At 69.3% G+C, this 53,333-nt stretch carries 43 protein-coding genes; 27 read left to right on the top strand and 16 right to left on the bottom strand.

Translation table 11 applies throughout. The annotated features are described in order from the left end of the window. Positions 1-326: 326 nt before the first annotated feature. Both ABZ863_RS30100 and ABZ863_RS30105 read left to right on the top strand, forming a co-directional pair. Positions 327-1,070, top strand: a complete 744-nt coding sequence (locus ABZ863_RS30100) for a GntR family transcriptional regulator (protein ID WP_358542501.1) — start codon at positions 327-329, stop codon at positions 1,068-1,070. Between the two features lie 76 nt (positions 1,071-1,146). Further along, a complete protein-coding gene (locus ABZ863_RS30105) occupies positions 1,147-1,338 on the top strand; it encodes a hypothetical protein (RefSeq protein WP_358542503.1) in 192 nt (63 codons plus the stop codon). Positions 1,339-1,408: 70 nt separating this feature from the next. On the opposite strand, the gene ABZ863_RS30110 is transcribed toward ABZ863_RS30105, so the two are convergent. The 7 genes from ABZ863_RS30110 to ABZ863_RS30140 all read right to left on the bottom strand — a co-directional run bounded on the left by ABZ863_RS30110 (position 1,409) and on the right by ABZ863_RS30140 (position 10,118). Then, positions 1,409-2,395 (bottom strand): TerC family protein, encoded by a 987-nt coding sequence (locus ABZ863_RS30110; RefSeq protein WP_358542506.1) that lies wholly within the window; start codon positions 2,393-2,395, stop codon positions 1,409-1,411. A gap of 75 nt (positions 2,396-2,470) precedes the next feature. Then, positions 2,471-3,019 (bottom strand): hypothetical protein, encoded by a 549-nt coding sequence (locus tag ABZ863_RS30115; RefSeq protein WP_358542509.1) that lies wholly within the window; start codon positions 3,017-3,019, stop codon positions 2,471-2,473. Between the two features lies 1 nt (position 3,020). Continuing rightward, positions 3,021-4,529 carry an Nramp family divalent metal transporter gene (locus ABZ863_RS30120; RefSeq protein WP_358542511.1) on the bottom strand — a complete coding sequence of 503 codons (1,509 nt, stop codon included), beginning with the start codon at positions 4,527-4,529 and terminating at the stop codon, positions 3,021-3,023. A 56-nt stretch (positions 4,530-4,585) separates the two neighbouring features. Next, positions 4,586-6,721: an acetate--CoA ligase family protein gene (locus ABZ863_RS30125; protein WP_358542513.1), complete on the bottom strand. Its 2,136-nt coding sequence runs from the start codon at positions 6,719-6,721 to the stop codon at positions 4,586-4,588. A gap of 3 nt (positions 6,722-6,724) precedes the next feature. Beyond that, positions 6,725-7,954, bottom strand: a complete 1,230-nt coding sequence (gene frc / locus ABZ863_RS30130; protein WP_358542516.1) for a formyl-CoA transferase — start codon at positions 7,952-7,954, stop codon at positions 6,725-6,727. A gap of 18 nt (positions 7,955-7,972) precedes the next feature. Beyond that, positions 7,973-9,712, bottom strand: coding sequence for a thiamine pyrophosphate-binding protein (locus tag ABZ863_RS30135; protein WP_358542610.1), 1,740 nt, complete (start codon positions 9,710-9,712; stop codon positions 7,973-7,975). A gap of 115 nt (positions 9,713-9,827) precedes the next feature. Next, a complete protein-coding gene (locus tag ABZ863_RS30140) occupies positions 9,828-10,118 on the bottom strand; it encodes a DUF6457 domain-containing protein (RefSeq protein WP_358542518.1) in 291 nt (96 codons plus the stop codon). An 86-nt stretch (positions 10,119-10,204) separates the two neighbouring features. Here ABZ863_RS30140 and ABZ863_RS30145 point away from each other — a divergent pair, with 86 nt between their 5' ends. Then, a complete protein-coding gene (locus ABZ863_RS30145) occupies positions 10,205-11,212 on the top strand; it encodes a 2-dehydropantoate 2-reductase (RefSeq protein WP_358542521.1) in 1,008 nt (335 codons plus the stop codon). Next, on the top strand, positions 11,209-11,895 hold the full coding sequence (locus ABZ863_RS30150; protein ID WP_358542523.1) for a hypothetical protein: 687 nt from the start codon (positions 11,209-11,211) through the stop codon (positions 11,893-11,895). Before ABZ863_RS30145 ends, ABZ863_RS30150 begins: the two co-directional genes overlap by 4 nt. A 13-nt stretch (positions 11,896-11,908) precedes the next feature. On the opposite strand, the gene ABZ863_RS30155 is transcribed toward ABZ863_RS30150, so the two are convergent. Continuing rightward, positions 11,909-13,228 carry a DUF349 domain-containing protein gene (locus ABZ863_RS30155; protein WP_358542525.1) on the bottom strand — a complete coding sequence of 440 codons (1,320 nt, stop codon included), beginning with the start codon at positions 13,226-13,228 and terminating at the stop codon, positions 11,909-11,911. A 171-nt stretch (positions 13,229-13,399) separates the two neighbouring features. Between ABZ863_RS30155 and ABZ863_RS30160 the strand changes: the two genes are divergently transcribed. From ABZ863_RS30160 to dapF, 3 genes are read left to right on the top strand one after another with little or no spacing between them, the layout of a single operon-like run. Further along, entirely contained in the window at positions 13,400-14,107 is a 708-nt protein-coding gene (locus ABZ863_RS30160; protein ID WP_358542528.1) for a class III extradiol dioxygenase subunit B-like domain-containing protein, read from the top strand. After that, positions 14,104-15,009, top strand: coding sequence for a tRNA (adenosine(37)-N6)-dimethylallyltransferase MiaA (miaA, locus tag ABZ863_RS30165; protein ID WP_358542530.1), 906 nt, complete (start codon positions 14,104-14,106; stop codon positions 15,007-15,009). The genes ABZ863_RS30160 and miaA overlap by 4 nt, the downstream gene beginning before the upstream one ends. 9 nt (positions 15,010-15,018) lie before the next feature. Beyond that, positions 15,019-15,843 carry a diaminopimelate epimerase gene (gene dapF / locus ABZ863_RS30170; protein WP_358542532.1) on the top strand — a complete coding sequence of 275 codons (825 nt, stop codon included), beginning with the start codon at positions 15,019-15,021 and terminating at the stop codon, positions 15,841-15,843. Here the strand turns inward: dapF and ABZ863_RS30175 are convergent. Beyond that, the gene (locus ABZ863_RS30175; RefSeq protein ID WP_358542535.1) at positions 15,776-17,065 is read right to left on the bottom strand and encodes an MFS transporter; all 1,290 of its coding nucleotides are present in this window, start codon (positions 17,063-17,065) and stop codon (positions 15,776-15,778) included. The genes dapF and ABZ863_RS30175 overlap by 68 nt on opposite strands. Before the next feature lie 62 nt (positions 17,066-17,127). Between ABZ863_RS30175 and ABZ863_RS30180 the strand changes: the two genes are divergently transcribed. Genes ABZ863_RS30180 through ABZ863_RS30190 form a run of 3 tightly spaced genes read left to right on the top strand, consistent with a single transcriptional unit; the run spans position 17,128 to position 20,157 of the window. Further along, a complete protein-coding gene (locus ABZ863_RS30180; RefSeq protein WP_358542538.1) occupies positions 17,128-17,625 on the top strand; it encodes a winged helix-turn-helix domain-containing protein in 498 nt (165 codons plus the stop codon). Between the two features lie 43 nt (positions 17,626-17,668). Then, complete coding sequence (gene hflX, locus ABZ863_RS30185) at positions 17,669-19,108, top strand: GTPase HflX (protein WP_358542540.1); 1,440 nt, start codon at positions 17,669-17,671, stop codon at positions 19,106-19,108. Between the two features lie 44 nt (positions 19,109-19,152). Then, a complete protein-coding gene (locus ABZ863_RS30190; RefSeq protein WP_358542613.1) occupies positions 19,153-20,157 on the top strand; it encodes a hypothetical protein in 1,005 nt (334 codons plus the stop codon). Between the two features lie 6 nt (positions 20,158-20,163). Here the strand turns inward: ABZ863_RS30190 and lexA are convergent, their stop codons facing one another. Continuing rightward, positions 20,164-20,853 carry a transcriptional repressor LexA gene (gene lexA / locus ABZ863_RS30195; RefSeq protein ID WP_358542543.1) on the bottom strand — a complete coding sequence of 230 codons (690 nt, stop codon included), beginning with the start codon at positions 20,851-20,853 and terminating at the stop codon, positions 20,164-20,166. Between the two features lie 247 nt (positions 20,854-21,100). Between lexA and ABZ863_RS30200 the strand changes: the two genes are divergently transcribed. From ABZ863_RS30200 to ABZ863_RS30210, 3 genes are all read left to right on the top strand, one after another. Beyond that, entirely contained in the window at positions 21,101-21,553 is a 453-nt protein-coding gene (locus ABZ863_RS30200; protein WP_358542546.1) for a LysM peptidoglycan-binding domain-containing protein, read from the top strand. Between the two features lie 276 nt (positions 21,554-21,829). Beyond that, a complete protein-coding gene (gene nrdR, locus ABZ863_RS30205) occupies positions 21,830-22,324 on the top strand; it encodes a transcriptional regulator NrdR (RefSeq protein WP_358542549.1) in 495 nt (164 codons plus the stop codon). 35 nt (positions 22,325-22,359) lie between these two features. Next, the gene (locus tag ABZ863_RS30210; protein WP_358542552.1) at positions 22,360-25,227 is read left to right on the top strand and encodes a vitamin B12-dependent ribonucleotide reductase; all 2,868 of its coding nucleotides are present in this window, start codon (positions 22,360-22,362) and stop codon (positions 25,225-25,227) included. A 307-nt stretch (positions 25,228-25,534) separates the two neighbouring features. On the opposite strand, the gene ABZ863_RS30215 is transcribed toward ABZ863_RS30210, so the two are convergent. Next, positions 25,535-27,565 (bottom strand): prolyl oligopeptidase family serine peptidase, encoded by a 2,031-nt coding sequence (locus tag ABZ863_RS30215; protein ID WP_358542555.1) that lies wholly within the window; start codon positions 27,563-27,565, stop codon positions 25,535-25,537. A 10-nt stretch (positions 27,566-27,575) separates the two neighbouring features. Here ABZ863_RS30215 and ABZ863_RS30220 point away from each other — a divergent pair, with 10 nt between their 5' ends. Together ABZ863_RS30220 and ABZ863_RS30225 are read left to right on the top strand one after the other, a co-directional pair. Next, a complete protein-coding gene (locus tag ABZ863_RS30220; RefSeq protein ID WP_358542558.1) occupies positions 27,576-28,520 on the top strand; it encodes a neutral zinc metallopeptidase in 945 nt (314 codons plus the stop codon). A 78-nt stretch (positions 28,521-28,598) separates the two neighbouring features. Beyond that, a complete protein-coding gene (locus tag ABZ863_RS30225; RefSeq protein ID WP_358542561.1) occupies positions 28,599-29,051 on the top strand; it encodes a CBS domain-containing protein in 453 nt (150 codons plus the stop codon). 13 nt (positions 29,052-29,064) lie between these two features. On the opposite strand, the gene ABZ863_RS30230 is transcribed toward ABZ863_RS30225, so the two are convergent. Next, positions 29,065-29,973, bottom strand: a complete 909-nt coding sequence (locus ABZ863_RS30230) for a hypothetical protein (RefSeq protein WP_358542564.1) — start codon at positions 29,971-29,973, stop codon at positions 29,065-29,067. 193 nt (positions 29,974-30,166) lie between these two features. On the opposite strand from ABZ863_RS30230, the gene ABZ863_RS30235 reads away from it, so the two are divergent. Together ABZ863_RS30235 and ABZ863_RS30240 are read left to right on the top strand one after the other, a co-directional pair. Beyond that, positions 30,167-31,939: a Xaa-Pro dipeptidyl-peptidase gene (locus tag ABZ863_RS30235; protein ID WP_358542567.1), complete on the top strand. Its 1,773-nt coding sequence runs from the start codon at positions 30,167-30,169 to the stop codon at positions 31,937-31,939. A gap of 162 nt (positions 31,940-32,101) precedes the next feature. Further along, on the top strand, positions 32,102-33,205 hold the full coding sequence (locus ABZ863_RS30240; protein WP_358542570.1) for a DUF4192 domain-containing protein: 1,104 nt from the start codon (positions 32,102-32,104) through the stop codon (positions 33,203-33,205). On the opposite strand, the gene galE is transcribed toward ABZ863_RS30240, so the two are convergent. From galE to ABZ863_RS30255, 3 genes are all read right to left on the bottom strand, one after another. Next, positions 33,171-34,169 (bottom strand): UDP-glucose 4-epimerase GalE, encoded by a 999-nt coding sequence (galE, locus tag ABZ863_RS30245; protein ID WP_358542573.1) that lies wholly within the window; start codon positions 34,167-34,169, stop codon positions 33,171-33,173. The genes ABZ863_RS30240 and galE overlap by 35 nt on opposite strands. Before the next feature lie 69 nt (positions 34,170-34,238). Continuing rightward, positions 34,239-35,411: a galactokinase gene (gene galK / locus ABZ863_RS30250; RefSeq protein WP_358542576.1), complete on the bottom strand. Its 1,173-nt coding sequence runs from the start codon at positions 35,409-35,411 to the stop codon at positions 34,239-34,241. Then, entirely contained in the window at positions 35,408-36,103 is a 696-nt protein-coding gene (locus ABZ863_RS30255) for a metal-dependent transcriptional regulator (RefSeq protein WP_358542579.1), read from the bottom strand. Before ABZ863_RS30255 ends, galK begins: the two co-directional genes overlap by 4 nt. Before the next feature lie 199 nt (positions 36,104-36,302). Between ABZ863_RS30255 and ABZ863_RS30260 the strand changes: the two genes are divergently transcribed. From ABZ863_RS30260 to ABZ863_RS30305, 10 genes are all read left to right on the top strand, one after another. After that, positions 36,303-37,475: an acetoin utilization protein AcuC gene (locus tag ABZ863_RS30260; protein WP_358542581.1), complete on the top strand. Its 1,173-nt coding sequence runs from the start codon at positions 36,303-36,305 to the stop codon at positions 37,473-37,475. Positions 37,476-37,481: 6 nt separating this feature from the next. Next, complete coding sequence (locus ABZ863_RS30265) at positions 37,482-40,202, top strand: GNAT family N-acetyltransferase (protein ID WP_358542584.1); 2,721 nt, start codon at positions 37,482-37,484, stop codon at positions 40,200-40,202. 501 nt (positions 40,203-40,703) lie between these two features. Further along, entirely contained in the window at positions 40,704-42,302 is a 1,599-nt protein-coding gene (locus ABZ863_RS30270; protein ID WP_358542587.1) for a UDP-N-acetylmuramoyl-L-alanyl-D-glutamate--2,6-diaminopimelate ligase, read from the top strand. Further along, complete coding sequence (murF, locus tag ABZ863_RS30275) at positions 42,299-43,756, top strand: UDP-N-acetylmuramoyl-tripeptide--D-alanyl-D-alanine ligase (protein ID WP_358542590.1); 1,458 nt, start codon at positions 42,299-42,301, stop codon at positions 43,754-43,756. Before ABZ863_RS30270 ends, murF begins: the two co-directional genes overlap by 4 nt. Continuing rightward, positions 43,753-44,838, top strand: coding sequence for a phospho-N-acetylmuramoyl-pentapeptide-transferase (gene mraY / locus ABZ863_RS30280; RefSeq protein ID WP_358542593.1), 1,086 nt, complete (start codon positions 43,753-43,755; stop codon positions 44,836-44,838). The genes murF and mraY overlap by 4 nt, the downstream gene beginning before the upstream one ends. Positions 44,839-44,842: 4 nt before the next feature. Continuing rightward, positions 44,843-46,255, top strand: a complete 1,413-nt coding sequence (murD, locus tag ABZ863_RS30285; RefSeq protein WP_358542596.1) for a UDP-N-acetylmuramoyl-L-alanine--D-glutamate ligase — start codon at positions 44,843-44,845, stop codon at positions 46,253-46,255. Then, positions 46,215-47,720, top strand: coding sequence for a putative lipid II flippase FtsW (ftsW, locus tag ABZ863_RS30290; RefSeq protein WP_358542599.1), 1,506 nt, complete (start codon positions 46,215-46,217; stop codon positions 47,718-47,720). The genes murD and ftsW overlap by 41 nt, the downstream gene beginning before the upstream one ends. After that, complete coding sequence (gene murG / locus ABZ863_RS30295; RefSeq protein WP_358542601.1) at positions 47,717-48,859, top strand: undecaprenyldiphospho-muramoylpentapeptide beta-N-acetylglucosaminyltransferase; 1,143 nt, start codon at positions 47,717-47,719, stop codon at positions 48,857-48,859. Before ftsW ends, murG begins: the two co-directional genes overlap by 4 nt. Continuing rightward, the gene (murC, locus tag ABZ863_RS30300; RefSeq protein WP_358542604.1) at positions 48,840-50,249 is read left to right on the top strand and encodes a UDP-N-acetylmuramate--L-alanine ligase; all 1,410 of its coding nucleotides are present in this window, start codon (positions 48,840-48,842) and stop codon (positions 50,247-50,249) included. Before murG ends, murC begins: the two co-directional genes overlap by 20 nt. 13 nt (positions 50,250-50,262) lie before the next feature. Continuing rightward, complete coding sequence (locus ABZ863_RS30305) at positions 50,263-51,057, top strand: FtsQ-type POTRA domain-containing protein (RefSeq protein WP_358542607.1); 795 nt, start codon at positions 50,263-50,265, stop codon at positions 51,055-51,057. Between the two features lie 7 nt (positions 51,058-51,064). On the opposite strand, the gene ABZ863_RS30310 is transcribed toward ABZ863_RS30305, so the two are convergent. Continuing rightward, positions 51,065-53,272, bottom strand: coding sequence for an MMPL family transporter (locus ABZ863_RS30310; protein ID WP_358542615.1), 2,208 nt, complete (start codon positions 53,270-53,272; stop codon positions 51,065-51,067). Positions 53,273-53,333: the final 61 nt, after the last annotated feature.

The raw sequence follows: 53,333 nt of genomic DNA on the forward strand, positions 1-53,333 counted from the left end.
AACGCTTCTTCCGGGGTGCTCGCCACAGCACCGGGCAACACCGGCACACCATGGGCGGCGAAGAGATCCTTCGCCTGATACTCGTAGAGGTCCACGGGCTCCCAACCTTCCCATCGGTTGTGTCGCAGCCGAAATACCAGCACCTAGAGGATACGGTCTACTGTATGCAGAAGTCGAGACAAGGGTGAAGTGGAGTCGATGTCACTCGCTGTAGTGATTGGCGTCACCAGGAACGGGCATTTTGCGCATTGTATGCTGTAGGCAGTCGACCAATTAGCCGACGATAGTGGCCCTGGGGCCACACCATCTGACATTTGGAGTACACCATGTCGACCGAGTTGCCGCAGCAGTTGTCTGCCCGCCGGATCGATCGACCAGTTCCGCTGCGTGAACGGGTCTATCAGGCGATGCAGGAGCTGATCATCTCCCGGCAGCTCGCTCCCGGTCAGCACCTTGTGGAAAGCGAGCTCGCCGAGACGCTCGGCGTCTCCCGTCAGCCCATCCGCGAAGCGTTGCAGCTGCTGAACTCCGAAGGCTGGGTGGACCTGCGTCCCGGCTACGGCGCCTTCGTCCACGCCCCCACTGAGGCGGAGGTCGACCAGTTGCTCATGGTGCGCTCGGCACTGGAAGCCGAGTCGGCACGGCTCGCGGCGCTCAACGCCACTCGCCAGGGCATACTTCGCCTGCGCGAGCTGTGCGAGGAGGGCGTCGCCGCGGTTGCGAACGACGAGATCGACAAGATGGTGACCGCTAACGCGGAGCTGCACCGGTGTGTCACCGAGATGTCCGGGAACCAGGTACTGCTCGACTTCGTGTCGCAAGTGGATCGCCGGGTTCGGTGGTACTACACGCCGATCGCACGGCACCGGGGCCAGCAGTCCTGGACGGAACACGCGAACCTGATCGGGGCAATCGAGACCGGCAACGCCGACGAGGCCGCGCGCATCATGCGCGAGCACACTGAACGAACTCGGCAGTCCTACCTCGAGCAGCGCCGGGAGAACCCCGAACCCGATGTGCAGCCGGTGCAGACACGCTCCCGCCGCAGGCGGACCGCGCCGCGCGTCTGACCTTTCCACCCAGCCACCGGTGCCGCGACAGGGCGGCGACCGGGCAATGAACGACGTCTTGACATCGGAGGTGATGATGATACGTAACTGGAAGGAATTTCTGAGGTCACTGACGCAGGAGCGCGCCGGCTTCAACGCCGACGGCCGTGTGCTCGGCCTCGGAATGGCCACTGCCCAGGACAGGGCCCGGCGGCAGGCCACCGAGGAGGTCGAGGACTTCCTGCGGCAGCAAGCCGCCGAGCAGCGGCCCAGCGCGGCATCGTCCTGATCGGACACTGCTGTTCGTGATCCGGCCCGAGCTGCCAACGGTGCCAGCTCCGGTAACCGGCTTGTGACAGTCATTCCGCAGGCGCCTCGGCCACCTCGGAGGTGGACGCCCGAGATCGGTCCCTGCTCACCTTGATCAGGCTCGCGACGGTCGTGATGGCAAGGGTGCCGACGATGACACCGAGCGACGCGAGGATCGGGATCTCCGGCGCCCAGCTGACCCCGTGATGGTGCAGGGTTTCCGCGATCAGCTTCAGGCCGATGAAACCGAGCACCACCGCGAGCCCGGTGCTCAGGTACACCAGCCGGTCGAGCAGGCCACCGATGAGGAAGAACAGCTGTCTCAGGCCCATCAGCGCGAATGCGTTGGCGGTGAACACCAGGTAGGGCTCCCTGGTGAGCCCGAAGATCGCGGGGATGGAGTCGAGCGCGAACAGCAGGTCCGTCGTGCCGATGGCGATCATGACGATCAGCATGGGTGTGACCAGCCTGCGCCCGCCGACCTTCGTCGTCAGCCGGGCACCGTTGTACTCGTCGGTGGCGGGCAGGAACCGTTTGGCCGTCCGCAGAACGGCGTTCTCCCGGAACTCCTCGCTGTCATCTTCCTTGTGCAGCAGCAGTTTCCACGCCGTGTACAGCAGGAAAGCGCCGAACACGTAGAACAGCCAGTCGAACCGGGTGATCGCCTCGGCACCGACGGCAATGAAAAGACCGCGCAGCAACAGAGCCACGACGATGCCGATCAGCAGGACCTTCTGCCGGTACTCTCGTGGCACCGCGAAGCTCGACATGATGATCACGAAAACGAAGAGGTTGTCCACCGACAGGGAGTACTCGGTGATCCAGCCCGCGAAGAACTCACCGCCGTACTGCGGGCCGGCGAGCGCCAGTACGCCGATGCCGAACAGCACGGCGAGCCCGACGTAACAGCAGACCCAGATCGTGCATTCCCGTAGCGTCGGGTGGCGTGGGTTGCGGGACACCAGATAGAAGTCGAAACAGATGATCGCGATGAGGCCGGCGATCGTCACCAGCCAGATCCACAGTGGAATGTTCACTTCTCGCCCCAATCCAGTGCAGCAGGGACCAGCCGCCCGCCGCTACCGGCGAACGGCCTGGTGCCCTGACCGCGGTCAGCGCTGTTGCGTTGTGGCCTTGGCCCGGCTGCGTCGCCGGGCCTGCCTCTGGTCATAGACCTGCTTGGCGTACGTCGCGTAGGCGCTGTAGATCTGTGCCGCGTCGGGGTTACGCGACGCGATCCGGCGCCACCACCGCGGCGCAATGCGTTCGTGTAACCACAGGAACCCGATGGCGAAGCCCGCGCTGATGATTCCCTGGTACGCAAGGAAACCCAGGACGTCGGCTGGCAGCCGCGGCTCACCCGTGAGAACCAGGTGGGTGAGCGCCTCGTGGGTCAGCCGTGCGAGTGGGAACCCGGCAAGCCAGAACAACGCCGCCGGAGCGAACGCGCCGATCCGCACTTTCCGCCGTGCGACGAGTACGCCGTACCCGCCACCGAGCAGAGCGAGCGGCAGACCAAGGGCCAGCATGCTCACCAGCGCCCAGCCGGCGGGCTGGCCGACGATGCCGGCCAGCCCGCCGGCGACTGCGCCGGCGATCAGTCCCACGACGAACCCGGGAAGGGCGAGCTCGCCGAGCCGGAGCAGGCGTGTCGTGTCCATCTCAGTTCACGACCACGCCGAAGCGGAACAGACTGTAGAACAGCATGCCGAGGTAGAACACCGCGCCGAAGCCGATGATCACGTTCGACCACCATTTCGGCCGGATCGGTTTCGGCAGCATCCGGTTGTTCACCAGTAGCAGCACGACGCAGTACGCACCCATCGCGAACGTCGACAGGAACGCCAGGATGTCGAGCACCCCGCTCGGTCCGTCGGCCGGGCCGAAGAGCAGGATCAGGATCCCGAAGATGATCACACCCCATAGGAAGCCCGCGTAGAGGTGCGAGATCTTGAACCGCTTGGCGCCCGGCACGAAGAAGTAGGTCATATCGGCCTGCCCGCGCGAGAACGAGTCGAACAGGCCGAGCGTCGCGTTCAGTCCGATCAGTGCGATGAAGCCGAAGAACAGGCCACCGAGTACCGGGCTACCCACGGCGGCGAACGCGTCGGACATCGCGCTCAGTGCGGCGTCCCGGTCACCGCCCTCGATCAGCGACTGCACATTCGGGTTCTCCCGCGCGGCAGCTTGCGCCAGCACGGTGAACGAGACCGTCACCAGCATCGTGATGCCCCAGAAGAGCAGCAGCGCATCGAAGGTGACCCAGCGGCGCCAGCCCTTCCACTTCTTCATCTCGGCCGGATCCTCGGTGTCGAACATGAAGCCGCGCGCCGGCATCTCCTCCTGCTCGGAGGCGTGCCGCAGCCCACGGATCTTCGGCACATGGGCGCCCATGCCGGCGCCGCTGTCACGCAGGTGCAGGGTGTACCACATCTGCTGCATTCCGGAGGGACCGGCGAACGCGATCGAACCCACCACGATCGGGAACCACGCACTCGACAACGCCTCGGACGGGAAGTAGCCGAATGCGAACATCCCCGTGATGGTGCTCGTCAGATCCCCCCAGCTGCCCACAAGCGATGCGATGATCGCCGTGCCCACCACGAGGACGCCGATGAGGATCGACAGTAGGTTCTCCAGCAGACTGTAGATCACCTTGGCCAGTGTGAAGATCACGCCGACGAGCACCAGCGCGATACAAGCCGTTACGACCCAGGGGATTCCGGTGATCTCCTCGAACGCGGCGGCGCCCGCCGAGAGGTGACCAGGCCAGATATAGACCAGCATGGCCACGATGAAGAAGAACCACATCATGGGTTTGAACACGCGTGCGGCACCGGTGAAGATGCTCTCGCCGGTGGCCATCGCATAGCGGGCCATCTCCAGCATGACGACCGCCTGGAGGGTGACACCGATCAGGAACAGCCATCTGATCTCCGGGCCGAAAACCAGCACCAGCCTCGGCCACATGTAGGACTCGCCCATGCCGACACCGAGCGCGACCAGGAAGACCGTCGGGCCGAGCAGGTGAATGGCGGGTGGGGCGTCGGGCAGCTTGCGGATCGGCATGGGATCGAGCCCGCCGGCCCGCCACACCCGTTCGGCTTGGCCCGTATCGGCGCCGGTCTCACCGGCGGAGCCCGAGACGGGGACTTTCGAAGAATCCACCATTGGACCTCCAGATTGTCGATGTGGCTGCCCCCTGCAAGCTGGACAGCCGGCCGCTCTCAGCCGAGCAAGCCGGCCGCCCTCGCCCAGCGGTACTTCGCGCCCAGCACCGCGACGGGACGTTCGGTGGTGTAGGGATAGGCGACGATCCGGTGATCGAACAAGTAGTCGCTGGCGCGCTCGACGTCGGTGTCGCCGGCCAGCGACGCGACCACGGGTTTGTCGATGCCGTTGGCCCGCGCCTCCTCCACGACGCGTGCGGTGAGCTCGGCGAAGACCATCGGCGGTGTCACGATCGTGTGCCAGTAGCCCAGGATGAGGGCGTGGATGCGTGGATCCTCGAGCCCGAGGCGGATCGTCGCCTCGTAGGTCGACGGTGGCTCCCCGCCGGTGATGTCGATGGGGTTACCCGCCGCGCCGAACGGCGGGATGTAGCGGCGGAACGCCTCGTCGAGGTCCGGCGGAATGTCCATGAGGGACAGTCCAGCCTCGACACAGGCGTCGGAGAGGAGCACGCCTGAGCCGCCGGCACCGGTGATGATGACCACGTTCTCGCCCTGCGGTGTGGGCAGCAGCGGCAGGCCCCTTGCGTACTCGAGCATCTCGTTGAGCCCGGGTGCCCGCACGACGCCGGCCTGGCGCAGGATGTCGTCGTACACCTTGTCGTCCCCGGCGAGTGCGCCGGTGTGCGAGCTGGCTGCTCGCGCACCGAGTGCCGTGCGGCCGGCTTTGAGCACGATGACCGGCTTCTTCTTCGTCATCCGCTTGGCCGTCTCGACGAACGCCCTGCCGTCCTTGAGGTCCTCCAGATGCATGGCGACGGCCTGGGTGTTGTCGTCCTGCTCGAAGTAGGTCAGCAGGTCGTCTTCGTCCACATCGGACTTGTTACCGAGGCCGACGATCGCGGACACACCCATCTTGCTGGTGCGGGCGAACCCCAGGATCGCCATGCCGATACCGCCGCTCTGCGAGGTCAGTGCGACGCCGCCCTTGACGTCGTACGGGGTGCAGAACGTGGCACACAGGTTCTGCGGCGTGTAGTAGTAGCCGTAGATGTTCGGGCCCAGCATCCGGATGTTGTAGCGGTGGGCGATCTCCACGATCTCGTCCTGCAGTTCGTGGTTGCCGGTCTCGGCGAACCCGGAGGGGATCATCACCGCGGTGGGGATGCCCTTCTCCCCGCACTCGGTCAGCGCGCCGGCCACGAACTTCGCCGGGATCGCGAACACCGCAACGTCCACTTCGCCGGGGATGTCGGCAACGGAGGCGTAGGCCTTGCGGCCGAGTATCTCCTCGGCCTTCGGGTTGATCGGGTAGATCTCGCCGGTGTACCCGCCGCCCAGCAGGTTCTTCATTACCGAGTTGCCGATCTTGCCCTCCTGGTCGGAGGCACCGACGACAGCGACCGCCCGCGGGTTCATCAGCCGGTTCATCGCATCGAGGATCTCCTCCTGCGACGGGCGCACCGGTTCGCGTACCTCCCCGGTCTCGACGAGGATCCGGATGTCGGCCGCGGTGGCACCGGCACCGTCGGCGAACACGGGGTTGAGGTCGAACTCGCGGATCTCCGGAAAGTCGGTGACCAGTGCCGACACCTGCTGGATCACCTCGGCCAGCGCCTCGACGTCGACCGGTTCGGCACCGCGGGCGCCGTGCAGCACCTCGGCAGCCTTGATACTGTCCACCATGGACCTCGCCTCGTCGGCGTCAAGCGGTGCGAGCCGGAACGTGACGTCCTTGAGCACCTCGACCAGCACACCGCCGAGTCCAAACGCGACGATCTTGCCGAACGTCGGGTCGCTCGTCGCGCCGATGATCACCTCCTGCCCGCCGCCGACCAACTGCTGCACCTGCACGCCGGTGATGCTCGCCTCGGGGTCGTAGGCCTTGGCGTTCGCGATGATCTTGCCGAACGCCTCCCTGGCGGCGGCCGGTCCCGCCACGCCGACGATCACACCGCCGGCTTCTGTCTTGTGCAGGATGTCCGGCGAGACGATCTTGCAGACGACCGCCTGGCCGATCTCCTCGGCCAGCGCCGCCGCCTCGTCCTGTGTCGTGGCCAGGCCCTCGCGCGGCGTTGGGATGCCGTAGGCGTCGGCGACCAGCTTGCCCTCGGGAGCGGTGAGAGCGTCCCGTCCCTCGGCGCGGACCTTGTCGAGGAGCTCGCGGACCGCTGCCCTGTCTGGCGTCGGCATACCTCAGATCACTCCATTCGCCTTGAGTTCGGTGAACCGGTCCGCTGCCAGGCCGAGTTCGCTCACGTAGATCTCTTCGTTGTGCTCGCCCAGCAACGGCGAGCGCAGCACGTCGACCGGCGAGTCGGACATCTTGATCGGGCACCCGACGGTCTTGAACTCGCCACGCTCGGGATGGGCGACCGACACCACCATGTCGTTGTCGGCGAGTGAGGCGTCCTGGATGATCTCCTTTGTGGACAGCACAGGGCCGCATGGGATGTTGTGCTCGTTCAGCCGTGCCAGCACGTCCCACTTACCGTGGTTGCTGCTCCATTCCTCGATGAGCTGGAACATCTTGTCCAGCTTGTCCAATCGCGCCTCGGGCGTACTCCACTCCGGATCGCCCGCGAGCTCCGGCCTGCCGATGAGCGTGGTGATCGGTTCCCACCCCACCGGCTGGACGATGACGTAGATGTAGTCGTTCGGCCCGCCTGGCGCGCACTTCACGGCCCAGCCGGGCTGTCCGCCGCCGGAGGCGTTACCGGAGCGCGGCACGGCGTCGCCGAACTCGTCGTTGGGGTACTCGGCGAGCGGGCCGTGTGCGAGCCGTTGCTGGTCACGCAGCTTCACCCGGCACAGGTTGAGCACGGCGTGCTGCATGGCGACGGTGACGCGCTGCCCGCGGCCGGTCTGCTCCCGCTGGTAGAGCGCGGCGAGAATGCCGGCGACGGTGTGGATTCCCGTTCCGGAGTCGCCGATCTGTGCACCGGTGGCCAGTGGCGGGCCGTCCTCGAAACCGGTGGTGCTCATCGAGCCGCCCATGGCCTGCGCGACCACCTCGTAGGCCTTGTAGTGCGTGTAGGGCCCCTCGCCGAATCCCTTGATGGAGGCGTAGACGAGGCGCGGGTTGATCTCCTGCAGACGCTCCCAGGTGAAGCCCATCCTGTCCACGGCGCCAGGACCGAAGTTCTCGGCCAGCACGTCGAACTTCGGCAGCATCTCGGTGAAGATCCGCTTGCCCTCGTCGGACTTCATGTTGAGCGTGATGCTGCGCTTGTTGCAGTTCAGCATCGTGAAGTAGAGACTGTCCACATCGGGCAGATCGCGCAGCTGTTTGCGCGTGATGTCACCGCTCAGCGCCTCGATCTTGACCACGTCCGCGCCGAGCCAGGCCAGTATCTGTGTGCACGACGGTCCTGACTGGACATGCGTCATGTCGAGTACACGAACACCCTCTAGTGCTTTTCCCATGGTGCAAGCCCCTTTGAGCTACTTGTACATGGTCTGGTTCATGGTTCCCGGCGCGTACACGTCGGGGTCGACCCACACGTTGATGAGTGACGGCTTTCCCGATTCACGTGCCCGCTCCAGTGCGGGACGGATGTCGGCGGGGTCACGTACCTCCTCGCCGTAGCCGCCCAGCATCCGGGCGAACTCGTCGTAGGGCACGTCGCCGAGAGTGTTGCCGACCCGGCCGCGCCCCTCGCCGTACTTCTGGATCTGCCCGTAGCGGATCTGGTTCATCGACGAGTTGTTGCCGACGATGCCGATGAAGGGCAGGTTGAACCGGACGAGTGTTTCGAAGTCCCAGCCCGTGAGGCTGAAGGCGCCGTCGCCGAAGAGGGCGACGACCTCGGAGTCCGGCCGCGCGTACTTCGCCGCCATGACGAACGGAACGCCGACCCCGAGCGTGCCCAGCGGTCCTGGGTCCATCCAGTGGCCCGGCGACTTCGGTTGCACCACCTGCCCGGAGAAGGTGACGATGTCGCCGCCGTCGCCGATGTAGATGGAGTCCGGGGTCAGGAACTCGTTGATCTCGTGGACGAGCCGGTACGGGTCGATGGGGCTCGCGTCCGACAGTTGCCGGGGCAGGCGCTTCTCGTAGGCCTGCGTCTCGACGGCGCGCAGCTCCTCCAGCCACACCTTGCGCCCGACGGCGCCGTTGTCGACGCGGCCCGACGTGGCCTGGGTGACGGCCGACAGCACGAGCCCGGGGTCACCCACGATGCCGAGGCTGACATCGCGGTTCTTGCCGACGGTGCGGTAGTCCAGGTCGATCTGAACCACGGTGGCGTCGCTGGAAAGCCGCCGGCCGTAGCCCATCCGGAAGTCGAACGGCGTGCCCACGATGATGATGAGGTCGGCGTTGCTGAACGCGTACCGCCGCGCCAGCTGCAGATGGTGCGGGTCCTTCGGGGCCAGGGTGCCCCGGCCGGAGCCGTTCATGAACGCCGGCACGTTGAGGGTGCGGACGAACTCGATGGCGGCGTCGGTGGCCCGGCACGTCCATACCTGGCTGCCGAGCAGCACACACGGCTTCTCCGCTTTGACCACGAGGTCGGCGAGCCGCTCGATCGCGTCCGGGTCGCCGGTGCTGCGGGTCGACGCGCGGTAGGCGCCCGCCGCGGGAATGCGAGCCTTCTCCAACGGCACCTTGGCATCGAGCACGTCGCGAGGTATCTCCAAAAAGGACGGTCCAGGTGCTCCGTGGAAGCATTCGCGGAAGGCCATCGTCACGATGTCGGCGACCCGCTCGGTGGCGGGAACGGTGGCCGCGAACTTCGTGATCGGCGCCATCATGTCGACATGCGGCAGGTCCTGCAGCGAGCCCATCTTGTGCTGTGTCAACGCACCCTGGCCGCCGATCAGCAGCATGGGGCTCTCGGCGCGCAGTGCGTTCGCGACACCGGTCACCGCATCGGTGGTGCCCGGCCCGGCCGTCACCACCGCGCAGCCCGGCTTGCCGGTGATCCGTGCGTAGCCGTCCGCGGCGTGCGCGGCGACCTGCTCGTGCCGCACATCGATCACGTCGATGCCCTCGTCGACGCAGCCGTCGTAGATGTCGATGATGTGGCCGCCGCACAGCGTGAAGATCACGTCGACGCCCTCGGCCTTGAGCGCCTTCGCCACCAGGTGTCCGCCGGAGATCAGCTGTGGGTCGTCGTTGGTGGCAGCCAGCGCGCTCGGCTGGCTGGCGCTTTCCGGCTCTGTCTTGGCCTTCTGCCCCATGTGCGTCGTCATCTCCTCACAACGTGCTGACTACCGCATACTGCATACCGTATTGAGTTATCGTGGACCTCGATCACCGGCTTGTCCAGACTTCCGTGACCGTTGATCGGCTTTTTCAGTCGCGCCAGTCGATCCGGGGCCAGCGCTGGGTCAGTGCGCTGAGCCTCGCGGCGACCTCGGCAGGCGGGAGTCCCTTGGCGACTGCCATGCCGGCCAGGAACGTCGTGAGGGGCACGGCGGGTTTCGCGACGGCCCGGCTCACGTCGCGCGCCATCGCGAAGATCAGCCCTGGATCGAGGCAGTCGGGGTCCAGGTCAAGGTCTGCACACAGCGTGGATGTCCACTTGCGCAGTTCGTTCATCGCCCTGCCGCCTCTCGTGTCCAGCCATTGACCCGAGCCTGTCATACCGTATACTGCATACAAATAGCACGCAAGTATGTGCCTTTCCGACGCGATCCGTCCTTCCTGCCACGGCCAAGAACGGAGTCACCGTGAAAGTTGCTGTTCTCGGTGCCGGCGCCATCGGTGCGTATGTCGGCGCCAGCCTCCATCGCGCGGGTGCCGAGGTGCACCTCATCGCCCGCGGTGCCCATCTGCGGGCCATGCGCGAGTCCGGCGTGCGGGTGGTGAGCCCCCGCGGGGACTTCACGGCACGCCCGCACGCCACCGACGATCCGGCCGAGGTCGGTCCCGTCGACCACGTCTTCCTCGGGCTCAAGGCCAACCAGTACGCGAGCGCGGGGCCGCTGCTCGAACCGATGCTGCACGAGCGCACATCCTTGATCGCGGCCCAGAACGGCATCCCGTGGTGGTACTTCCACGGCGTGCCGGGTCCCCACGCGGGAAAGCGGATCGAGAGTGTCGACCCCGGCGGCGCGGTCAGTGCCGTGCTGCCGCCGGAGCGGGCGATCGGCTGCGTGGTCTACGCCGCAACGGAAATCGCCGAACCCGGCGTCATCCGGCATCTGGAGGGAACGCGCCTTTCGATCGGCGAACCCGACGGCACCCTGTCCCGGCGATGCCGCGACTTCGCCGACGCGATGATCGCGGGCGGGCTCAAGTGCCCGGTGGAACCGGAACTACGCAACGACATCTGGGTCAAGCTGATGGGCAACATCGCGTTCAACCCGATCAGTGCTCTCGCCAGGGCGACCATGGCCGCGATCTGCCGGCACGACAACACCAGGGCGCTCGTGGTGGAGATGATGCGCGAGACGCTCGACGTCGCCGCGGCACTGGGCGTGCGGCCGGAGATCTCCATCGAGCGCAGGCTGGCCGGCGCCGAGCGGACCGGCGAGCACAAGACGTCGACCCTGCAGGACCTGGAGAAAGGCAAGCCGCTCGAACTGGACGCCATCCTGGCGGCCGTGGTCGAGCTCGCCGAGCTAGCCGGCGTCGCGGTGCCGACCCTGCGCGTCGTCAACGCGCTGGCCGACCTGCTCAATGCGCATGTCACTCCGCCGCCACAGCTCGCGGCAGCACCGGGAGGCGTCCGATGATGCGCACCGCGGAACCCGGCGCGAGCCATGCGGATGCCTTACGCCGCGCGGAGGTGCTGGTGCCCGACGCGTTCCACGAGGGCAGGCCGCTCAACTTCTGGGGAGGCCGGTGGCGGCGCGACGGCGTCGCCGGGCTGACGGCCGCGGATGCCGCCCGTGCCGTCCGCGCCGGGCTCAACGAGCACCGCACCTGGTCGGTGGCGGCACCGACCGAGCGCAGGCTACGAGTGGTCGCGGCGCTGGAGGGTCTCACCGCTCAGCGTGAGGTGCTCACCGCACTGCCCGGCTGCGCGACCGGACTGGAGCGCAGCCTGGCCGGCGTGCGCGACTGCGTGGAGCGGCTCGACGGGCTGCTGGCCGGCCGGGCGCCGTTGCGGGGCCCGGTCAGCAACCTCGCCGGCCGGGCCTGCCCGGTACCGGTGCTCCTCGAAGCAGTGCTCGTGCAGGCACTCGCGGGTAACGCGGCGATCGTGAACGCATCGACGGAGAGTGCGCACGCACTGACGCTGGCGACGGATCTCGCAGCACGGCACGGGGTTCCGCTCACGCTGCTGCACGGCGGGGGAGCGGGTGTCGAGGCCGCACTGACCCGCCAGGACGTCGTCGGCTGCGTGTCCTACCCGGACGGCGCGCCGCGAGGTGTCGCGCTCGTGCGCGCGATGACGCGCCGGTCGGTGACCTGACGGCAGGTGACGGTTACCGGTCCGCGACCGCGGCCTCGGCGGCCTGGAGCCACTCCCGCCACTGGGCCGCCTGCTGCTCGGCCTGCTTGGCGCGGCGCTCGTCGCCCGCGGCGCGGGCCTTCGCCGCCTGTGCCTCGAACTGCTCGACGCGCTCGCGGAACTGCGCCGCCCGCGCCTGCGCCTCGGGGTCCGTGCGCCGCCACCGGGAGTCCTCCGCGGCCCGCACCCTGTCCTGCACGGCCTTGAGGCGGCCGTCCAGTTCCCTGATGCGCTCGCGCGGCACCTTGCCGATGTCGTCCCACCGCTCCTGGACCTTGCGCAGCTGCGACTTCGCCGCGTCCAGGTTCGCGCCAGGATCGATCTTCTCCGCCTCGGTGAGCAGCTCCTCCTTGTGCGCGGCATTGTCGGCGAACTCGGCGTCCCGTTCGGAGAACGCGGCCGACCGGCGGGCGAAGAACGCGTCCTGGGCGGCGCGGAACCGCTGCCACAGCGCCTCGTCGGCGTCCTTCGGCGCGCGCCCCGCGGCCTTCCACTCCGCCATGAGCTCCTTGTAGCGGCCCGCGGTCTCTCCCCAGTCGGCCGAGTCGGCGATCGACTCCGCCTCGGTGATGAGCTCTTCCTTGCGCCGCTTCGCTGCCGCCCGCTGCTTGTCGAGGTCGGCGAAGTGCGAGCCGCGACGGCGGTTGAACGCCTCCCGTGCCTTGGAGAACCGCCGCCACAGCTCGTCGTCGGTTTTGCGGTCGACGCCCTTGATCGTCTTCCATTCGTCCAGGATCGCTCGCAGCCGGTCGCCTGCGGCCTTCCACTGCGTGGACTCGGCCGCGATCGTCTCCGCCTCCTCGGCGAGTTCGCGCTTCCGGTTGACGGCGGCGGCCCTGGCCTGTTCCCGCTCCTGTTTCACTGCCGACAACGCGCTCTCGGCATGGGCGATGACGTGCTCCACACGCGCGCGCAGCGCGTCGAGGTCGCCGACGACAGCGGCCTCAGCCAGCCCGTCCCTGAGCTGGGTTGCGCTCGCGAGTGCCTGCTTGGGATCGCCTGCGCCGGAGTTCAGCCGCGTCTCCAGCAACTCGACCTCGGTACGCAGGTCGTCGAAGCGGCGGGCGAAATGCGTCAGCCCTTCCTCGGGTGAACCGGCCTGCCACACGCCGACCTGGCGCTCGCCGTCGGCGGTGCGCACGAACACCGTGCCGTCGTCGTCGATGCGCCCCCAGCGGGACGGGTGTGGCTCGGCAGGCGGGACCGCGGGTGCGGCGTGCGTGCCGGCGTGGGTGTGCGGCACCTGGGTCGGCGCCGGAACATCGCTTCCGTTCGGTGTGTTCTGCTCGGCCATGGCCGGCTCCTTATCGCCTGTAGGCCCGCGCGTCGCGGGCGCCCCGCTGGCAGCGGGGCCGGGTCTTGCGTGTTCGTGTTCCAGGCCCGCATTCAAACAGGTCAACGAGCGTCTGGGTACTCCACGCCTCAAGACGTACCTCCATCGGCGCGCCGAGTAACCTCGGAACGCGTGATCACGCGAGCCGTCGTCGCGCCTGTGCCCCCTCTCCTCGTGCCCGAACTGGTACCCGGTCTCGTCGAGCGGACCGCGCGCGTCCGGGATGCCTGCCTGGCCGCTGTCCAGGGCCTCGCCGCTACCTGCCCCCACTGGATTGCCATCGGAGTGGCCGAACACGCCGTCACTGTCGAGCCGGGCGCGCGCGGGTCCTTCCGCGGCTTCGGGGTCGACGTGCCGGTCACGCTCTCCGCAGGCATGGCGCCGGGGGAGCCCGCCGACCTGCCGCTGCCCGCCCTGCTGGCCGGGTGGCTGCGCGAGCGCGCCGGCGCCGAGTCGGTGCGCGTCGAGTTGCTGCCCGAGTCGACGAGTGTCGACAGGTGTATCGCCGCGGGGGAGCGACTCGCCGGTCTTCCCGACGACGTCGGACTGCTTGTACTGGGTGACGGATCGACGCGGCACGAGACGGCGCCGCCCGGCTGGCCGGACGAGCGGGCGGCGGGCTTCGACGCGACCGTTGCGGACGCGTTCGCCGACGCCGACCCCGAGCCGCTGCTGCGACTCGACGCCGGGCTGGCCGACGAGCTCGGCGCCGGGGGCCGTGTGCCGTGGCAGGTGCTCGCCGGGCTCGCTCGCGCGCGCCCGCCGTGGCGGGGAAAGCTGTGCTATTCGCATGCGCCGCTGGGGGTCGCCTACCACGTCGCGGTCTGGGAGCAGGGATGATCCGGCCGGTGGCGGTCGTGGGGCCGACCGCGACCGGTAAGACCGCACTCGGGGTCGAGCTTGCGCTCGCGCTCGGTGGTGAGGTCGTCAACGCCGACGCCATGCAGCTGTATCGCGGCATGGACATCGGCACCGCCAAGGCGACGCCGCAGGAGCGGCGGGGCGTGCCGCACCACCTGCTCGACGTCCTCGATGTGACCGAGACGGCATCCGTGGCCGCCTACCAACGGCACGCGCGGGCCACGATCGAACGGCTGCTGGCGGCAGAACGGGTGCCCGTCCTCGTCGGCGGTTCCGGGCTCTACGTCCAGGCTGTGCTCGACGACCTGCGCTTTCCCGGCACCGATCCGGCGGTGCGCGCCGCGCTGGAGCGCCAGGCCGAGGAGCAGGGCACGCAGGTGCTCTACGAGCGGCTCGCGGCGGCCGATCCCGATGCCGCGGCGGCGATCCTGCCGACCAACGTGCGGCGCATCGTGCGTGCGCTGGAGGTCATCGAGCTCACCGGCAAACCCTTCTCGGCGAATCTGCCACAGCCTGGGCCGCCGCGTTACGGGACCGTGCTCGTCGGCGTCGATCGCGACGTCGCCGAGCTCGACGCGCGCGTGGACCTGCGCGTGGAGCACATGTTCGCGGAAGGCCTCGTCGACGAGGTGCGGGCGCTGGAGGAAGTGGGCCTGCGGGAGGGCAAGACGGCCTCCCGCGCGCTCGGCTACCAGCAGGTGCTGGAGGCCATCGACGCGGGCGCCGCCGACTTCACCCCGGCCGCGGCGGCGACCGCGCAGGCGACCCGGAGGTTCGTGCGGAGGCAACGTTCCTGGTTCCGGCGGGACAAGCGGATCCGGTGGTTCGACGCCGCGGCACCGGGGCTGACCGAGGACGTGCTGTCCTTCCTCGCCCCGTAACCTTGTGCCATGGGTGGCATCGAGTTTCTCAAGGGACACGGCACACAGAACGACTTCGTGGTGCTGCCCGACGCGCCGGGTGCGCTGGACCTGACGCCGGCGCGGGTGGCCGCGCTGTGTGACCGCCAGCGCGGCCTCGGCGCAGACGGCGTGTTGCGCGTCGTCCGCTCCGCTGCGGTGGGAGTCGCCTCGGACGCCGAGTGGTTCATGGACTACCGCAACGCCGATGGCTCGATCGCCGAGATGTGCGGCAACGGCGTCCGCGTGTTCGCTCGCTACCTGGTCGAGGCGGGGCTGGAGTCCGGCCCGGACTTCGCGGTCGGTACCCGCGCGGGCGACCGTCCGGTCCACGTGCACCACGACGGCAGCGTGACCGTCCAGATGGGACCGGTGCGGATCACCGGGACCTCGGTGTCGATCGTCGGCGGGCGCGAGCTGTCCGGTGTCGCCGTGGACGTTGGCAACCCGCACCTGGTCAGCACGCTCGACGACGAGGTGGCCGGTCTGGATCTGCGGGAGGCGCCACGGTATGACCGGGACGTCTTCCCGGACGGCGTGAACCTGGAGTTCGTCAACGTCCTCGGCCCCGATGCGTTGCGCATGCGGGTCTACGAGCGTGGCGTGGGGGAGACCAGGGCGTGTGGCACCGGGACCGTTGCCGCGGTCGCCGCGACGCTTCATCTGGCGGGAACCGACACCGGGTCGTCCACAGTAGACATCCCGGGTGGCAGGGTGACGGTCACCGTGCAGCGGGGTGCCTCCACCCTCACCGGGCCGGCCGAGTTCGTCGCCCGCGGCGAGCTGGACAGCTCATGGTGGAGCGCCGCGGACTAGGTCGCCAGGGCGGGGATGTCGCGCAGGGTGCGCAGAGCACCCACAGCACCGACAACGTCATCCCCGCCGCGGAAAGCCACACTGTGGCGTGCACACCGATCCACTGGCCGAGGACGCCGCCGAGCAACCCGCCGATCGGCAGCGTTCCCCACACCACGAAGCGAACGCTGGCGTTCATCCGGCCCAGCAGCCTGTCCGGGCAGATGGCCTGCCGGTAGCTGACCTGCGCCACGTTGTAGACCACGACCCCGTAGCCGACCGCGATCAGGCCGGCCACGGCGAGCCCGATCCGCCAGCCGGGTGCGGCGAGCGGCACCAACAGCTGAGCAGGCCAGGTCACAAGACCGACGAGCCAGACCGCCCGCGCCTGCCCGATCCGGCGCATCCACCAGCTCGCCGTGAGCGCACCCAGCACGCCGCCGGCGCCGGCCGCGGCGAGGACGCCGCCCACCCCGGCCGGCGACAGACCCAGGTTCCTCGTCAGGAACAGCACCTCGATCGCGGTGAACGCACCGCCCATCAGGTTGCCCGTGGCGGTGCACAGCGTGATGGCCCGCAGGTTCGGGTTGCCGAACACGAAGCGCAGTCCCTCGGCGATCTCATCCCGCAACCGGGTGCCGTCGCGGGGCTGCGGTTCCGGTTCGCCGGCGCGGATGCGCAGCAGGAACGACGCCGACGTCAGGTAGCTCAAGCCCACGGTGACGACCGCGCTGACCGTTCCGAGCAACTGCGCCAGTACGCCCGCGATGCTGGGCCCGGTCACCTGCGCTACCGACTGGCTGACCTGCAGCTTCGCGTTGCCCTCCACCAGTTTCGCCCGGCCGACCAGCGACGGCAGGTACGACTGGTAGGCGACGTCGAAGAACAACGTGCACACGCTCACCAGCAGTGCCACCACGATGAGGTACGGCAGGGTCAGCACGCCCGCCCACCACGCCACGGGCACGCTGAGCAGCAGCACGCCACGGGCCAGGTCGGCGCGGAGCATGAGCACCCTGCGACGCATCCGGTCGACCCAGACACCGGCTGGCAGGCCCAGCACCAGGAACGCGGCGTGCTCGGCCGCTCTGAGCAGGCCCATCTCCAACGGTGATGCCGCCAAGGTGGTCGCGGCGAGCAGTGGCAGGGCGGTGTGGCCGACGAACGTGCCGAACTGGCTGGCGGTGTCGCCTGCCCACAGCCGCCGGAAGTCGCGGTGGAACCAGAGGGAATCGCGTGTCACCCGGCAGAGTCTCGGGTAAGTGATTGGAAACTGTCAATCACTTGGCGCCGTAGGCTGGCGAGGTGAGACAGCGGCGGAGGGCGACCGAGGCCGAGGCGAGCGCACTGGCCTCGGGAGTACGCATGCGGATCATCCGGTTGACCTATGCCGAGGCGCTGACCAACAAGGAGCTTGCCGAACGGCTGGGGAAGGACCCGGCCACGACGCTGCACCACGTGCGCAGGCTGGTCGAGACGGGTTTCCTGGAGCCACAGCCGCCGCGCAAGGGCAATCGCGGCGCCAAGGAGATCCCCTACCTGTCCACCGGGCTGTCCTGGCAGCTCGACAACTGCGACAGCGAGGGCATCGGCGAGGCGATGCTCGAAGCGTTCCTGGCCGAGGTCGCCGAGACCGGGCCGGGTGAGCTGGACCAGTCCCGGTTGGTCGTGCAGATTCCCGCCGAGGAACGCGAGGAGTTCCGCAGGCGGTTGGCGGAACTACTCGACGAGTACGCCGGCCGGCCGAAACACCCGGACTCCGAGCGGCTGGCCGTATACCTGGCCCTGTACCCGAGCCGCTAATGAGGTCGTTCAATCCCGCGAATCGTGGGACGATAGGGAGACGATGACAGAACTGACACACAACGACGTACTCGACGAGTTCGACGACGTCTCGCAGGGGGAACTCGAGCTCGAGGACCGCGCGTCACTGCGCAGGGTCGCGGGGCTTTCCACCGAACTCGCCGACATCACCGAGGTCGAATACCGGCAGCTGCGGCTCGAACGTGTCGTTCTCGTCGGTGTGTGGACCGAAGGGACCGCCGCGCAGTCCGCGGCCTCGCTCGAGGAGCTCGCCCGGCTGGCGGAAACGGCGGGCTCGGAGGTGCTGGAAGGGCTCGTGCAACGGCGGTCGCGGCCCGACCCGGCCACCTACGTGGGCTCGGGGAAGGTCCGTGAGCTGGGCGATGTCGTCCGCGCGACCGGTGCCGACACGGTGATCTGTGACGGTGAGCTCTCGCCCGGCCAGCTGCGCCAGCTCGAGGCCAAGCTCAAGGTCAAGGTGATCGACAGGACGGCGCTGATCCTCGACATCTTCGCTCAGCACGCCCGTTCCCGGGAGGGCAAGGCCCAGGTCGAGCTCGCGCAGCTGCAGTACCTCATCCCGCGACTGCGGGGCTGGGGTGAGTCGCTGTCCCGGCAGGCCGGTGGTCGTGCCGGCGGCGCGAACGGCGGTGTCGGTCTGCGCGGTCCCGGCGAGACCAAGCTGGAGACCGACCGCCGGCGCATCAGCAAGCGGATCTCCAAGCTGCGCCGCGAGATCGCGGCGATGGACACGATTCGCACCACCAAGCGAGGCCGCCGCGTCGCCAACGAGGTGCCGAGCGTGGCGATCGTCGGTTACACCAACGCAGGCAAGTCGAGCCTGCTCAACGCGATCACCGGCGCCGGGGTCCTCGTCGAGGACGCACTGTTCGCGACCCTCGACCCGGCGACGCGCCGCTCGGCCACGCCCGACGGCCTGCCCTACACACTGACCGACACCGTGGGCTTCGTGCGGCACCTGCCGCATCAGCTGGTCGATGCGTTCCGCTCGACTCTCGACGAGGCGGCCGATGCGAACCTGCTGGTACACGTCGTCGACGGTTCGGTGCCCGCTCCCGAGGAGCAGGTGGTGGCCGTGCGGGAGGTGCTCAGCGAGATCGCGGACAAGCGTGGTGAGTCGTTGCCGTCGGAGCTCATGGTGATCAACAAGGCGGACGCGGCCGACGAGGTCTCGCTCGCGCGGTTGCGGCACCTGCTGCCGGATGCCGTGGTGGTCTCGGCGCGGCGCGGACAAGGGATCGCGACGCTGGTGGAGGAGATCGCGCGGCGACTGCCGCGGCCGCAGGTGGTCGTCGACGTCCTGGTGCCCTACACCCGTGGTGAGCTGGTCGCTCGCGCTCATGCCGACGGTGAGGTGCTCGGTGCGGAACACACCCCCGAGGGGACGCGCCTGCGCGCGCGGGTACACCCGGACCTGGCGGCCGCGCTGCAGCGTTACGTCACCGACTCCTCGGCGATCTGACAGGTCTGAGCTTGCGCTTTCCGCGGTGGGCGCTGTGCGCCTCGATGTTCGCTGGACTGGGCGTGCTGGGGGCCGTGCCCGCCGCCGCGCAGCCTGCACGACCAGAAGCGATGTGCTCGCTGTCCGGCGAGCTCGACGAGCTGTCCGGGCTCGCCGCTGACGGCGAGAACTGGTACGCCATCAACGACGGTGGCACGAGCCTGCGGATCTTCGTGCTCGGACCCGACTGCGCGGTGCGGCGGACGATCGAGAACCCGACCGATCCCTACGACGTCGAGGACCTCGCGCTCGCCGCGGACGGCACGCTGTGGCTCGGCGACACCGGTGACAACCGCAAGCGGCGGGAGACCGTTGCCCTGCACGCCGTCGCACCCGATGGCACCGCGGAGCTGTACCGGTTGAGGTATCCGGACGGTGCACACGACGCCGAGGCGTTGCTGCTCGACCGGTCGGGGACGCCGTACCTCGTCACCAAGAACGTCCTCGGTGCCTCGGACGTCTACCGTCCTGCGGAGCCATTGGCGAGTCCGGGGCCGACACCGCTGGAGAAGGTCGGCTCGCTCCAGTTCATGCCCACCGACACCCCTGGCGGGCCGGTCGGCAGGGCAGGCTCGGTGCTGGTGACTGGTGGGGCGTCGACCGCGGACGGCAGCGTGTTCGCCTTGCGTACCTACACCGATGCTTACTTGTACCCGGCACCGGACGGTGACCTCGTCGCCGCGCTGCGCCGCTTGCCGGGGCGCGTGCCGTTGCCCGACGAGGTGCAGGGGGAGGCGATCGCGTTCGCTCCGGACGGCTCCCTCATCTCGGCCAGCGAGGGAGTCGGCACACCTGTGCGGGTGGTCCGTGACGCCGCTGCCCTGGTGTCGCCTATCCCGTCCGGCGGTGCCGCGACCACCGCCGCGCCCGAGGCCGCCGCGGAGCCGGGTGACGCCAGCGGTTCCGGCAACGCGGACAGCCAGGGCGTGCCGACCTTGCCCGGTATCGCGATCGCCGTCACCGTGGCCGCCGTGATCGTCTTCGGGATCAGCAGGCTCCGCCGCCGCTGACGGTTTTCACAGCCGCCGCAACACGGCGACGACCTTGCCGAGGATCGTGGCGTCATCGCCCGGGATGGGGTCATACGCCTCGTTGTGCGGCATCAGCCAGACGTGTCCGCCCTTACGCTTGAACGTCTTGACGGTCGCCTCGCCCTCGATCATCGCCGCGACGATGTCGCCGTTCTCGGCGGTGGGCTGCTGGCGTACCACCACCCAGTCGCCGTCGGTGATGGCCGCGTCGACCATCGAGTCACCGGTGACGCTGAGCAGGAACACCTCTCCCTCGCCGACGATGTCCTTCGGCAGCGGGAACACATCCTCGATGGCCTCCTCGGCCAGCACGGGGCCGCCGGCGGCGATCCGGCCCACGAGCGGCACGAACGCGGGTTTGGGCAGGTTCTCGGCCGCATCGGCGGTCCGCTCCGAGTCCGCGGCGAGCACGCCGACGGCGCGCGGCCGGTTCGCGTCGCGCCGCAGATATCCCTTGCGCTGCAACGCACGCAGCTGATGGGAGACCGAGGACGTGGAGGTGAGCCCGACCGCCTCGCCGATCTCCCGGACGCTCGGCGGGTAGCCGTACCGGTCGACCCACTCCCGGATCACCTCGAGCACCTTGCGCTGGCGTGGCGTGAGGCTGTCGTCCGGCTCCGCGATCTCCGGGAGGGCGTGCACCTTGCCGCCGTCGTCCTTGGTCTTGCGTGCCACCGCATTGCCTCCAGTCGAGGGCCGGCTCCCACCGCGCCCGGTAGTGCTCGTAGTGCGTCGTAGTGCGTCGTCGTGCCTTGGTGATCCTGCGGGCGGTCGCCCACCGTCCGCCCTTGACGCTATCGGTCCACCGGCACTTTTTCAAACATTTGTTCGAGCAACACGCCGCGGGGACTCGATTTTGTCAGACGGCAGTGGTACACATTCGCACGGGCGTTCGATAGAACGCATGTTCGAGGAGGTGTCGATGTCGGTTGTCGTCGAACGGGACATTCACCAGACGGGTCGTGTCCAGCAGCCGGGGCGGGTGGTACGCAGGCCGCGGACGGGCGAACTGCGCCGCCCACCGACCCGGGGCCGGGTGGTCGCCGGGCGCAGGGCGGCGGCGGTGCGCACGTGCGCACCCCGTGCGGTGGCGCCTCGCTGGTCACTGCTGGTGGCGATCGGGGTCGCCGTTGGCGCCGGCCTGCTCGGGCTGGGCGTGCTTGCGGGCGGTATGGCCGGAGGTGGCGCGGCCACCGTGCCGACTGGCACCGCGATCGTGTCGGTCGCGCCGGGCGACACGCTGTGGGACGTCGCCGAGCGCTCCGCGCCGGGCAGTGATCCCGCGGCCGTCGTCGAGCGGATCCAGGAGCTGAACGGCCTGACGGGTGCCCAGGTGGCGGCCGGCACGCCGCTGGTCGTGCCCGCGGGACGCTGAACGTTTCTACCGCTGGTGTGGCTGGGTATGTCAGTCGTCACCCTCTCGTGCCTGTCGTGTCCGCTTGCGCGGCGAGCCCACGGCTCTTAAGGTCAACCCCAACATGTAGTAGTTACATGGCTGTAGTTGGTCCACAAGTTGGGGTAGAATTCGACGTAGTTATCCACAGCTCGTCGGTCTCCATCCACCGGGTGTCCACAGATTGATCACCAGGCAATGTGGCCGGCGTGGTCGGACGCCCCGGCGAAAGCCGGCGCGAAAGGAGGTGATCGGCGCATGCGTTGCCCGTTCTGCAGGCACGCTGATTCCCGCGTCGTCGACTCTCGTGAGGTGGACGAGGGGCAGGCGATCCGGCGGCGCCGTTCGTGCTCGAAGTGCGGGCGCCGGTTCACGACCTCGGAGACGATGGTGCTCGCCGTTGTCAAACGTTCCGGGGTCACTGAGCAGTTCAGCCGGGAAAAGGTGGTTCGGGGAGTGCGCCGCGCGTGCCAGGGCCGGCCGGTCGACGACGATGCGCTGCAGCAGCTCGCGCAGCGTGTGGAGGAGTCGATCAGGGCGGCAGGCGTCGCGGAGATTCCGAGCCATGAGGTGGGGCTGGCCATTCTCGGCCCGCTCCGCGAGCTCGATGCTGTGGCATATCTGCGGTTCGCGAGTGTCTACCGCTCCTTCTCGTCCATCGAGGACTTCGAGAAGGAGATTTCGGACCTTCGTCAGGCGATAGCGGATTCGGTCGAACTGGCCGGTCGCGGGAAGGGTGCGGACGACGCGTGACGTCGCCGCCTGTGCGAAACGCGGGAGTGGGAGTCATGACAGAAACCGTGGGGATTGGCGCCGAGGCCACCGGTAAGACAGCGAGGAAGCGCGCGTCTGGTGGGGGCGCTCGCAAGGGTCTTCGCGTGCAGCGCGTCTACACGACCGAGGGCGTGCATCCCTACGACGAGGTGACGTGGGAGAAGCGCGACGTCGTCATGACCAACTGGCGTGACGGCACGGTGAACTTCGAGCAGCGTGGTGTCGAGTTCCCCGACTTCTGGTCGGTCAACGCCACCAACATCGTCACCAGCAAGTACTTCCGTGGCGCGGTGGGCAGCCCGCAGCGGGAGAACAGCCTCAGGCAACTGATCGACCGTGTGGTCAAGGCCTATGTCAAGGCCGGCACGGAGCACGGCTACTTCACGTCGGGTACCGACGCCGAGATCTTCGAGCACGAGCTCACCTGGATGCTGCTGCACCAGGTGTTCAGCTTCAACTCCCCGGTCTGGTTCAACGTCGGGACGACCTCCAAGCAGCAGGTCTCCGCCTGCTTCATCCTCTCCGTCGACGACACGATGGAGTCGATCCTCGACTGGTACAAGGAAGAGGGCCGCATTTTCAAGGGCGGTTCCGGTGCGGGGCTGAACCTCTCGCGCATCCGGTCATCGAAGGAGCTGCTCTCGTCGGGCGGTACGGCCTCCGGCCCGGTCTCGTTCATGCGCGGTGCCGACGCCTCCGCGGGCACCATCAAGTCCGGTGGCGCCACCCGGCGGGCCGCGAAGATGGTCGTACTCGACGTCGATCACCCCGACGTCGAGGAGTTCATCGAGACCAAGGCCAAGGAAGAGCACAAGATCCGCGTGCTGCGTGACGCCGGCTTCGACATGGACCTCGGTGGCGCGGACATCGCGTCGGTGCAGTACCAGAACGCCAACAACTCGGTGCGCGTGTCCGACGAGTTCATGCATGCCGTCGAGTCCGGCGGCGAGTTCGGCCTCCGTGCGCGCATGACCGGTGAGGTCATCGAGAGCGTCGACGCCAAGTCGCTGTTCCGCAAGTTGGCGCAGGCGGCCTGGGAGTGCGCCGATCCCGGCATCCAGTACGACGACACGATCAACGACTGGCACACCTGCCCCGAGTCCGGCCGGATCACCGCGTCCAACCCGTGCTCGGAGTACATGCACCTGGACAACTCCAGCTGCAACCTCGCCTCGCTGAACCTGCTGAAGTTCCTGACCGGCGACGGAACGTTCGACGCGGAGCGGTTCGCCAAGGCCGTCGAGCTGGTCATCACGGCGATGGACATCTCGATCTGCTTCGCCGACTTCCCGACCGAGCCGATCGCGGACACCACCCGCAAGTTCCGTCAGCTCGGCATCGGCTACGCCAACCTCGGTGCGCTGCTCATGGCCACCGGGCACGCCTACGACTCGGACGGGGGACGTGCGCTCGCCGCGGCCATCACCTCGCTGATGACGGCTGTGTCGTACCGGCGTTCGGCGGAGCTGGCCGGCGTCGTCGGCCCGTACGAGGGTTATGCCCGCAACGCCGAGGTGCATCAGCGCGTCATGCGTAAGCACGCCGCCGCCAACGACACCATCCGCACCTACCACACCAACGACGCGAACGTGCGCTCGCTGGCGACCCGCGAGTGGCAGCGTGGTAACGAGATCGGCGCGGTCGACGGCTGGCGCAACGCGCAGGCCAGTGTGCTCGCCCCGACCGGCACCATCGGCTTCATGATGGACTGCGACACCACCGGTATCGAGCCGGACTTCTCGCTCGTGAAGTTCAAGAAGCTCGTCGGCGGCGGTTCGATGCAGATCGTCAACAACGCCGTGCCGCGAGCCCTGCACTCGCTCGGTTACCTGGGCGAGCAGATCGAGGCGATCGTCGACTACATCTCCCAGCACGGCCACGTGGTGGACGCACCCGGGCTGCGGCCGGAGCACTACGAGGTGTTCGACTGCGCCGTGGGCGAGCGTTCCATCGCGCCCATGGGCCACGTGCGGATGATGGCTGCCGTGCAGTCGTTCCTGTCCGGTGCGATCTCCAAGACCGTCAACATGCCCGAGACCGCCACCGTGGAAGAGGTCGAGGAGATCTACTTCCAGGGCTGGAAGCTCGGTCTGAAGGCGCTGGCCATCTACCGCGACAACTGCAAGGTCGGCCAGCCGCTGTCGACGGGCAAGAAGGAGAAGGCGGAGGAGAAGGCGGAGCCGGAGAAGGTCGTCGAGTACCGGCCGGTTCGCAAGCGGCTGCCGAAGAAGCGTCCGAGCCAGACGGTGTCGTTCACGGTCGGCGGCGCCGAGGGTTACCTGACCGCGGGCTCGTACCCCGACGACGGTCTCGGCGAGATCTTTGTGAAGCTCGGCAAGCAGGGCTCGACCCTCGCCGGTGTGATGGATGCCTTCTCGATGTCGATCTCGGTGGGCCTGCAGTACGGCATCCCGCTCGAGTTCTACGTCTCGAAGTTCGCCAACCTGCGCTTCGAGCCCGCCGGCATGACCGACGACCCGGACGTCCGGATGGCGACGAGCGTGCTGGACTACCTGTTCCGCAGGCTGGCGCTCGACTATCTGCCGTACGAGAAGCGCGTACAGCTCGGCATCTTCACAGCCGACGAGCGCTCGGCCCAGGTGGCGGCCGAGTACGGTGGCGGTGCGGCCGAGCCGGAGAGTGTCGATCTCGAGGCGCTGCGCAGCAGTGTGGAAGCCAGTAGCCCCAAGCGCATCGAACAGGATGCCAAGGCAGAGCCGGGGGATCGCTTCAAGGAAGCACACACCACCACCGAGCTGATGGAGTTGCACCTCGGCAAGGCGGCCGATGCGCCGCTGTGCATGACGTGCGGTACGAAGATGCGCCCGGCCGGCTCGTGCTACGCCTGCGAAGGCTGCGGAGCCACCTCGGGCTGCAGCTAGGTAACCACCAGCCAGAGCAGTACCTAGTGAGCGGGAGCCGGCACAAAGCCGGCTCCCGCTTCGCTTCCGCGCGAGTCGTCCGCCCAGGTGCGCGAGTCGCCCGGCGCGTCACGCCAGTTCCCCGGTCCGGCACCTGTGCCCGGTGCTCCCGAGCCGCGCCCCGCGCTCACGCCTCGCTGAACGCGCAACTGGCGGTCCTGAACGGGTAACTCGCCGTCCCGAACGGGCAACTCGCGCGCTGGTACGGGGGACTCGCCGTCCTGGGCGGGGGACTCGCGCACAGGAACGGGGGACTCGCGGAGTTGCGTCAGCTGCGCTTGCCCGGGTCGAGTCGTGCCCAGAGGAAGTCGAAGGCCAGCGCCCACTTGAACGCCAGCTGGGCGTTGTCGGCTGCCGCGCCGTGGCCGCCCTCGATGTTCTCGTAATAGTGCACGTCGTAGCCGTACTCGCGCATCCTGGCCACCATCTTGCGGGCGTGGGCGGGATGCACGCGATCGTCCCGTGTGGACGTCACGAACAGCGCCGGCGGGTACGGCCGTCCAGTGTGGACATTCTGGTACGGCGAGTACCTGGACAGGTAGGCCCAGTCGGCGGGATCGTCCGGATCGCCGTACTCGGCCATCCACGACGCGCCGGCGAGCAGCTGGTGGTACCGGCGCATGTCCAGCAGCGGTACCTGGCAGACGATCGCACCGAACAACTCGGGGTAGCGGGTGAGCATGACGCCCATCAGCAGGCCACCGTTACTACCGCCCTGAATACCCAGCTGCGCCGGCGTTGTGATGCCACGGTCGACCAGGTCGGCCGCCACAGCAGCGAAGTCCTCGTAGACCCGGTGCCGGTTGGCTTTGATCGCCTGGTTGTGCCAATCCGGGCCGTACTCACCACCGCCGCGAATGTTGGCCAGCACGTACGTGCCGCCACGCGTGAGCCAACCCCGGCCGATCATGCCGCTGTAGCCGGGCGTCTGGGACAGCTCGAAGCCGCCGTAGCCGGTGAGCAGCGTCGGCCCGGGCTCTGCCTGCGGTCCGCGCACCACGAAGTACGGGATCCGTGTCCCGTCGGCCGATGTGGCGAAGTGCTGCTCAGCCGACAGTCCCGCACTGTCGAAGAACGCCGGCGCCTGCTTGAGCGTCTCCAGCCGCCCGCCGACACTGCCGTACACGAGCGCCGATGGCTCGGTGAAGCCGGTGACGTCGAGCAGGAACTCGTCGCTGTGGTCGGGTTCGGTGTCGGTGAGCTGCACGGTACCCACGTCGGGAACGCCCGCGAGCGGTTCGTCGCGCCAACCGCCGTCTCCTGGCGTGAGCACACGCAGCCTCGTCTTCACGTCACTGAGGGTGCCCAACAACAGGTGCTGCCGCGTCCACGCGTAGTAGTCGAGCGAGGTGTGGGCGTCGGGCGCGAACAGCACGGTCAGCGCCCGATCACCCGCAAGGAAGTCGGAAAGCCGGGTGGCGAGTAGCGCGCCGGCAGGGTAGTCGCCCCACGGGGTACGTGTGCGGACGAGCAGCCATTCGCGATGCACTGACGCGTCGGCATCGTCCGGCACGTTCACGTGCACGAGCCCCTGGGACGTGCGCAGGTACAGCTCCGAGCGGTAGAAGTCGATGTTGCGCCGCACGAAGTCGCGTTCCCAGCCCTCGGTCGGGTCGTGGTAGCCGCGCACCGACACGTCGTCGGGCTTGCCCTCGAATACCAGCTCCGCCTCCGCCAGCGGTGTGCCACGCCGCCATGCCTTGACGAGCCGGGGGTAGCCGGAGGTCGTCAGCGACCCCGGGCCGAAGTCCGTGCCGACATAGATGCGGTCCTCGTCGATCCAGCTCACGGAGCTCTTGGCCTCGGGCAGCTGGAAGCCGTCCGGTACGAACGCGCGCTCGTTCAGGTCGAACTCCCGCACCACCGTCGCGTCCGCGCCACCGCGGGACAGCTCGATCAGCGCCCGCCGGAACCCGGGACGGAGGACGGTCGCGCCCTGCCACACCCAGTTCTCGGATTCGGCTTCGGCGAGGGCGTCCACGTCGATGAGGACCTGCCAGTCCGGGGCAGCGCTGCGGTAGCTCTCCAGCGTCGTGCGTCGCCACACGCCGCGCGGGTGAGCACTATCACGCCAGAAGTTGTACAAATACTCCCCGCGGCGGCGGACGTACGGTATGCGGTCGTCGGCGTCGAGCACTTCCCGCAATTCGGCACGCAGCTGTTCGAAACGGTGACCGCCGGTGAGATTCGCGGCCGTCTCGGCATTGTGAGCGTGCACCCAGTCGAGCGCACGCTCACCGGTGACGTCCTCTAGCCAGAGATACGGATCTTCGTCGGCGGGGGAGAAGGCCTCGGTCATGTAGACAAGTTTGACAGCCACGCCCCAGATCCCGTTTTATGACCCGCGGCTCTCACGCTCACCGAAAAGTAGGTGCACTGTGGACATAAAAAATAATGTCCGGCGAGCGAAGAAATCGCCGTTCGTGATTTTCGGCGTACTCGCGCTCGTGGTGGGCATCGTCGTCATCAACGGGTTCGCGGGCCGGGCCGCGAAACCTGTGGACGGCGTGGCGATGCCGCCGCCAGATGTCAAAGGTGACACAGGCGTCGAGCGCTCCGCGCCGCGAGGCAAAGCAACCCTCCCCGGTGCGAACTCGCTACTCGAATCGGATGTGCACCTGTCCGCCGTCACCTGCGAACTGCCCGAGCTCGGCAGCACCGAGCCGCAGCTGCGCGGTTTCTACACAGCCACGCTGACCTGCCTCGACGCCGCTTGGCAACCCGCTCTGGCCGGTGCCGGCTCCCGATTCGTCAAGGCCGGCCTCGAGGTGGCGTCGGAAGCGGCGAACGCGTGTGGTGAGATGCCGAGCGAGCAGGAGGCCACCGCGTTCTACTGCGAATCCGACGAGAGCATCTACATGCCCACCAAACGCCTGATCAACAACATGGGGCTGTACCGGCCCGCGCACCTGTCCGTGTTGGCACACGAGTACGGCCACCATGTGCAGAAGCTCACCGGCACGCTGGATGCCGGATCGGATCTCGAGCAGGGTTCGCCGGGCGAGCTGCAGGAGAGTCGGCGCGTCGAGCTGCAGGCGAACTGTTTCGCAGGGCTGTTCCTGGAGAAGGCCGCGGGCCGCGGGGCCATCAGCGCGGATGATGCGAAGGCCGCCGTCGACGACTTCCGCAACACCTACGGCAGCGACACCCACGGCACAATGGACAACCAGATTCGCTGGGCTCAGATCGGCTTCGGCGCGGATGGCCCCGCCGCGTGCAACACCTGGAACACGTCCGCACAGGATGTCGCCTGAATGCCGGTGTTTTCAGAATCACCGTATGACCACTAACCTTGTGTGAGACAGCTCACTGCCCGCGCGGGAGGGACGCCGATGCGCATTGCTGATCTGCTGCGGAACAAGGGGTCAATGGTGGCCACCATCTCTCCCGCGGACACCGTCACGGAACTACTCGCGCGGCTCGCGCAACACAACGTGGGCGCGCTCGTGGTGGTCGACGCGAGCGACGAGGTCGCCGGGATCGTGTCCGAACGCGACGTCGTCCGTCGCCTGCACGAGCACGGGGCCGGGCTGCTGGGCAGCCCGGTGTCCGACATCATGACCACGGTGGTGGCGACGTGTACCCCGCAGGACTCCGTTGACCAGCTGAGCGCCGTGATGACCCAGCGGCGGATCAGGCACGTGCCGGTGCTTGTCGATGGCAGGCTCAGCGGGATCGTCAGCATCGGCGATGTCGTGAAGTCCCGCATGGACGAGTTGCAACAGAACCAGCGGCAGCTGGAGGCCTACATCTCGGGTGGGCCGATTCACCCGGCATCCGGCTGACTGATCTGCCTGACTAGCTGTTCAGTGCGGGCGCGAGTGCGGCGATCCCCGCGGTGACGGCGGCGCGGCCGGGGCCGAACCCGGTGCCGGCGGGCTGGCGGGTCAGCAGGGAGATGATGTAGCGGCCGTCGGAGCCGACGATGCCCGTGGTGTTGAGCACGGTGCCGTTGTTGATCTCCATCCAGCCTTGCTTGACGGCCCAGTTCATCCCTGGCAGCGCCGCCGGGATGCCGAAGTACTGATCGAAGCCGTCCGTCGCGATCCGCGTCGCCCCGGACAGTGCATTGAGTACGAAGTCGCTCGCGGGCTGCGGCATCCGCTCGTCGAGGTACCGGTACACCGTGACCACGTCGCGTGGGCTCAGCCGGGTCATCTCCCACTGTCCCGGAATCGACGGCAGGCTCATGTCGGACAGCCTCATCAGTCTCGCCGCGCTGCGATCGATCTCCGTTCTGCCGTAGGCAGCCCACAGTGCCGACGCGACGCTGTCGGAGCTGCCCGACAGCATGACGGCGAGCTCGTCTCGCGCGGCCCCGGACGGGACCTGCCAGCCCGCCTCGCGCAGCACCTCGGTCGCGATGAGGAGCTTCACTACGGAGGCGGTGTAGAACTGCTGGTCGTCGTTGAGGCTGGCGAGCATCGAGCCGCTGATCCGGTCGTAGACCGCGAGGCCGATCTGCGTTCCGGGCACCACACGATTGACAGCGGTGGACACAGCGTTGGCCAGCGCGGCCTGCTCGCGTGGTGAGGCGGAAGCCGGCGATGGTGACAGGGTCGCGGGTTCATCGGGAGTTGTGGTGCTGCCAGGCGTCTCGGCGGCAGCGAGCGTCTCGTTGTCGGGTGTCCGCGTCACCGACACCGTGATCACCGTCGCGATCAGTCCGGCGACCATGAGGCCCAGGAAGATCGCTCGGGGTTTCACGATCCAATCAAATCACCCGATCGGGTCCCCGAGGTCAACTCTGGGTAACATCGCGAATGAATGGTCAGGTAGCCGTGGTGGCCCGTTGTGATGATGCGCCTTTCGTCGGGATGTCTTCCGGTTTCCTTGACACCGATTACACGATGCCGGAAAGGTCGAACCACTCCTCGCCAGCCGACCGACTGGGAGCACCGTGCGATCCACGCGCCTGTCCATCTTGCTCAGTACCGTCGTTCTCGGGGTGACGCTCGCGCCGGCCCTGGCGCATGCCGAGCCGCCACCGGCCCCGGTCTTCATCGACGGGCAGGCGCAGCCGGTGTTCGACCCGGCTGACGTCGTGCGCGAGAACCTGTGGGTACGCGCGCCCGTGGACAGCGACAACGACGGCGTCGACGACGAGGTCCACATCGAGGTGGTCCGGCCGCGCGCCACCGAGCAGGGACTACGCGTGCCGGTGGTGTATCAAGCCAGCCCGTACTACGCCGGCGGCAACGACATCACCAACCACAATGTCGACGTCGAGTTGTACGTCCCGGACAGCCGGGGCAAGCCGCGCGCGCAAATGTCTTCACGCTACGAGCAGTACTTCGTCTCGCGGGGCTTCGCGTTCGTCTACGCGGAGTCGCTCGGCTCGGGCGCCTCGACGGGCTGCCCGACGACCGGCGGCGAGAACGAGACCATCGGAGCCCGCGCGGTAGTCGACTGGCTGAACGGCAGGACGACTGCACGCGACGCCGCCGGTGCGCCGCTGACGGCCGACTGGACTACCGGGCGGACCGGGATGATCGGTGTCTCTTACAACGGGACCCTGCCCAACGCGGTCGCGAGCACCGGCGTCGAAGGCCTGGAAACGATCGTGCCGATCGCAGCGATCTCGGACTGGTACGACTACTACCGCGAAGACGGCGCCGTGGTGGCTCCTGGTGGTTACCAGGGAGAGGACGCGGACGTCCTCGCCGAGTACGTGTACACGCGTGCGGACAGGCAGATCTGTAAACCGGTGATCGAGAAGATCGCCGCCGAACAGGACCGCGTTACCGGCGACCGCAACGCCTTCTGGGACGAGCGGAACTACCTCGGCGACGCCCACCGGGTACAGGCTTCAGTCCTTGCCGTGCACGGCCTTCAGGACTGGAACGTCACCACCAGCCAGGTCGTCAAGTGGTACGAGGCACTTGCCGAGCACGGCGTCGAGCGCAAGATCTGGTTGCACCAGTCGGGGCACACCGATCCGGTCCGGCTGCGCGAGCAGGAATGGCTGCGCACGCTGAACCGCTGGTTCTCGCACTACCTCTACGGCATCGAGAACGGGATCGACCAGGAACCGAGGGCCACGATCCAGCGGGAGGACCTGTCCTGGGCCGACGAGGCGGACTGGCCGGCGCCGGGGACGAAGGACGCCACGGTGTCCCTTCGGCAGGGCGGCCCGGCCCGCGGCGTGCTCGCCGTTGGTCATCCGCTGCGCGGGAAACCCAGGGTGGAGCGGCTGACCGACGACCCGACGAAGACGGTGGAGGAACTCGTCGATCTGGCGGCATCCGGCCATCGGCTCGCCTACGCGACTTCGCCTGCCCGCACAGCTGTGCGGTTGAGCGGGACGCCGGTCGTCGACCTGACGATCTCCTTCGACCGGCCCGCCGCCAACATCACCGGCGTGCTCGTGGACCGCGCTCCGGACGGTACGTCGCACGTGATCACCCGCGGCTGGACCGATCCGCAGAACCGTCGCGATCCCGGACGTACCATGCCGATCCGGCCCGGTGTGCCGTACCGCGTGTCGTTCGAGCTGCAGCCACAGGACTACGTTCTCGATGAAGGGCACACGCTCGAGTTCGTGTTGCTGTCCAGCGACCACGACTTCACGTTGCGGCCGAAACCCGGTGCGGGGCTTGCGATCGACCTCACGAAGACATCGGTGATCCTGCCGGTGGTCGGTGGGCAGGGCAGCCTTCGCGCCGCGTTCTGACCGGCCTCAATGGACACACGCGGGGCGGGGAGCATAGCCCACCCCACCGACACAACCGAACGCCTCCGGCTCCACCATGCCGAGTTGTTCAACTCCGCCCCGCCTGTCCACAGATTCCCGCCACCCTCGCCATTCCCCGCCACCCCACCGCATCGTGGATCCATGACCACCTCACCCACGACAGGCGCCACCACGGTCGACCTGCGCGCACCAGGGCAGTTGCTCGCCGCGACGCCGCACTTGCTCGGCTTCCATCCCTCTGATTCCGTTCTCGTGATCACCCATACCGGCCAGGCCGGCAACCAGATCGGCCACCTGCTACGGGCAGACCTGCCTGCGCCTGGCGACGAGTTCGATCTGGCGCTGCTGATGCGCATGCCGGTGGCCGCTCAGGAACCGTCCGGTGTGACGCTCGCGGTCGTCGGCGGTGCCGGTGCGCAGGCGACTGGGCCCCCGCACCGCGAGCTGATGGACGCCATGGCGGACGTCCTTGCCGAGGTCGACATCCCCGTGCTGCATTCGTTGTGGACACCGGAGATCTGTTCCGGTGCGCGATGGCAGTGTTACGACGATTCCAGCTGCACCGGCCGGCTACCCGATCCACGATCGTCGGTGCTGGCGGCGATGACCGCACATGCCGGCCTGATCACCTACAGCAGCCGTGATGCGATGGAACGGGTACTGGCGCCTGCCGATGAAGCTGCGCTGGTCCGCCGGGTGGCGCTGCTGGACCTCGCTGCCGACAACACCGCCGGCGAGCCACCCGCCTCCGCCTGCGAGTTGGAGCAGGCCTATGCGGTGGTGAGCGCCGCGCTGGTCCGCGCCGATGGCGGAGATCTCGCTTTCACCGACCGGGAAGTCGTCGACCTCGCGCTGGCGCTGGTGTCCGCGGAGGTCAGGGACGCCTGCCTGGCGACCGCCCTCCCGCCGGGTAGCAGGAGAGCGCAGGCGGCCGAGCGGTTGTGGCTCGCCCTCGTGCGGGCCACGCCAGCGCCGGAACGCGCGCAGGTGGCGAGCCTGCTGGCCTATTCCGCCTATGTCCGGGGAGAAGGCCCGCTTGCCGGCATGGCTGTCGCCAACGCGCTCGAGGCAGACCCTGGCCATGTGCTGGCGGGGTTGCTGTCCCAGGCTCTACACCACTCGATGCCGCCGCAGAAACTCGCCAAGCTGGCGCGTTCATGCGATGCCACGGCGCTGTGGGCACCGCCGCCGCAGGATCTGGATCCGCCGCCTATGCCGGATTCGCGTCCTTGCGATCCTGGGTGAACTGCCAGGCGTCCGCGACAATGCCGACGAGATCCGTGCGCTCGGGCTTCCAGCCGAGTGCGGTCCGGGCCCGCTCGCTGGATGCCACCAGCACCGCAGGGTCGCCCGCACGACGTGGCGCGACGACAGCCGGGATCGGGTGACCGGTCGCCTCGCGGCATGCCTCGATCACCTGGCGCACGGAGAATCCGGTTCCGTTGCCGAGGTTGTAGATGTCGTGCTCGCCAGAACGGGCGTGCTCCAGGGCGAGTAGGTGCGCGTCGGCGAGATCGGTGACGTGGATGTAGTCGCGTACGGCGGTGCCGTCGTCGGTGGGGTAGTCGTCGCCGAAGATCTGTACCTGCGCGCGGTCTCCCGTCGCTACCTGGAGCACGAGCGGGATCAGATGGGTCTCGGTGGTGTGCCGCTCGCCGTAGCGGCCGTATGCCCCCGCGACGTTGAAGTAACGCAGGCTCACGGCGGCCAGCCCGTGTGCGCGCGCGTAGCTGGTGATGGCGTGGTCGATCGCGAGCTTGGTCGCGCCGTAGGTGTTGGTGGGCCGGGTGGGCGCCGTCTCCGTGATCGGGGAGGTCTCCGGCTCGCCGTAGGTGGCCGCGGTGGAGGAGAACACCAGACGCGGTGTGCCATGTGTGCGCATCGCATCGAGCAGCCGGAGGGAGGTGACAACGTTGCCGTGCCAGTAAAGACCGGGATCGTGCATCGATTCGCCCACGAGTGATTTCGCGGCGAAATGCAGGACGCCGTCGAAGCCTTGTCCCAGCAGTGTCCCGGCGACCTCGGCCGCGTCGCCCTCGACGAAGCGGGCGCCTTCGGGCACCGCGTCGGCGTGGCCGGTGGACAGGTCGTCAACGACGGTGACCTCGTGGCCTGCCTCGATCAACCGTGCCGTGCACACACTGCCGACGTAGCCGGCGCCGCCCGTGACGACCAGTTTCATGCGGGATGGGGCCGTGTCGGTGGGCATTTGCTCAGGGCCTTCCTTCCGTTCCGGTTTGCACCGGCCAGTGTGCACCAAGGTGGCTGTCGGGCTCGGTCAAGGCCGATCTTGGCCGGCACCGGGCGAGGGAATGGCGACGAACAATCGTGGCGCGCGGAAGCCGGCGTCCTCGAACGCCGCCATGATCGCGGCCTCGACGGCCTGCTGGTCCGACTTGTGTACCAACGCGATCGCCGAGCCGCCGAAACCGCCACCCGTCATCCGTGCGCCGAGCGCACCGGCGGCGCGGGCGGTGTCGACGGCGAGGTCCAGCTCAGGGCAGGAGATCCGGTAGTCGTCGCGCATGCTGACGTGTGAGGCGTCCAGCAGCGGTCCGATGTCAGCGACCTGCCCGCCACGCAGGAGGTTGACGACGTCGACGACACGGGCGTTCTCGGTGACAACGTGCCGTACCAGTGGCGCGAGTTCGCCAGGCAGGGCGTCGAGGGTGCTCGGCAGATCGCCTAGCGTGATGTCGCGCAGGGCCTCGACGCCAAGTAGCGCGGCGGCCTGCTCAGTGCCACGCCTGCGATCGCCATACCCGGACTCGCTGTGCGCGTGCTTGACCCTGGTGTCGACGACGAGGACCTGCAGGCCTTCGGCCTCCGCGTCGAACGGCACCTGCTCGGTCTCGCCCGACCGCACGTCGAGGAACAACACGTGCCCCGCAACGCAGCACAGGGAGGCCATCTGGTCGAGTACCCCGGTCGGGACGCCGACGAACTCGTTTTCGGCGCGCTGCGCCCACCGTGCTATCTCGACCCGGCGGGCGTGGTCGGGCTCCGGCTGGCCGGCAAGGCCCAGCAGGGCCAGCGCCGTCGCGCATTCGAGTGCGGCAGATGAGGACAAGCCCGCGCCAGTGGGAACGTCGCCGGCGATGAGGAGATCGGCGCCGTGGTCGACGCCGTGTTCACGGAGCACCCAGGCGACACCGGCGGGGTAGGCCGCCCAGCTGTCCGGCTCACCGGGACGCAGGTGCGGGATCTCGACGTCGGCGGCCTGCTGGAGCCGGCCGTCCGAGCCGACCGTCGCCATCGTCAGCACCTTGTCGTCGCGAGGGGACGCCGCGACGGCCAGACGATGGGGCAGCGCGAACGGCAGCACGTAACCGTCGTTGTAGTCGGTGTGTTCGCCGATGAGGTTGACTCGCCCGGGCGCCGACCACACCCCGCGCGGCAACCGCCCGTGCAGCGAGCGAAAGGCGCCCGCCGCAGCGTCGGCGGACGTCACCTCGCCTGTGCCAGCACGGCGTGCAGCACCGCGGCGGGAACGGGTCCGGAGCGCGTGTCGTCGGAGACCTCGACGGTCGAGCCGCCGCCGTTGATACGGCCGACGTGCACCGTGTTGCCCGGCACGATGCCGACCGACTTCAGTTCGGTCATCAGCGCCTCGTCCAGCTGCACGTGCTCGGCGATACGGCGGATCTCGACCTTGCCGCCGCCGCGGCGGGCCACCTCGTCCAACCGGACCAGATCGGACTCGGCCGGGGGAGCGGGTTCACCCTCACCGAGCTTGTCCAAGCCCGGGATGGGGTTCCCGTACGGCGAGGTCGTGGGATGGTCGAGCAGCTTGACGAGCTTGCGCTCCACCGCTTCGCTCATCACGTGCTCCCAGCGGCACGCCTCGTTGTGGACGTGCTCCCACTCCAGGCCGATGACGTCGACCAGGAGCCGCTCGGCGAGGCGGTGCTTGCGCATCACAGCGATGGCGAGCTCGCGCCCGTGGTCGGTCAGCTGCAGGTGCCGGTCGTCGGCAACCACCACCAGACCGTCCCGCTCCATCCGCGCCACCGTCTGGCTCACGGTCGGGCCGCTCTGCTGCAGCCGCTCCGCAATGCGGGCGCGCAGCGGGACGACACCTTCCTCCTCGAGCTCGAAGATGGTGCGTAAGTACATCTCGGTGGTGTCGATGAGGTCGTTCACGCCTGTCCCCTTTGTTCGCCTTCCTCATCGTAGTCGTTGGGCACGACGGTGACGGCAGGCGATCAGGTAACTGCTACTGCCCGGGAACAGGTGCTCACGACCGCCGTACTGACGGTCCCGCGCGGGCCGGTCGTCGTACTGGTCAGCCGATCCGGCACGACCGCCTGTCACCCGTGGTGAACCCGGCTAGGCTCGCCCCATGTCGCCCTCCGCCGTTGTCTGGGACTCTGCCTTGCTCGGCTACGACCTCGGTGGTGACCATCCGTTCAATCCGGTCCGGTTGCGTCTCACCATCGAGCTCGCGACCGCGCTCGGTGTGCTGGAGGACGTGCCGCTGCTGGTGCCGGAACCCGCAACCGAGGCCGAACTGTACCGAGCACACGCCGCGGACTATCTCGAAGCCGTCAAACAGGCGCCGATGGTGGGCTGGGACGTCGGGCACGGGCTCGGCACTCCGGACAACCCGGTTTTCACCGACATGCACCAGGCGGCGTCGCTTGTGGTGGGCTCCACCATGCTGGGGGCGCGGTGCATCGCCGAAGGAAAGGCACGGCGCGCGGTGAACATCGCTGGCGGGCTGCACCACGCGATGCGGGACCACGCGTCGGGCTTCTGCGTCTACAACGACCTGTCGGTCGCCATCTCCTGGTTGCTGGACAACGGCTTCGACCGCATTGCCTACATCGACACCGACGTGCACCACGGAGACGGCGTGCAGGCTGCCTTCTACGGCGACCCGCGGGTGCTCACGATCTCGTTGCACCAGCACCCGTTCACGCTGTTCCCCGGCACCGGGTACTCGGATGAGATCGGCGTGGACGGTGCCGAGGGGACGGCGGTCAACGTCCCGTTGCCCCCGCGTACCAAGGATGCCGGCTGGTTGCGGGCCTTCGACGCGATCGTGCCCTCCGTGCTTTCCTCCTTCCGGCCGCAGATCCTGGTCAGCCAGTGCGGGGTCGACTCGCATGAGGAGGACCCGCTCGCGGACCTTTCCCTCACGGTGGACGGGCATCGCACGATCTACCGCACGCTCCGCGAGCTGGCCGACACCCATGCCGAAGGCAGGTGGCTTGCTGTCGGTGGCGGCGGGTACCAGCTGATCCGGGTCGTCCCGCGGTCGTGGACGCATCTGATCGCGACCGTGCTGGACCGCGACGTCGCGCCGGAGACGCCCTTGCCCGGCTCGTGGACGGACACCGTGCGCGCGTTGGCGCCGTATGCCGAGCTGCCGCTGCGCATGTCCGACGGCGGCGACACCGGGTTCTCCTCGTGGGGCGACGGGCTCGATGACGCCGTGGACGCCGCGATCCGCGACACCCGCCGCGCCGTCTTTCCGTTGCATGGGCTGGATCCCGACGACCCGAGGGACTGATCGAGCATGACGAGCGGCACCACCGGGACGGCTCACGACCCCTTCGACTACCCGCGCCAGTGGGAGGCCGATGTGGTGCTGGCCGATGGCGGGACCGTGCACCTGCGCCCAGTCGTGCCCACCGACGCGGATGGTCTTGTCGCCCTGCACGGCAGGCTGTCCGAGCGCACCCGGTACCTTCGCTACTTCGGCGCGTACCCGCGTATCCCGCCGCGCGATCTGGTGCGTTTCTCCACAGTCGACCACCACGATCGGGTGGCTTTCGTGGCGCTGCTCGGTGACGACATTGTCGCCGTCGGCAGGTACGAGCGCGTCGATGCCGAATCCGCCGAGGTCGCCTTCGTCGTCGACGATGCGCACCAGGGCCGCGGCCTCGGTTCCATCCTGCTCGAGCACCTGGCGGCGGCCGCCTCGGAGCGCGGGCTGCGCCGTTTCGTCGCCGAGGTCCTCGGCGAGAACTCCGCGATGATCCGGGTGTTCCGCGACGCCGGCTACCAGATGAGCCGCGCATTCGAGGAAGGCGTGGTGCACCTGGAGTTCGACATCGACCCCACCGAGGAGTCGCTTGCCGTCGCGCGGGCGCGCGAGCAGGCCGCCGAGGCGCGCAGCGTGCACAACCTGCTGCACCCTCGGTCGGTGGCCGTCATCGGTGCCTCGGCCGACTCCACCAAGATCGGCTACGCGGTGCTGACCAACCTCCTCGCTGCCGACTTCGCCGGCACGGTCTACCCGGTGAACTCCGAGCGCACGTCGGTCCGGGGCGTGCGTGCCTACAAGTCGGTGCTGGAGATCCCCGATCCGGTGGATCTCGCTGTCGTAGCTGTGCCGGCCGGCCAGGTCGAGTCCGTGTTGGACGGTGCGCTTGCCAAGGGCGTCAAGACATTGGTCATCGTCTCCGCGGGATTCGGCGAGGCGGGGCCGCACGGTCAGCATGCCGAGCTGCGGCTCGTGGGCGAGGCGCGAGCGCATGGCATGCGGGTGGTGGGACCGAACGCGCTCGGCGTGCTCAACACCGATCCCCGGGTACGGCTGAACGCCACACTGGCGCCGCGGCTGCCGCGGCGAGGCAGGACGGGTTTCTTCTGTCAGTCGGGCGCGCTCGGTATCGCGATCCTCGCCGACGCGGAGGCGCGCGGACTCGGCCTTTCCACTTTCGTGTCGGCCGGGAACCGCGCCGATGTGTCCGGTAACGACCTGCTGCAGTACTGGGAGACCGATCCGCAGACCGATCTGGTCTTGTTGTATCTGGAATCGTTCGGCAACCCGCGCAAGTTCGCGCGGCTTGCCCGCAGACTCGCGCGCAGCAAGCCGATTGTCGCCGTGAAGTCGGGGCGGCATGCGGTGCGCCCGCAGCTGGCCGCGACGTCGACCGACATCGACGAGTCCAGCGTGCAGGCGCTGTTCGAGCAGGCCGGTGTCGTGCGGGTGGAGTCGCTGGCGCAGCTGTTCGACACCGCGCTCGTCTTCGCGCACCAACCGTTGCCCGCGGGGGCCCGGATCGGGATCGTCGGCAACTCCAGCGCGATCGGTCTGCTCGCCGCCGATACGGCGCGAGCGCAGGGGTTGCGGCTGGGCGTCGACCCCGTCGACGTCGGCCCGCAGGCATCGCCGCAGGCCTTCGCGGCGGCGGTGGGCGAGGCGCTGGACTCGTCCGAAGTGGACGCTCTCGTGGTCGTGTTCGTGCCACCCGTCGCGATCCCGGGGACCGCGTATGCGCGGGCGTTGCGGGAGACAGTGGTGGCGCGCAAGGCGCAGCCCGAGAAACCGATTGTGTCGACGTTCCTCGCAGCCGAGGGCGTACCGGCGGAGCTCGCCGTGCTCGGTGCGGACGGCGCGCCGTCCTTCGGGTCGATCCCGAGCTACCCCAGCCCGGAGCGCGCGGTGAACGCACTTGCGCGGGTGGTGCGCTACGCCGCGTGGCGGCAACGGCCGCAGGGCGCGATTGTGCGTCCCTCCGGCGTGCATCCCGAGCAGGCGCAGGGCACCGTGCGCGAGCTGCTGACCCAGGGGCACAATCACGCGCTCGGTGACGACGATGTGGTCCGGCTGCTGGCCTGCTACGGAATCACCGTGGTGCCCTTCCATCTGGTGTCCAATATGGACGATGCCGTTGCGGCGGCCGCGGAGCTCGGCTACCCGGTGACGCTCAAGGCGTTCGACGACCGGTTGCGCGGCAGGCCGGACTTCGCCGGGGTACGGCTCGACCTCACCTCGCCGGACTCGGTGCGGGTCAGCTACCGGGACCTGCGAGAGGTCTCCGGCGCCGACGAGGTCTACGTGCAGCGCATGGCACCGAAGGGACTGTCGTGCATGATCGGGCTGCGGGACGACCCGTCGTTCGGCACGCTGGTGTCCTTCGGCCTGTCCGGTGTGGTGAGTGCGTTGCTGGGCGACCAGGCGTTTCGTGCGGTGCCGCTGACCGATGTCGACGCCGCGACGCTGATCCGGGAACCCAAGGCGGCGCCGCTGCTCACCGGTTACCGGGGTGATGAGCCCGCCGATCTGGCAGCGCTGCAGGATCTGGTGTTGCGGGTGGCGACGCTCGCCGAGGACATCCCCGAGGTCCGCTCGCTGGTCCTCGACCCGATTCTCGCCTCGCCGGAAGGTGCTTTCGTCACCAACGCCCGCATCGTTCTTGGCCCGCCGCCGTCGCGCCCCGACTCGGGCCCACGGCGCCTCCGCCCGATCACAGCCCCCACCGACCCGAGCGCCACCCAGCAGACCTAGAGGTCGTTCCAACGCGCGAGTCCCCCGCTCCGGTCGGCGAGTCCCCCGCTCCGGTCGGCGAGTCCCCCGCTCCGGCGCGCGAGTCGCCCCGTCCGGCGCGTGAGTGGCCCGGTCCGGCGCGTGAGTTGCCCGCTCCGGCGCCCGAGTCGCCCCGTCCGGCGCGTGAGTGGCCCGGTCTGGCGCGTGAGTGGCCCGGTCCGGTGCGCGAGTTGCCCGGTCCGGCGCGTGAGTTGCCCGTACCGATGCGCTTGTCGCCTGTTCCGGCATGCGACTTCGGCACCGGCCGCGGTAACGCCACCCCCTCCGAGGCGGGCAACTCGCGTACCTGGGTGGGCAATTCGTGCACCCGAGCGGGAAACTCGCGGGTCTGGACGGGGGACTCGCGTGCTTGGGCGGGCAACTCGCCGGCCTGGGCGGGGGACTCGCGGGCCGCAGCGGGGGACTCGCGGGTCTGGTCGCACCGCTTCCCGTGCCCCGGCACCTCGCCGGTAACCTTCCCGCGTGTCAGTCAACAACGACGAGTCTGCCGCCAAGGGAGGGCAGGTTCCGGACAGCCCGGCCAAGGCCGCCGCCGCGCCACCACGACCGAATCTCATCGAGCCGGTGCCGCTGACGACGTTGGTCGCGCGCGCCGGGGCCCGGCTCATCGCCGACCCGGTCGCGCCCGGCGTCGCGGTGACAGGCGCGACGCTGCGTGCACAGCATGTCCTGCCCGGTGACCTGTTCGCCGCGCTGCCGGGTGCCCGCGTGCATGGTGCCGACTTCGCCGCCGACGCCATCGCCGCCGGTGCCGCCGCCGTGCTCACCGACGAGACAGGCGCAGACCGGCCCGCGCTGCGCGACACCGAAGTCCCGGTGCTCGTCCACCCCGATCCGCGCGCGGTGCTCGGCGAGATGGCCGCCTGGATCTACGGCGAGCCGTCCCTGCGGCTGGCCGTCCTCGGTATTACGGGCACCTCCGGCAAGACCACGACCGCCTACCTGGTCGAGTCCGGGCTGCGCGCCGCGGGCCGGGTCACCGGGCTGGTCGGCACCATCGAGACCCGCATCGCCGGTGAGCGGTTGGCCAGCGCGTTCACCACGCCGGAGGCGCCCGACCTGCAGGCGCTCTTCGCCGTTATGGTCGAGCAGGGCGTCACCCACGTCCCGATGGAGGTCTCCAGCCACGCGCTCGCGCTCGGCCGGGTGAACGGCACCCGCTTCACGGTGGGCGCGTTCACCAACCTCTCGCAGGACCACCTCGACTTTCACCGCGACATGGAGGAGTACTTCGCCGCCAAGTCGCTGCTGTTCGACGGCCGCTCCACCACAGAGGTCGCCGTGGTCGACAGCGCGTGGGGCGAGCAACTGGTCACCCCACAGACCGTGACGGTGTCCACCGAGCCGGGCACCGACGCGGCCTGGCGCGCCTCCGACATCGCCATCACAGCGACCGGCGAGCAGTCCTTCGTCCTGCACACACCGGACGGCCAGACCGCGACGGCGACGATCCCCTTGCCCGGCGCGTTCAACGTCGCCAACGCGACGCTCGCGGCCGCGATCCTGGACACCACCGGTGTCCCGCTCGACACCATCGTGGCCGGGCTGGCCGGCGTCGAGGTGCCGGGCCGGATGGAGCGGGTCTACCTCGGCCAGGACTTCACCGCTGTCGTCGACTACGCCCATAAACCGGCCGCCGTCACCCAGGCGCTCCAGGCGCTGCGGGCACGGGCCGCAGGCCGCATCATCACCGTGCTCGGCTGCGGGGGCGACCGCGACACCGCCAAGCGGCCGATGATGGGTGAGGCCGCGGTGCGCGGTAGCGACCTGGTGATCGTCACCGACGACAACCCGCGCAGCGAGGACCCGGCGGCGATCCGGGACGCCATGCTGCACGGCGCCCGCGCCGTGAGCCCCGCCCAGGGCGGGGAGGTGCTCGAGGTGCCCGACCGCCGGGAGGCCATCATGACCGCCGTCCAGCGCGCGCACCCCGGCGACGTGGTGCTCGTCGCCGGCAAGGGCCACGAGACCGGCCAGGAGATCGCCGGCGTCGTGCACCCCTTCTCCGACCGTGACGAGCTCGAAGCGGCCATTCGCGACAAACTCGAGGTGAATGTGTGATTCCGCTCAGCCTGGCTGAGATCGCCGACATCGTCGGTGGCCGACTGCACCGCAGTGACGGCAGCGAGCGGGTGACCGGCTCGGTGGAGTTCGACTCCCGCCGGCTCGCCGGGGGCGGCCTGTTCGTGGCGCTACCCGGCGAGCGCGTCGACGGGCACGACTTCGCCCCACAGGCGGTGGCCGCCGGTGCGGCGGGTGTCCTCGCCGCCCGCGAGGTCGACGCGCCGGCCGTCATCGTCCCTCCGCTCCCTCCGGGGCAGGCACACGCCCGCTCCGTGGCGCTGGCCGGCGACACCGACGGCTCGGGCGCCGCCGTGCTCGCCGCGCTCGGCGCGCTCGCCCGGCACGTCGTGACCGAACTGTCCCGCGGCGACCTCACCGTCGTCGGTGTGACCGGCTCGTCGGGCAAGACGTCCACCAAGGACCTCATCGCGCAGCTACTGGAGCCGCTGGGCCCGACCGTCGCCCCGCCGGGCTCCTTCAACAACGAGCTTGGTCACCCGTGGACCGCGCTGCGCGCCGACGCCGGCACCCGGCATCTGGTGCTCGAGCTCTCCGCCCGCGGTCCCGGCCACATCGCCGAGCTGGCCGCCGTCGCACCGCCCCGGATCGGGGTCGTGCTCAACGTCGGCAGCGCGCACGTCGGCGAGTTCGGCTCGCGCGATGGGATCGCCGGGACGAAGAGTGAGCTGGTCGAGGCGTTGCCCCCCGACGGCGTGGCGGTGCTGAACGTCGACGACCCGCTGGTCGCCGCCATGGCGCAGCGGACGAAGGCGCGCGTGGTGGGCGTCGGCGAGCACACCACAGCGACGGTGCGCGCCGCCGACGTGACGCTCGATGAGCAGGCTCGCGCGTCGTTCCGGCTGGTCGCGCCGCAGGGCGAGGCCGAGGTGCGGCTGCAGTTGTTCGGCGAGCACCACGTCGGCAACGCGCTGGCCGCCGCGGCGGTGGCCCTCGAACTGGGCTCCTCCGTCGCGGAGGTCGCCGAGCGGCTGAGCACCGCGCAGCGCCGCTCGGACCGGCGAATGGAGGTCACCACCCGCGGCGACGGCGTGACCGTGCTCAACGACGCCTACAACGCGAACCCCGAGTCGGTGCGGGCCGCGCTCAAGACGCTGGCGTCGATGTCGCACCAGCGGCGCTCCTGGGCGGTCCTCGGTGTCATGGGCGAACTCGGTGCGGATACCGTGTCCGCGCACGACGAGATCGGCAGGCTGGCTGTCCGCCTCAACATCAACCGGCTCGTCGTGGTGGGCAGTGAGGCTGCCGCCATGCATCACGGAGCGAGCCATGAGGGTTCTTGGGGAGAGGAGTCGGTCCTGGTTCCCGACACCGACGCGGCCGTCGCGCTGTTGCGCGCCGAGGTGCGTCCTGACGATGTCGTGCTGGTGAAGGCCTCCAAGGTCGCCGCGCTGTGGCGGGTGGCCGAGGCGTTGCTGGAGGCCGGCGCGTGATCAGCATCATGGTCGCAGCCTCGGTGGGGCTGCTGGTGTCCATCCTGCTCACGCCGTACCTCATCCGGTTCTTCTCCCGGCAGGGCTTCGGGCAGGAGATCCGTGAGGAGGGCCCGGAGGGGCACAAGTCCAAGCGCGGCACGCCCACCATGGGCGGCGTGGCGATCATCGTGGCGACGGTGGCCGCCTACTTCGTCGCGCATTTCGCGGACTGGATGCGCGGGTCCACCAACGACGGGCCCACCGCTTCCGGGCTGCTCGTGTTGTTCCTTGCGGTCGGGCTCGGCATCGTCGGCTTCCTCGACGACTTCATCAAGATCCGTAAGCAGCGCAACCTCGGGCTGAACAAGACGGCCAAGCTCGTCGGGCAGCTCATCGTCGCGGTGGTGTTCGGCATACTGGCGCTGCAGTTCGTCAACGAGCACGGGCTGGCCCCCGCCTCGCAGCACCTGTCCTACGTGCGCGACCTGGCACTGATCTTCTTCCCGGTGCCGGTCTTCATTCTCTTCTGCTACCTGCTGATCTCGGCGTGGTCGAACGCCGTGAACTTCACCGACGGCCTGGACGGGCTCGCCGGTGGCGCCGCGGCGATGGTGCTGGTCACCTACGTGATCATCGCCTTCTGGCAGGCGCGGCTCAGCTGTGTGGAGTCGCCGCAGGCCGCGTGTTACGACGTGCGTGACCCGCTTGATCTCGCCGTGGTGGCGGCGGCCGCGGCCGGTGCGTGTGTCGGCTTCCTGTGGTGGAACGCCGCACCGGCGAAGATCTTCATGGGCGACACCGGCTCGCTCGCGCTGGGCGGTCTGGTCGCCGGGTTGTCGATGACCACCCGCACGGAGCTGCTCGCGATCGTCATCGGTGGCCTGTTCGTGGTCGAGATGATCTCGGTGGTGCTGCAGATCGCGGTTTTCCGCACGACACGGCGCCGGTTGTTCCGGATGGCTCCGTTCCACCATCACTTCGAGCTCGCGGGCTGGGCCGAGACGACGGTGATCATCCGTTTCTGGCTGTTGGCGGCGATCTGCTGCATGTTCGGGCTCGGCCTGTTCTACAGCGAGCAGCTCGGTCTCGGAGGAGGCTAGCGGCATGGATGTCGCCGGGATGCGTGTCCTCGTCGCCGGCGCCGGGGTGACCGGCAGGTCGGTGGCGGGGGCGCTGGCCGAGCTGGGGGCCGAGGTCATGGTGACCGATGCCGACGCCGGGCGGCTTGCCGCGCTCGACGGGCTCGGCGTCGGCCTGGTGCCCGGTCTGGCGACGCCGCCGGAGGGAACCGCGCTCGTCGTCACCAGTCCTGGCTGGCGGCCGGGTGCCCCGCTGCTGACCGCGGCCGCGGCAGCCGGGATCGAGGTCATCGGCGACGTCGAGCTGGCCTGGCGCATCGCCCAGCAGCGGCCGGAGCCGCCCGCGTGGCTCGCGGTCACCGGTACCAACGGCAAGACCACCACGGTGGGCATGCTGGAGGCGATCCTGCGCGCCGCCGGTGTCGATGCCGTGGCCTGCGGCAACGTCGGTTTCGCGGTGCTCGACGCTGTGCGTGCCGGGCACGAGGCGCTGGCCGTTGAGCTGTCGAGCTTCCAGCTGCACTGGTCCAGCACGCTGGCTCCGCGCGCTTCTGTCGTGCTCAACGTCGCCGAGGACCACCTCGACTGGCACGGCGGCCTCGACGCCTACGCCGCCGCCAAGGGCACGATCCACGCCCGCTCGGGCACGGTCGTGCACAACGTCGCCGACGCGTGGTCGGCACGGCTGGCCGAGGAGTACGCGCCGGCGGGGGCGCAGCGGGTGGGCTTCCGCCTGGACACGCCGCGCCCCGGCGAGCTCGGTGTGGTCGAGGACCTGCTGGTGGACCGTGCGTTCGTGGCCGATCCGGTGCGCAGTGCCGAGGAGCTGGGCCGCCTTGCCGACGTTCGCCCCGCCGGACCGCACAACGTCGCCAACGCGCTGGCCGCCGCGGCGCTGGCGCGGGCCTACGGAGTGCCGACCGATGCGGTAGCCAAGGGCTTGCGGGCGTTCCAGCCGGGTGCGCACCGGGCCGTCGAGGTGGCCGAGATCGACGGGGTCCGCTACATCAACGACTCCAAGGCCACCAACCCGCATGCGGCGGTGGGCTCGCTGCTGGCACACCCGCACGTGGTGTGGATCGCGGGCGGCCAGCTCAAGGGTGCGTCGGTCGACGACCTCGTCGCCGCCGTGTCCACGCGGCTACGGGCGGTCGTGCTACTGGGGGTGGATGCGGACGTGATCGCTGCCGCTGTTGCGCGACACGCGCCGGATGTCCCGGTCAAGCGGCTCGGTCCGGGTGACCATGATCCTATGACTGCGGCGGTGAGTGCGGCTCGGGCTCTGGCTCGTCCTGGTGATGCCGTGCTGCTCGCACCCGCTGCCGCGTCGCTGGACATGTTCCGCGACTACGCCGCACGGGGTGACGCGTTCGCGGACGCCGTCGGCGTGTTCGCGCATGGCACACCGAGATCGGGACGACCTGGTGACGGTGGTTGACGAGGCGCGTGACAGCGACAGCGCGCGGCGTGAGCGCAACTCACGGCGCCGCAGGGAACGGGCTGGCGAGCGCGGCTACGCCGCGGTCCGTGCGTTCACCGCCTGGTTGTCCCGCCCCCTGGCCGATTTCCACCTGATCCTGGCGACGTGCGGCACGCTCGGTGTCATCGGCGTCATCATGGTGCTGTCCGCGTCCTCGGTGTCCTCCTACAGTCCCGACAGCGACTCCAGTGTCTACGCGCTGTTCCAGCGGCATCTGCTCTTCTTCCTCATCGGCTCGGTCGTGTTCTGGCTCGGCGTGCGGGTGCCGCTGCGGCGTATCCGGCAGCTCTCGCCCACCGGGATCGTGGTGACGCTGGGCCTGCTCATGCTGGTACTCACGCCGCTGGGCAGTCAGGTGAACGGCTCGCAGGGCTGGTTCGTGGTCGGCCCGCTCTCACTGCAGCCGGTCGAGGTCGCCAAGGTCGCGCTCGCGCTGTGGGGCGCGCACATCCTGGTGGTCAAGTACAACCTGCTGCACCAGTGGCGGCACCTGCTGGTGCCGCTGGTGCCCACGGCGCTGCTGATGTTCGCGCTGGTCATGGCACAACCCGACCTCGGCGGCACCATCACGCTCGGCGTTGTGCTCATTGCCCTGTTGTGGTTCGCCGGCGCCCCGAAACGGCTGTTCGCGGTGATCTTCGCGGGCGGTGTCGCCGGTGTCGTGGCCCTCGCGCTGGTCGCCGACTACCGGCTCGACCGCATCATGTCCTTCCTGAACCCGTCCGCCGACCCGCTCGGCAGCGGCATGCAGGCCAACCAGGCGCTGTACGCGCTGGCAGACGGCGGGCTGTTCGGCAAGGGGCTGGGCCAGGGGCAGTCCAAGTGGATGTACCTGCCCAACGTGCAGCACGACTTCATCTTCGCGCTGATCGGCGAGGAGCTGGGCTTCGTCGGTTGCCTGGTGGTGCTCGGCCTGTTCGGACTGCTGGCCTACGTTGGGCTGCGCATCGCGGTACGCAACCTGGACCCGTGGATCCGGATCGTCGCCGGCACGATCACCGTGTGGCTGGTGTCGCAGGCGGCGATCAACATCGGCTACGTCGTCGGACTGCTGCCGGTCACCGGCGTGACGCTGCCGATGATCTCCTACGGTGGCACGTCGCTGCTGGTGACGATGCTGTTGTTCGGCATTCTCGCCAACTGCGCCCGGCATGAACCGGAGTCGGTCGCGGCACTGCGCACCCAGGGGCCCGGCAAGTTCGGCCGGCTGATGCGGCTGCCCGCGCCTGACCCGTACCGCCCGCCTGCCAAGCGCAGGGGCAGCGGCCGGACAGCCCCGGCCAAGGGCGGCAGGCCGGCTGCGCGCAGGACCCGCTCGGCGTCGGCTCCCGACCGCAGGCGGGCCGCGCCGGAGTACGGTCGACGCACCACCCCGCGCAGCGGGGGACGACGAGGAACGTCAACGCGGAGAGGACACAGGTGAGCCAGCCCGTTGCTGGGGCGGAGAAGGCCGCGGCGCTGACGGCGCCGACCGTGGTGGTCGCCGGTGGGGGCACCGCCGGGCACATCGAACCGGCGCTCGCGCTCGCCGACGCCGTGCGCAGGCTGCGGCCGGATGCGAGGGTCGTCGCGCTCGGCACCGAGCGCGGCCTCGAGAACGAGCTCGTTCCAGCCCGCGGTTACCCGCTGGAACTGATCCCGCCGGTGCCGTTGCCGCGCAAGCCGACAGCGGAGCTGCTGCGGCTGCCGCTGAGGGTGCGGGACGCGGTCAAGCGCACCAGGGAGGTGCTCGACCGTGTCGGCGCGGACGTCGTCGTCGGGTTCGGCGGTTACGTCGCACTGCCTGCCTACCTCGCGGCGCGCGGACGCGTGCCGGTCGTGGTGCACGAGGCCAACAAGCACGCCGGGCTTGCGAACAAGGTCGGTGCCCGGTTCGCGAGGAAGGTCGCGGTCGCGGTACCCGGCACCCAGCTGCCCGGCGCCGAGGTGGTGGGCATCCCGTTGCGCCGCTCGATCACCGCACTCGACCGGGCCGCACTGCGGGCGCAGGCACGCTCGCACTTCGGACTGGACCCGGACGCGCCGACGCTGCTGGTGTTCGGCGGATCGCAGGGTGCGCGTTCGATCAACACCGCGGTGTCGGGTGCGGCTCAGGATTTCGCCGAGGCCGGGGTGGCGGTGCTGCACGCGCACGGCCCGAAGAACACCGTGGCGGTGCGCGAGTACCCAGGGCGCCCGCCGTACGTGCCGGTGCCGTACCTCGAACGGATGGACCTCGCTTACGCCGCGGCCGATCTGGTGTTGTGCCGCTCGGGCGCGATGACGGTGGCGGAGGTCTCGGCGGTGGGCCTGCCCGCGGTGTTCGTGCCGCTGCCGCACGGCAACGGCGAACAGGCACTCAACGCCGAGCCCGCGGTCACCGCAGGGGCGGCGCTGCTCGTACCGGACGCCGAGCTGACCCCGGCGAGGGTCGCCGAGCTGGTCGTGCCGCTCGTGAGTGACACCGAGGGGCTGGCGAAGATGAGCGCGGCGGCGCTGGGGCTCGGCCATCGCGAGGCCGACGAGGTGTTGGCACGGATGGTGCTGGCGGAGGCAGGGGGATATGGGATTCGAACTTCCTGAACAGTTACGGCGCGCGCACCTGATCGGTGTCGGCGGCGCAGGCATGAGCGGTATCGCGCGCATCCTGCTGGCCCGTGGCGCGCAGGTGTCCGGCTCCGACGCCAAGGACTCGCGCGCGTTCCTCACCCTGCGGGCACAGGGCGCCCGCATCGCGGTCGGGCAGCAGGCTGCCAACCTCGACGCGTTCGATGGCGGACCGTCGGCGGTGGTCGTGTCCACCGCGATCAAGGAGTCCAACCCGGAACTGGCAGCGGCACGCGAGCGCGGGATTCCGGTGCTGCACCGGGCGGAGGCGCTGGCCGCGCTCATGGCCGGTCACCGTGTGGCGTGCATCGCGGGTACACACGGCAAGACGTCGACGACGTCGATGCTCACCGTCGCGTTGCAGCACTGCCGACTCGACCCCTCGTTCGCGATCGGTGGCGACCTCAACGAGTCCGGGGCCAACGCCCACCACGGCGAGGGCGGGATGTTCGTCGCGGAGGCCGATGAGAGCGACGGCTCGTTCCTGACCTACTCGCCGTCGGTGGCGGTGGTGACCAACGTCGAGCCGGACCACCTCGATCACCACGGCACGGCGGAGGCCTACGTCGCGGTGTTCGCCGAGTTCGTGCGTCGTATCGAACCGGGTGGCGTGCTGATCGTCTGCGGTGACGACGCGCCGGCCGCCGAGCTCGCCGCGCGCGCCGAGGCCGAGGGGATCCGGGTGCGCCGCTACGGCCGGTCCGCGAGCGGTGCAGACGACGCGCACGTGCTCGGCTACACGCCGGGCGAGGACGGGGGCACCGTGCGGATCGCCCTGCGCGGCGAGGAGCTCGACGTGCGGGTCGCGGTGCCGGGGGAGCACATGGCGTTCAACGCGGTCGCCGCGCTGCTGGCCGGCATCGAGCTGGGTGCGCCGGTGGACGGGCTCGCCGAGGGACTGGCGGCGTTCGGCGGGGTACGCAGGCGGTTCGAGTTCAAGGGCCGCGCCGCCGATGTCCGCGTGTACGACGACTACGCACACCACCCGACCGAGGTCGCCGCGCAGCTGCGTGCGGTGCGCCACGCCGCAGGGATGGGCCGGGTCGTGGTCGCGTTCCAGCCGCACCTGTACTCGCGCACCAAGCTGTTCGCGGACGAGTTCGCCGACGCGCTGGAGCTGGCCGACGAGGTGATCCTGCTCGACGTCTACGGCGCGCGTGAGGAGCCGCAGCCCGGCGTGACCGGCGAGCTCATCGCCGAGCGGATCACCCGCGCGACCGTGCACTACGAGCCAGCGTTCGACCGCGCCGCCGCACTGGCAGCCGACCTGGTCAAGCCCGGTGACCTGTTGGTGACGATGGGCGCGGGTGACGTGACCCAGCTCGGGCCGGAGATTCTGGCCGAGCTCGACCGGCGCGGCGGCTAGGCCGGTAGCCGGGATGCCGACGACCAGGCAGCGCCCGCCGCGGCGGCGCACCGGGCCGGCCCGCGACGCGGGGCCACGGCGCAGCAACCGTGGTCGCCGGCCCGCCCTCGCACGGGCCAGGACCGGTACCGGGGTGTCGCGGCGCAAGGCGCTGCGCCGCCGTTGGGTGGCGCTGCTGAGCGTGCTGACCGTGGCCGGGCTGATCTACGTGCTGTTCTTCACCTCGCTGCTGGGTGTGCGCGCGGTCGAGGTGATCGGCGCGCGCACGATCCCAGCGGACGAGATCCGCACCGTCGCCGCCGTGCCCGACCGGCGCGCGATGCTGCAGGTGGACACCGACCAGATCGCCGAGCGGGTGGCGACGCTGCCCGGTGTCGCGACCGTCGAGGTGTCCCGGTCGTGGCCGTCCACGATCGAGATCGAGGTGACCGAGCGGACACCCGTCGGCTTCTACGACACCGGGAAGGCGTTGTACCTGGTCGACGACGGTGGCGTGGTGTACAAGGAGATCGCCGAGCCGCCTGCCGGGCTGCCGGAGCTGCAGCTGCGTGAGGTGGGTCCGCAGGACACCGCGACCCGCGCCGTGACCGCCGTGCTCACGTCCTTGCCGAAGCAGTTGCGTGATCAGGTCACGGTGGTCAGGGCACAGTCGGCGGGCAGTGTGGAGTTCACACTGACCAACGGCAAGGTCGTACGGTGGGGCAACGCGGAGCAGGTCGAGCGCAAAGCCAAGGTGCTCGCCGCGCTGATGAGCCGCGAAGGCCGCGTCTACGACGTGTCCAGCCCCGAGTTGCCCACCGTCTCGTAGCGACGCCTCAGCGCGCCGCGCCGACCGGTTCCGGCTCGGCTTCGCCTTCGGTGAGCCGGTGCTGGAGCTTCGCGCCCTCAACGTCCACATTGGGCAGAATCCGGTCGAGCCACCGCGGCAGCCACCACGCCGACCTGCCGATGAGTGCCAGCACCGCAGGAACCAGGGTCATCCGGACCACGAACGCGTCGATGAACACGGCGAAGGCGAGCCCGAACCCGATCTGCCGGACCAGCGGCTCCGGCGAGAGGATGAACCCGGCGAACACGCTGATCATGATGATCGCCGCCGCGCTCACTACCCGCGCGCCATGGCTGAAGCCCGTGACGACGGTGTCCAGTGGCTCGGCACCGTGCACGTGCTCCTCCCGCATCCGCGTCACCAGGAACACCTGGTAGTCCATCGCGAGCCCGAACACCACGCCGATCATGAAGATCGGCAGGATGCTGATGATCGGCCCCACCACGTCCTGCACCCCGAACAGCTCGGCGAGCCAGCCCCACTGGAACACCGCGACCACCGCGCCGAACGTGGTGCCGACGGTGAGCAGGAAGCCCAGCGTCGCCTTCAAGGGCACGAGGACCGAGCGGAACACCAGCATCAGCAGCACGAACGCCAGGCCGATGATGAGGGTCAGGTAGGGCAGCAACGCGTCGGACAGCATGGCGGAGACGTCGATGTTCATGGCGGTCTGTCCGGTGACCGAGACGCTCGCCCCGTTGTCCGCGGCAGCGGCCCCGCCCTGGTCGCGGATCGTGGTTACGAGGTCGGCGGTCTCCTGTGTACTCGGGCCGCTGCCCGGGATCACGGTGAGCAGCGCGGTGTCGCCTGCCGGGTTGAACTGCGCCGGGGCGACGGCCGCGACGCCGTCGAGGCCCTGCACCGCCCCCGCGACCGCACTGGCCGCGGCCTGTGGGTCGGCGCTGTTTGCGCCGTCGACGACCAGCATCAGCGGACCGTTGAAGCCGGGTCCGAACCCGGCGGACAGCAGGTCGTAGGCCTTGCGCTGGGTGGAGTCGGGTGCCGACTGGCTGGCGTCCGGCATACCCTGCTCCAGATCCAGCGCCGGGATGGCGAGCACACCGAGGCCCACGATGCCGGTGACGAGCACGGCGACCCTGCGGCGGACGATGAAACGTGCCCAGCGGCGTCCCACGGTCGGCGTGCCGGAGTCGTCCTCGGGATCGCGCGGGCGCAGCCCCGGGATCCACCCGCCGAGCACCTTCCGGCGCGCGAAGCCCAGTAGCGCAGGCAACAGGGTCAGCGCGATCAGCACCGCGAGCACCACGGTGACCGCCGCGGCGATGCCCATCTGCGTGAGGAAGGGGATGCCGACGACCGCGAGGCCGGCGAGCGCGATGACAACGGTCAGCCCGGCGAACACCACCGCCGAGCCCGCCGTGCCGACAGCCCTGGCCGCGGCCTCCTCGGGATCGCGTCCGACGTGCAGCTCGTGCCGGTAGCGGGACAGGATGAACAACGCGTAGTCGATGGCGACGGCGAGCCCGAGCATCATCGCGAGGATCGAGGTGCTGGAGCTCAGGGACAGGAACCCGGTTGCCGCGGTGATGCCCGCGATGCCGATGCCGACACCGATCAGCGCGGTGAGCAGTGGCAGGCCGGCCGCGACCAGCGAGCCGAACGTGATCACCAGTACGATGGCGGCCACCCCGACGCCGAGGATCTCGGTGCTGCCGACCTCCTCCTGCGCCATCGCCGCATCGCCGCCGATTTCCACCGTGAGGCCGGCCTGCCTCGCGGCGTCGACGGCTCCGGTGAGCGCCTCGCGTGCCTGCTCCGACAGCTCGGCGGCCTGTACCTCGTAACCGACCTGTGCGTACCCGATGGTGCCGTCCGGATTGATGGCGCCGGCGAACGGGTCGCTCACCCCGGCGACCTGTGGTGCGGACCGCAGCGCGGCGAGCGTGCGCTCAATCGTGTCCCGGTTGGCCGCATCGCCGAGTGCCTCGCCTTGCGGCGCCTGGAAGACGACCTGCGCGGTGGCGCCGTCGGCCGAGGACTGGGGGAAGCGTTCCTCGAGGAGGTCGAATGCCTGCTGTGACTCGGTTCCCGGGATCGAGAACGCGTCCGAGGTGGGGCCGGACAGCGTGACGGCCCCGGCGCCCGCGGCGATCAGCAACGCGAGCCACAGCGAGGCGACGAGCCCACGTCTGCGGAACGCGAACCGCCCGAGCCGGTAGAGGTAGGTAGCCATGCTGCCGACGATGTCGTGTCCGCGCCGTCGGGGCGTCGGCCGCGCGCCGACACTTTCCACT

The organism is Saccharomonospora sp. NPDC046836 (genome assembly GCF_040645195.1).
Lineage (GTDB): Bacteria > Actinomycetota > Actinomycetes > Mycobacteriales > Pseudonocardiaceae > Prauserella_A.

Excerpts from the sequence above, each read along its gene's own strand:
- hflX (WP_358542540.1), top strand. The coding sequence starts at position 17,669 with ATGACAGAACTGACACACAACGACGTACTCGACGAGTTCGACGACGTC.
- ABZ863_RS30100 (WP_358542501.1), top strand. The coding sequence starts at position 327 with ATGTCGACCGAGTTGCCGCAGCAGTTGTCTGCCCGCCGGATCGATCGA.
- ABZ863_RS30240 (WP_358542570.1), top strand. The coding sequence starts at position 32,102 with ATGACCACCTCACCCACGACAGGCGCCACCACGGTCGACCTGCGCGCA.
- galE (WP_358542573.1), bottom strand. The coding sequence starts at position 34,169 with ATGCCCACCGACACGGCCCCATCCCGCATGAAACTGGTCGTCACGGGC.
- ABZ863_RS30215 (WP_358542555.1), bottom strand. The coding sequence starts at position 27,565 with ATGACCGAGGCCTTCTCCCCCGCCGACGAAGATCCGTATCTCTGGCTA.
- ABZ863_RS30305 (WP_358542607.1), top strand. The coding sequence starts at position 50,263 with ATGCCGACGACCAGGCAGCGCCCGCCGCGGCGGCGCACCGGGCCGGCC.
- ABZ863_RS30120 (WP_358542511.1), bottom strand. The coding sequence starts at position 4,529 with ATGGTGGATTCTTCGAAAGTCCCCGTCTCGGGCTCCGCCGGTGAGACC.
- ftsW (WP_358542599.1), top strand. The coding sequence starts at position 46,215 with ATGGCACACCGAGATCGGGACGACCTGGTGACGGTGGTTGACGAGGCG.
- ABZ863_RS30115 (WP_358542509.1), bottom strand. The coding sequence starts at position 3,019 with ATGGACACGACACGCCTGCTCCGGCTCGGCGAGCTCGCCCTTCCCGGG.
- murD (WP_358542596.1), top strand. The coding sequence starts at position 44,843 with ATGGATGTCGCCGGGATGCGTGTCCTCGTCGCCGGCGCCGGGGTGACC.
- ABZ863_RS30225 (WP_358542561.1), top strand. The coding sequence starts at position 28,599 with ATGCGCATTGCTGATCTGCTGCGGAACAAGGGGTCAATGGTGGCCACC.
- ABZ863_RS30125 (WP_358542513.1), bottom strand. The coding sequence starts at position 6,721 with ATGCCGACGCCAGACAGGGCAGCGGTCCGCGAGCTCCTCGACAAGGTC.
- ABZ863_RS30190 (WP_358542613.1), top strand. The coding sequence starts at position 19,153 with ATGTTCGCTGGACTGGGCGTGCTGGGGGCCGTGCCCGCCGCCGCGCAG.
- ABZ863_RS30140 (WP_358542518.1), bottom strand. The coding sequence starts at position 10,118 with ATGACAGGCTCGGGTCAATGGCTGGACACGAGAGGCGGCAGGGCGATG.
- ABZ863_RS30105 (WP_358542503.1), top strand. The coding sequence starts at position 1,147 with ATGATACGTAACTGGAAGGAATTTCTGAGGTCACTGACGCAGGAGCGC.
- ABZ863_RS30265 (WP_358542584.1), top strand. The coding sequence starts at position 37,482 with ATGACGAGCGGCACCACCGGGACGGCTCACGACCCCTTCGACTACCCG.
- nrdR (WP_358542549.1), top strand. The coding sequence starts at position 21,830 with ATGCGTTGCCCGTTCTGCAGGCACGCTGATTCCCGCGTCGTCGACTCT.
- ABZ863_RS30260 (WP_358542581.1), top strand. The coding sequence starts at position 36,303 with ATGTCGCCCTCCGCCGTTGTCTGGGACTCTGCCTTGCTCGGCTACGAC.
- ABZ863_RS30200 (WP_358542546.1), top strand. The coding sequence starts at position 21,101 with ATGTCGGTTGTCGTCGAACGGGACATTCACCAGACGGGTCGTGTCCAG.
- ABZ863_RS30210 (WP_358542552.1), top strand. The coding sequence starts at position 22,360 with ATGACAGAAACCGTGGGGATTGGCGCCGAGGCCACCGGTAAGACAGCG.
- dapF (WP_358542532.1), top strand. The coding sequence starts at position 15,019 with ATGGGTGGCATCGAGTTTCTCAAGGGACACGGCACACAGAACGACTTC.
- ABZ863_RS30310 (WP_358542615.1), bottom strand. The coding sequence starts at position 53,272 with ATGGCTACCTACCTCTACCGGCTCGGGCGGTTCGCGTTCCGCAGACGT.
- miaA (WP_358542530.1), top strand. The coding sequence starts at position 14,104 with ATGATCCGGCCGGTGGCGGTCGTGGGGCCGACCGCGACCGGTAAGACC.
- frc (WP_358542516.1), bottom strand. The coding sequence starts at position 7,954 with ATGGGAAAAGCACTAGAGGGTGTTCGTGTACTCGACATGACGCATGTC.
- ABZ863_RS30135 (WP_358542610.1), bottom strand. The coding sequence starts at position 9,712 with ATGGGGCAGAAGGCCAAGACAGAGCCGGAAAGCGCCAGCCAGCCGAGC.
- ABZ863_RS30155 (WP_358542525.1), bottom strand. The coding sequence starts at position 13,228 with ATGGCCGAGCAGAACACACCGAACGGAAGCGATGTTCCGGCGCCGACC.
- murC (WP_358542604.1), top strand. The coding sequence starts at position 48,840 with ATGGGATTCGAACTTCCTGAACAGTTACGGCGCGCGCACCTGATCGGT.
- ABZ863_RS30150 (WP_358542523.1), top strand. The coding sequence starts at position 11,209 with ATGATGCGCACCGCGGAACCCGGCGCGAGCCATGCGGATGCCTTACGC.